Source organism: Pseudomonas sp. JL2 (genome assembly GCF_031570495.1).
GTDB classification, from domain to species: Bacteria; Pseudomonadota; Gammaproteobacteria; order Pseudomonadales; family Pseudomonadaceae; genus Aquipseudomonas; species Aquipseudomonas rhizophila.
The window spans coordinates 1-57,671 of the sequence record NZ_JAKUDH010000030.1 but is presented as its reverse complement, the minus strand read 5'-3'; the positions used below and the strand labels follow the sequence as shown (position 1 = coordinate 57,671).

Genomic DNA, 57,671 nt, shown 5'->3' with positions numbered 1-57,671 from the left:
TCGACTGGCCTTGGGTTATGCCCTGACCCGTGCCAACAGTCCACACGAGGCGCTGTTCGAATACGACCAGGCCTTTACTCGCGCCGGTAACAATCTCGAGGTCGCCCGCGAATACATCATTGCGCTGCAACGTGCCCGCTTGCCTGAGCCGGCCTTGCGCCTGGCTCGTCTGCAACCCGGGTTGATCGATCAGGGCGTGCAGCGGCGACTGGAGGGCGATGTTGCGGCTGAACGGGTGCGCCTGGCGGACATGGCGAGCCGCAGCGAGAAGGATCGCTTCGTTATCGCAGACCGCGCCCTGGCCGATTACGACAAACTGCTCGCCACCTGGACTCCGGTGGCCGAGGCTCATGACGATGTACTGCGCTGGCGCATCGACCGCATCGGCGCCCTGAACGCCCGTGCTCGACGAGCTGAAGTGATTGCTGAATACCAAAGGCTGCTCGCCGAAGGGGTTGCCATTCCCACTTATGCCTTGCGCTGGGTGGCGTCCTCCTATCTGGAGCAGCGTGAACCGGAGATTGCCGTCGATCTGTACCGCCGGGTACTGACGGCACCTGATGCCGATCCGGCGGACCGCTTCGAAGACAGCACCGCGCTCTACTACGCACTGCTGGAAAGTGAAAAATCCGAAGAGGCCCGTGCCCTGGCTGAAGACTTGGCCAAATCCCAGCAACCACGCGTCGAGCTCAAGGGGCTGCCCATCGGCAACCCCAATGACGAGTGGATGGACGCACAACAACTCGCCGCTCAGGCCGGCACATATGGCGCCGACCTGCCCACCGCCGAGACGCGTCTGGCGACCCTGGTCAATCAAGGCCCCGGCAACATCGGGTTGCGACTGGCCCAGGCTGATCTGTACCAGGCCCGGCAATGGCCGCGACGTTCTGAAAGCCTGCTCAAGGAAGTCGAGACCACGACCCCGCGTAACCGTGAGCTGGAAGTCGCCCAGGCCCGCGCCGCCATGGATCTGCAGGAGTGGCGGCAGATGGACGCGCTGACCGATGACGTGGTCGCCCGGTACCCGGAGAACGCCCACGTCAAACGCCTGCAACGCCAGCGCGAAGTGCACGACATGGCCGAACTGCGTATCGAAGCCTACACCGGCAAGAGTTATGGCGGCGGCAGCGGCGATGCCGGTGCAGTCACCGGTAGTCGCGACTTCGGCATTGAAACGCTGCTCTACAGCCCACCCATCAATGAAGACTGGCGGCTATTCGGTGGCGTCGGTTACGCCACCGGCGATTTCGAAGAAGGCACCGGCCACCATCGCTGGCAGCGTCTGGGTGTGGAGCGCCGCACCCGTGACATGACGCTGGAAGCGGAAGTCTCCAACCACTCTTACGGCTCCGGTGACAAGCAGGGGGCACGTCTGGCCGTGGCCCGGGACATCAACGATCACTGGCAGTACGGTGGCAGCCTGGATTACCTCTCGGCCGCCACCCCGCTGCGGGCGCTCAACAGCGGTATCCGCGCCAACGGCGGCAGTGGTTTCGTTCGCTGGCGTGCCCACGAAAGCCGGGAGTGGCAACTGGCGGTCAGCCCATCGCATTTCAGTGACGGTAACAACCGTCTCGAAACCCTGCTCACCGGTCGCGAAGGCATTTACAGCGCTCCGCGGCTGCAAGTGGAGCTGGGCCTGGAAGTGGGTGCCAGTCGCAACAGCGGCTCTGACGAAGTCCCCTACTTCAACCCCAAGTCAGATCTGAGCGTCATGCCGACCGTCAGCGCCAATCATGTGTTGTACCGCCGCTACGAAACGACGTGGAGTCAGCAGTTCCAGGCCGGCGCCGGTACCTACAGCCAGCGCGACCACAGCACCGGTGCCATGGGCCTGCTCAGCTACGGCCAGCGTTTTATCTGGAACGACGTGCTTGAGGCAGGTGCCGCACTGAGTTGGCTCAACCGCCCCTATGACGGCGACCGCGAAAGCGATCTGCGCCTGCTTGTCGACCTCACCTACCGCTTCTAGAAGAGTTTGAAGATGCCTGTCATTTCGCGATTCATCCTTCTGCTGGGGGTCTTGCTGATCAGCGCTTGTGCCCAGCAAGCCCCGGCGTTCACACCGCCCTCACAGCGCCCGCTGGCGGCCAACGACGCCCCGTGGCCGAAAAACCATGTGCTCGGCATCGCCTATCACGACGTGGAAGACCGCGACCCCGACCAGGCGCTCGTGGCCGTGCGTACCGAACGCCTGATCGAGCAATTGGCTTGGCTGCGGGAAAACAACTACCAGCCGGTCACCGTGGACCAGATCATCACCGCTCGCAACGGTGGCCCGGAACTGCCGCCGCGGGCGGTGTTGTTGAGTTTTGACGACGGTTACTCAAGCTTTTACACCCGCGTCATGCCGATCCTGCGCGCCTATAACTGGCCGGCGCTATTGGCCCCGGTCGGTAGTTGGATCGACACGCCGTCGAACCAGCCGGTGGACTTCGCTGGAGTGCCGCGCAAGCGCTCCGAGTTTTTGACCTGGGAGCAAATTCGCGAGGTCTCGAAATCGGGCCTGGTGGAAATCGCCGCCCACACCGACGCCAATCACAAAGGGGTACTGGCCAACCCGCAAGGCAACCTGCAACCGGCGGCGACGACCCGGCGCTACGATCCCGCCACCGGTCGTTATGAAAGCGAAGCTGATTTCCAGGCTCGCCAGCGCAAGGACGTGGTGGCCATTTCCGAGAAGATCCGCAAGGTCACCGGCTACAGTCCGCGCGTGTGGGTCTGGCCCTACGGTGCCGCCGATGGCACCGCCTTGCAGGTGATTGGCAGCGAAGGCTACCAAATGGCCCTGACTCTGGAAGATGGTCTGGACAGCCTCAATAACCTGATGAGTGGCCCGCGTTTTCTGGTGGCCTCCGATCCGGATGGTGCGCACTTCGCCGAGAGCGTCGTCGGCGTGCAGACCATGGACCCGTTGCGGGTGGTCCATGTCGACCTGGATTACGTCTATGACCCGGATCCTGTGCAGCAGGAAGCCAATGTCGGCAAGCTGATCCAGCGCATTTACGACCTGGGCGCCAACACCGTTTTCCTGCAAGCCTTTGCCGATCCGAAAGGTGATGGTCTGGTGCATTCGCTGTACTTTCCCAACCGTCATCTGCCGGTACGGGCCGATCTGTTCGATCGGGTTGCGTGGCAACTGAAAACCCGGGCCAACGCCAAGGTCTTCGCCTGGATGCCAGTGCTCAGTTTTGGCCTGGATTCGAAACTGCCCCGCGTACAACGTTGGGACCCGGAAACCGGCCGCACGGGTGTGGACCCGGATCAGTACGTACGTTTGTCGCCCTTCGATCCGAGCGTGCGGCGGGTCATCGGCGAAATCTACGAAGACCTGGCGCGGATGAGTTCGGTGGACGGCGTTCTGTACCACGACGACGCCGTGTTTTCTGACTTCGAGGACGCCGGCCCCGCTGCCCTGAAAGTCTATGCCGCCAACGGCCTGCCGACGTCCATCGCCGCTCTGCGGGACGACCCAGCGGCGATGCAGCGCTGGACCCGTTTCAAGAGCCGCTACCTGATCGACTTCACCCACGAGCTCACTGCCAAGGTCCGCGCGATTCGTGGCCCGCAGGTGCTGACAGCGCGCAATATTTTCGCCGAACCGATGCTCAATCCCGAAAGCGAAGCCTGGTTCGCCCAGAACCTGGACGACTTCCTCGGTGCCTACAACTGGACGGCCCCGATGGCCATGCCGTTGATGGAAAAGCAGACCCGCGAGCAATCCGGTCCCTGGCTTGAGCGCCTGGTGGAGACCGTCAAGGCCCGCCCCGGTGCGCTCAAGCGCACGGTGTTCGAATTGCAGGCCCGTGACTGGCACAGCAAACCGGTCAGCGACATCGACGGCGAACAATTGGCCGAATGGATGGGACGCCTCAAGCGTTCAGGCGTGACCAGTTTCGGCTACTACCCGGACAACTTCATCGAAGACCAGCCCGCTGTGAAAACCGTGCGGCCGGCGCTCTCCAACAAGTGGAATCCTTGACATGCTCGACAGACTGCTCGCCCTGCTGGTGCTGGCGATCGTCCTTGGGGTGCCCCTGGGCCTGATCTTCCTGGTCACCGGGCAATTCCTGATGGACTTCGTGTTCTTTTACCCGCTGTTCATGTCCGGGCTGTGGATCGCCGGCGGCCTGTATTTCTGGCTGCACTGGGAGCGTCACTGGCCGTGGAAGGACGACACCCTGCCGCCGCCGCTGGCCGGGGAACCGCTGATCAGCATTCTGATTCCGTGCTTCAACGAGGGCGACAACGTCGCCGATACCATACACGCCGCGCTGGGCCAGCATTACCCGAACATCGAGGTCATCGCCATCAACGACGGCTCGAAAGACAACACCGCGCAAGTGCTCGACCAACTGGCGGCTGATGACCCGCGCCTGCGCGTGCTGCATCTGGCGGAAAACCAGGGCAAGGCCGTGGCCCTGCGCATGGGCGCCATCGCGGCGCGCAGTGAATACCTGGTGTGCATCGACGGTGATGCGCTGTTGGCACCCAACACTTGCGCCTACCTGGTGGCACCGATGCTGGACAATGCCCGCCTCGGTGCAGTGACCGGTAATCCGCGTATCCGTACTCGTTCGACTTTGATCGGCCGGGTGCAGGTTGGCGAGTTCTCCTCGATCATTGGCTTGATCAAGCGTACCCAGCGCGTCTTCGGGCGGATCTTCACCGTCTCCGGTGTGATCGTCGCCTTCCGTCGTACGGCCCTGCACCGGGTCGGCTACTGGAGCCCGGACATGATCACCGAAGACATCGACATCAGCTGGAAGCTGCAACTGGACCACTGGAGCATCTTCTACGAACCCCGTGCCCTGTGCTGGATCCTCATGCCCGAAACCCTGCGCGGCCTGTGGCGGCAGCGCCTGCGCTGGGCCCAGGGCGGGGCCGAAGTGCTGTTCAAGAACATCCGCGGCATCTGGCAATACCGCCACCGCTACCTGTGGCCGCTGCTGTTCGAATATTGCCTGTCCACCGGTTGGGCGTTCACGTTCCTGCTGTCGGTGATCTTCTGGGGCGCCGGTAAATTCGTCGAAATGCCAGCGGCCATCGCGGTCGATCACCTCATGCCGCCGGCCTTCACCGGGTTGCTGTTGGCGGTGGTGTGCCTGATGCAGTTCGCGGTGAGCATCCTGATCGATCGCCGTTACGAAAAGGGTTTGTGGCACATCATGTTCTGGGTGGTGTGGTACCCATTGGTGTTCTGGCTGATCAGTCTGTTCACCACCTTGGTGAGTTTCCCGAAAGTGCTGTTCGGGCAGCATCAGAAACGCGCGCGCTGGGTCAGCCCGGATCGCGGCATCAAACCGTTCGATGACGAAGAAGAGGAAGTGATCCGATGAAAATTATCAGGACCCGACAAAGACCTTTTCTGGTGGTCATCGATGCGCTCTTTACCGTGCTGGCGTGGCTGGGGCTGTTGTATCTGTTGGTCAACGGGCTCTGGCCCCTGTTTGACAGCCAGGCAGGCCCGCGCCTAGGTGGCTCGCTCATGGACACGCTCGGGACGTTGCAGATATATGGCTGGATCGCCTTGGTCAACGCGGTGATCCTGATTACCTGGGCGCGCTATCAGCAGCGCAAAAGCCGCAGCTTCGCCCAGCGTCGGCTGCCAGCGCCGGTGGTGGACGATCAAGGCTTGAGCGAAAGCTTCAAATTGACCGACGCGCGTCTGGACACGTTGCGCCGGCCCGGCTCCAAGATCATCCATAACAACCAGGACGGTGATATCAGCCACGTCGTGGCGCATTTCCATCTGCTGAGCCCGGAACTGCAACCGCCGCCACTGGCACCACTGGAAAGGCCCCGGGTGATTCACCTGCCGGTCGATCACTCGGTGTAAGCGCTGCCGCAGGCTGTGATTGTTGATCTTGTTGCTTTCCAGTTCCTCGGAGATTTCCTTCAAAACTCCGCGCTCGCTCCCACAGAGTACGGTCAGCACAAATCAAAATGTGGGAGCGAGCCTGCTCGCGATAGCGGTATTTCAGTCAACATGGATGCCAACTGAACCATCGCCATCGCGAGCAGGCTCGCTCCCACAGGGGGATGGGTGATGTCGCGAATCACGGTCAACGCAGATCAATGTGGCGGATTCGAAGTTCATCGTAATTGTCACTGAAACCTGGCAGGCGCTGCGGCTATAGTTCGCAGGCCGTCCATGGCCTGATCTGCATAAGGTGCCCGGTATGACTCGATCGACTTCCCTTACTCCCTGGCTGGCGGCCATCGCCCTCGTGCTGTGCGCACAAGGGGCGGCCCAGGCTCAGGAACGTTTCACCCTCAGCATGCCAGGTGTGTCGGATAACCGGCTGTTCACCGCGGCGGCCGCCAGTGACGCCAACAACTGCGGCGGTAAGAACATTTCCCCGGCCTTGAGCTGGACAGCGGGCCCGCCTGGCACCCTCAGCTACGCCATTGTCATGCACGACCCGGACGGCCAGAAAGGCCAGGGCGTCGACCACTGGGTTCATTACGGCATCAAGGCCAGCACGCGGCAAATCCCGACGGGCATGGGCACCCAGTCCGCCCTTGAAGGCATAAGTGGCACCAACAGTAAAAACACCCGCGGCTACATTGGCCCTTGTCCGCCCATTGGCGACAGCGCTCATCATTACCTGATTCAGATATACGCGCTCGACCTGCCCCCGCACGCCCTGCCAGCCGGCCTCACACGCCCTCAACTGATGGAAAGAATCAACGGTCACGTCTTGCGCAACAGCAGCGTAGTGCGTCGCTACCACCGCTAATCCAAGCAACAGCTCCCTGTGGCCAGGGAGCTTGCTCCCGCTGGGTCGGGCAGCAACCCTCAACCACAAAATTGGCATCACGCGCCAAAAGCGAGCACTATCGAGCCCCTGTTCATTCATACCGGAGGATGGCGATGACGCAGAAACCCGACGGCATCGCCCGCCTCAAGAACTGCCCCACCAAAGGCGACGAAATACGCCGGGCCATCGCCCAGAGCCGCAAGGATTTCCTGCCTGCTGAAGAGGCCGAAGACGCTGAGCCAGACCAACCACCGGCACAGCCCATGGACGACGGCCAAGACGCCTGAACCGTCCTTCTCAAAAACTTTTCTTGTTTAAATCTGCCCATGACTGCCACAACTCATCTGCCAGACGCCCGATTCAGCCGATCCGACTACAAAACCCTGGGCCTCGCCGCCCTGGGTGGCGCGCTGGAAATCTACGACTTCATCATCTTCGTCTTCTTCGCCCTGGTGCTCAGCCAACTGTTCTTCCCGCCGCAAATGCCCGAATGGCTACGCCTGTTGCAAAGTTTCGGGATTTTCGCCACCGGCTACCTGGCACGCCCCCTGGGCGGCATCCTCATGGCGCACTTCGCCGATCGCCTGGGGCGCAAGCGGGTGTTCAGCCTGAGCATCCTGATGATGGCCTTGCCCTGCCTGCTTATCGGCGTGATGCCGACTTACGCGCAAATCGGCTATTTCGCCCCGTTGTTGCTGCTGGCGCTGCGCATCCTGCAAGGCGCGGCGGTGGGCGGCGAAGTACCGAGCGCCTGGGTGTTCGTGGCCGAACATGCACCGCTGCGGCATCGCGGCTACGCACTGGGTTTCCTCCAGGCTGGTCTGACCTTCGGCTATTTGCTGGGCGCCCTGACCGCCACGGCGCTGGCGCAGATATTCACGGCAGCAGAAATTCTCGATTACGCCTGGCGCTTGCCGTTCCTGCTGGGTGGGGTCTTCGGTGTAATCGGCGTCTGGCTGCGTCGCTGGCTGAGCGAAACGCCGATCTTTATGGCCCTGCAAGCCAAGCGCGAAGGTGCGACGGAACTGCCGCTACGCACCGTGCTGCGGGACCATCGCCACGCCTTGTTGCCCGCCGCCATCCTCACCTGCGTGCTGACGTCCGCCGTGGTGGTGTTCGTGGTCATCACCCCGACCGTTATGCAAAAAAGTTTCGGCATGACCCCCAGTCACACGTTCGCTTTGAGCAGTCTGGGCATCGTCTTCCTGAACATCGGCTGCGTTCTGGCCGGCCTCATCGTCGACCGCATCGGCGCCTGGCGCACTGTCATGCTCTACAGCCTGCTGTTGCCGATGGGCATCGCCGTGCTCTACGCCAGCCTGATCAGCGGCGGCGCCTGGCTGGGCCTGGCCTACGCTGTGGCGGGCCTGGGTTGCGGCGTGGTTGGCGCGGTGCCATCGGTGATGGTCAGCCTGTTTCCGCCGAAAATCCGCGTGTCCGGCATCTCGTTCACCTACAACATTGCCTATGCCTTGTGGGCCAGCGTGACGCCTTTGGTGCTGATCGCACTGGTGCCGTGGAGCCCATGGGTGTGCGTGGGGTATTGCGTGGTGATGGGCGCGGTGGGTGTGGCTGCGGCGGCGTATTTTCCCGCCCGGCATTCGAAGACCGCGCAGGCCTCGTTGGCCTGTGAATCGTAAGGACTCTGCCCCAGGTGCACGACTACACTCATGAATGACCCCGTTTCCAACTCGAGGAGGACGGCCATCATGAAGGCGCACAAGCACGACCTGCTGGAACAAGTCCTGATTGCCCACGGCGGTCTCGAGCGCTGGAACACTTTCAACACTGTCCAGGTCACCCTTGTGACCGGCGGTTCGTTGTGGGCCATGAAGGGGTTAACGCAAGACAATGCACCCCGGCAGATGACTGTCTGGCTGCATGAACAGCGCGCCTCGGTCATGCCGTTCGGTGCGCTGAACCAGCGCACCGCCTTCACGCCTGATCGCATCGCCATCGAAACCACCGAGGGCAAAGTGATCGCTGAGCGTTCGGACCCTAGGGCTTCGTTCTTCAAGCACGAGCAAACCACTCCGTGGGATCCGCTTCACCGTGCCTACTTCAATGGATATGCGCTCTGGTCCTACCTGACCATGCCGTTCCTGTTTACTTTTCCGGGTGTCACCAGCCAGGAGCTGGAACCCTGGAAGGAAGGTGGCCAGGTCTGGCGCCGCTTGCGGGTGAACTTCCCGGACACCCTCGCCACTCACTGCCCGGTCCAGGACTTCTACTTTGGCGATGACTATCTGCTGCGCCGGCATGATTACACCGTGGACGTGAGCGGTGGCCTGCCGGCGGCCCAGTATGTGGAGGACTACATCAAGGCCGATGGGCTGTGCATGCCCAGCAAGCGCCGGGCGTATCGGCGGGATGCGGACGATCAGGCGGTGGAGGGGGAATTGCTGGTGGCGATTGATATCAGTCAGGTTCGTTACGCATAACCGGCTGCTCAAAGACGCTCGCGCAGAAAATCCACAAAGGCGCGAGTTCTTGCCGAGCGGCGCCGGTCTTGGCTGAACACGGCGCTGATGGGCAGCGCTACGGGTTGATAAGCCTCCAGCAGGCTGGACACGGTTCCCTGGCGAACATCCGCGGCGAATAACCACTGCGGTGAAAGCGAAATGCCCAGCCCGCTAAGAACCATCTCGCGAATTGCCTCGCTGCTGTTGCTGGTGACATTGCCCTTGATCGTCACTCGGTGCTGTTTGTCCTGCTGGTCGAAACGCCAAACGTCGTAATGCTCCAGCAGCGTGAAGCCCAAGCAATTGTGGCGGGCAAGATCCGCCGGCTCCAGCGGGGTGCCGTGTTGTTGCAGGTAGGCGGGAGCGGCATACACCCGGCGCGGACTATCGCCGAGGGAAACCGCGACCAGCCCTTCGTTTTTCACCACGCCGATACGAATGGCGACGTCGATGTTTTCTTTCAGCACATCTTCATTTTGGTCGTTCAGTTTCAGGTCGATTTGAACCTGTGGATGGCGCGCCAAAAACTCCCTCATCAAGGGCGCAATGCACAGCCGCCCGAAACTCACCGGGGCGGCCACACGCAAAGGGCCGGCGATCTGCTCCTGGCCACGGGTGAAACTGAGCCGGGCCGTGTCGAGGCTGCTGAGTATTTCCTTGCTGTGGATATAGAAGCGCTGGCCTTGGTCGGTCAGCGCGAGATGGCGAGTACTGCGGGCAAACAACGCACCGCCAAGGTGTTGTTCCAGCGCGCGGATCTGCTTGCTAACCGCTGGTTGACCCAGGTTCAGCTCCCGGGCGACCGCCGAGAACGAACCGCGCTCTACCACTCGCACGAACATCTGCATCGCGTCGAATAGATCCATCTGGATTTGGCCTCTGGTTGGAATAAATCCTATCCATAGTTGCTTACTTATCGGAATGCATCGACGGCCGCAACATGTACTCACCCACTCATTGGAGGTTTACCGTCATGAACAACACCATGTTCGCCGCCATTGCCCAAACCGCTCAGGCTCCGCTGGTCGTTCGCCACATCCCCCGGCCTGTTCCCGGCAAAGGACAGGTATTGATCAGGGTTCACGCCGCAGGGATCAATCCTCTGGATACCAAGATCGCGGCAGGTGGCGGCGCTCATGCCCGCCAGCCGCTGCCCGCCGTACTGGGCATCGATCTGGCCGGAACAGTCGTTGAGCTGGGAGAGGGCGTGCACGATTTCGCCCCCGGCGATGACGTGTTCGGCATGGCCGGCGGCATCGGCGGCGCCCAGGGTGCGCTGGCCGAATACATTGCCGTCGATGCTCACCTGATTGCGCTCAAGCCCGGTTCGTTGAGCATGCGCGAAGCGGCAGCCTTGCCATTGGTCTTCATCACCGCCTGGGAAGGGTTGGTAGACCGGGCAAATGTTCGGGCCGGCCAACAAGTGCTGATCCACGGCGGCGCGGGCGGCGTCGGTCAAATGGCCGTGCAAATTGCCAAGGCCCGCGGCGCCGAGGTCTATGCCACCGGCTCGGCCACCAGCCTGGATTTCATCCGTGAACTGGGCGCGACCCCTATCGACTACCGGGCGCAGGACACCGACAGTTATGTGGGCCTGCACACCGATGGCGAAGGTTTCGACATCGTCTACGACACCGTCGGCGGCTCGACACTGGATGCGTCCTTCAACGCAGTGAAAACCTATACCGGCCACGTACTCAGCTGTCTGGGCTGGGGACAACACAGCCTGGCACCGTTGTCGTTCAAGGGGGCGAGTTATTCCGGGGTGTTTACCTTGATGCCGTTGCTGACCGGCAAGGGGCGCGAGCACCATGGTCGGATAATGCGCAAAGCGGCGGCTTTGGTTGAGGCCGGGGTGCTGCGCATCAAGGTAGACCCACATCGGTTTGGCCTGGGAGACGTGAATGAGGCGTTTGCGCAAGTAGCTCAGGTGCGTGGGCAAGGGAAGACGGTGGTAGAGATGGCGGGGGAGTGACGCGGTCTGCAACTGTTATCCGGAAGCCGCACCCATAAAATCGCCCCGGTCTGCAGCGGCCGGGGTTTTGCCGCCATCCGCTGCCGCCAAAACTTGAGAACCCGTCCAAACTCCGTAGAATGCCGCTGTCACTATGCCACTACCTTTCAGGGACGAATTCAGACATGCGCGTTTTTGCCATATTCCTGGCCCTCTGCCTTATGGCGGGCTGTGCCTCCAAACCCGATTACTACGTTTCCGCCACTCCGGTAACGATCCCCAAGACCGCCACCTTCTGGATCGACACCTTCGACGTTGAAGTCGTAGGCAAGAACGATCGCTTTTTGCCTGACGAAAAGGTCCGTGAGCAATTGCACACCGACCTGATCGGCCGCCTGCTCGAGGACAATCGCTATGCCTCCAGCAAGGAAACCGCCGACTATCTGCTGGACGTCAATGGCGTCTACGCGCGACGTATTCAAGATACCCAAGGTGGCTTCATGAGCAAAATCGTCGCCGATGGCACATTCCTCGCCAGTGTCGATTTCAGCTATCAGGTCAAGGTGAAGAAGGCCGGCGCAGAGGTTTTGCACTTTGCCCAGGCCCGGCAGGGCCTGATGCCGGGCGGCGCGATCGGGCAATTCCAGAACATGAGAAGCATGGTGGGCGCTCTGACCAACAGAGGTAACTCGGATGTCGAAGGCTTTTACACCGGCCAACTGAGCCGCTTTATCGCCGACGACCTGCGGGCCATTCCGTCCCGTTAGGCATGCTCGCATATTAAAAATCTCGTGGTCGTTAACCCGAACCACGAGTGCCTCGCGTCTGACCTTGTGAACGGATCATTCATTCACGAGGTTCAACCCATGTCCCGTCCTCCTTCATTCCTACGTCCTGCAGCCCAGGGCTTCGCCGTGACCTTGCTGGTGGCATTGGCCGGTTGTGGGTTGTCTTCGTCCCGGGAGGCTGCCACGCCGGCCGAACCACCGTCTGCGTCCCCCGCCCCGGTGCGGCAAAGCGAAGTTGCTAACGTGCGCGAGCCTCTGGTCAAGCGTATGGCCGCTCCGGTTTCGATGCCCTCGCCAAGGGTGAGGACCGATGCTGTCGCGGGGGATTACCGCGCCGAGCCCCGCGAGCAGTATGAAAAACTGCAGGACAATCCTATTCATAGTGTTGCCCAAACGCCGGTCTCGACCTTCAGCGTCGATGTCGACACCGGCAGCTATGCCAATGTGCGACGTTTCCTCAATCAAGGTAGCCTGCCGCCCGAAGGCGCCGTGCGACTGGAGGAAATGGTCAACTATTTCCCTTACGACTATGCCGTGCCCACCGACGGTTCTCCCTTCGGCGTGACCACTGAAGTGGCCCCGTCGCCATGGAACCCTCACACGCGCCTGTTGCGTATTGGCATCAAGGCGAGCGATCGCGCCGTGGTGGACCTAGCACCGGCCAACCTGGTGTTTTTGGTGGATGTTTCCGGCTCCATGGACCGACGCGAGGGCCTGCCGCTAGTCAAGAGCACCCTGAAGTTATTGGTGGAGCAATTGCGCGAGCAGGACCGGGTGTCTCTGGTGGTGTACGCCGGCGAATCCCGGGTGGTGCTTAAGCCGACCTCGGGCCGCGACAAGGTCAAGATCCGCAACGCAATCGATCAGTTGGACGCCGGCGGTTCCACCGCAGGTGCGTCGGGTATCGAGCTGGCCTATCAGATGGCTCAGGATAGCTTTATCGACAAAGGCATCAATCGCATTCTGCTGGCCACCGATGGCGACTTCAATGTCGGCGTCAGTGACTTCGACAGCCTCAAGCAAATGGCGGTGGACCGGCGTAAAAGCGGTGTATCCCTGACCACGCTGGGCTTCGGTGTGGATAACTACAATGAGCATCTGATGGAGCAATTGGCCGATGCCGGTGATGGCAATTACGCCTACATCGACAACTTGCTTGAAGCGCGCAAGGTATTGGTCGACCAGCTCAGCTCAACCCTGGCGGTGGTGGCGCGGGATGTGAAGTTGCAGGTGGAGTTCAACCCCGCTCAGGTCAGTGAGTATCGGCTGTTGGGGTATGAGAACCGTGCGCTCAAGCGTGAGGATTTCAACAACGACAAGGTTGATGCGGGCGAAATCGGTGCTGGGCACACAGTGACCGCGTTGTATGAAATTGTTCCGAAAGGCGAGCAGGGCTGGTTGGAACCGTTGCGTTATGCGAGCACACCTAAGCTGGGCGACGAGACAGGGGAGTTGGCGATGCTGCGCGTGCGCTACAAGCCCGTTGAGGGCGGGAGCAGCCGATTGATCGAGCATCCTGTCGCCAGTACGCAAAAAAATGACAAGGCCAGCGATGACTTGCGCTTCTCGGCCGCTGTGGCCGCCTTCGCCCAACAGCTCAAGGGGGATGGCCGCTACACTGGGACGATGAGCTTGAAGGACACCGCGCAATTGGCCCGTTCCGCCCGGGGCGATGATCCGTTTGGGCTGCGTGCCGAATTTGTCCAGTTAGTGGAACTCGCGCAGAGCCTTGAGCGCTGATCCTGACCACGACGAGGATCAAATGTGGGAGCGAGGCTGTTCGCGATAGCGGTGGATCGATCACGATCATTATTGACTGATCCGACGCAATCGCGAGCAGGCTCGCTCCCACGGTATTCTCTTGTCGCCTGCCAGAACTGTGTTAACCGCAAAGGAGTTCGTCACCGACATGCCCGCTCCGCATGATTGTCCCAGCGACGAATCGCTGCTGGCCCGCTACCGCGATGGCGACGGGGCGTGTTTTGAAGTCCTGTACGCCCGCCATCGACAGGGGCTATATCGTTTTCTGGTGTCCTTGAGCAACAAAGCCGAACTGGCCGAGGAAGTCTTCCAGGACACTTGGCTCAGCCTGATCCGCAGCACTACCCAGCCACAAGGACGGGCGAGTTTTCGTACATGGTTGTTCCAGATTGCCCGCAACCGCTTGATTGATCACTGGCGCAAACACGGTGTCCGCAACCCGCTGCACGACAGTTACGACGAACAGGTTCATGTCCAGCCCGACGACACCAGCAACCCCGAACAGCAGTTGAGCCTGAGTCGCGATCAGGCCCGCCTGGACGCCGCGTTGCAAGCCTTGCCCGAAGACCAGCGGGAAGTCTTCCTGCTGCGACTGCACGGCGACCTGGAGCTGCCGCAGATCGCCGCCCTGACCGGCGCCCCGCTGGAAACGGTAAAAAGCCGCTTGCGTTACGCCCAGCAAAAATTGCATCGACTGCTGGCCGAGGAGGTACCCGCATGATTGATTCCAAACACACCCCGAAGCCCGATGACGAAATGCTGATCGAGCATTTCCGTCAACACGCCAGCGGCGAACCGCCCGTGTCCCTGGACGCTTTCATCCTGGCTGCCGCCCGTCGCGAAGCCCCGACGCCTACGCCCAGTCTGTGGAAACGCTGGCTACAGGCCTGCCAACGGCCGCGCTGGCAGATGGCATTCGCCACGGTCGCCGGTGTCGCGTTGATGATCGGTCTGGTGGTTCGCTTGCCAGTACCTCAGAGCGACCTGTCTGCGCCAGCTCCGATGGAGTTTTCCGCCAATCGACAGGAGTCCGCCGTCGCCGCCGCACCGCCGCCCGCCATGTCCGCTCCCGCGCCGATAGCCCGCATGGCAGCACCCCAGGGCGAAATCGCTCAAGCCCCGGCAAGCGCTGACCACGCCTTGGCGGAAAAGCCTGCGGCGAAAATGAGCAAATCGGCGCCCGCTGCACGGCCGTCGCTGGAGCAGGAACTGCTGGAAATCCTGCGCTTGCGCGAGGCGGGTGAGGACAAGGCTGCTGATGAAAAGCTGCTGGCGTTGCATCAGCGCTTTCCCGAGGAGGACTTGCCGGCGCGGTTGGAGGCGTTGCGCAAGCGTTGAGTGAAATCAGCGTCCACAAAAAAGCCCCAGGTCGCAAGACCTGGGGCTTTTGATTCTGCAGATGGTGCACCAGGCGGGATTCGAACCCACGACCCCTGCCTTCGGAGGGCAGTACTCTATCCAGCTGAGCTACTGGTGCGACGCGGGCGCCATGATACTCATATGCAATGCGGGCGTCCATGCTGCTGATTTGCCGGTGTTTTCATAAGCATAGGCGGGCATGGGCTACGCTGATCAGAAAAAGCAGGCAAATTCAGGTTTTTCGTTCTTTTTTTCGAACAGCCTATTGTCCTTCCCCCCCATCGGCCCTAGGATTCGTTTGAGATTTCAAACGCTCTTGTCTGGGTGCTGAACCGCACGTCTGTGCTTATGTGCGTTATTTCTGTGCTTCAGCCCGGTGGATGATTTCCCTGACGGCAGCCCTTGGGGCGCCTTTCTACAAATCTAATTCGCTCCGCGTGCGCGCGGTGCTGTTAAGGAAAGCCGACATGCAGCTTAAAGACACCCAGTTGTTCCGCCAGCAAGCCTTTATCGATGGCGCTTGGGTCGACGCGGACAATGGTCAGACGATCAAGGTTACCAACCCGGCAACGGGTGAAGTGCTGGGCACGGTGCCGAAGATGGGCGCTGCCGAAACCCGGCGGGCGATTGAAGCCGCCGACAAGGCGTTGCCGGCCTGGCGCGCCCTCACCGCCAAAGAGCGCGCCAACAAGCTGCGCCGCTGGTACGAATTGCTGATCGAAAACCAGGACGACCTCGGCCGCCTGATGACGATGGAACAAGGCAAGCCGCTTGCCGAAGCCAAGGGCGAAATTGTTTACGCCGCCTCGTTTATCGAATGGTTCGCCGAAGAAGCCAAGCGCATCTACGGTGATGTGATTCCTGGCCACCAGCCCGACAAGCGCCTGATCGTGATCAAGCAGCCAATCGGTGTGACTGCTGCCATTACCCCATGGAATTTCCCGGCTGCGATGATCACCCGCAAGGCCGGCCCGGCTCTGGCCGCGGGCTGCACCATGGTCATCAAGCCGGCTTCGCAAACCCCGTTCTCGGCGCTGGCGCTGGTTGAGCTGGCCCACCGTGCCGGCATCCCGCAGGGCGTGCTGAGCGTGGTTACCGGCAGTGCCGGCGACATCGGCGGCGAGCTGACCAGCAATCCGATCGTGCGCAAGCTGTCGTTCACCGGCTCGACCGAAATCGGTCGTCAGTTGATGGCCGAATGTGCCAAGGACATCAAGAAAGTCTCCCTGGAACTGGGCGGCAACGCGCCGTTCATCGTGTTCGACGACGCGGACCTGGATAAGGCCGTCGAAGGCGCAATCATTTCCAAATACCGCAACAACGGTCAGACCTGCGTCTGCGCCAACCGTCTGTACATCCAGGATTCGGTGTACGACGCCTTCGCTGAAAAACTCAAAGTGGCAGTCGCCAAGCTCAAGATCGGCAATGGTCTGGAAGATGGCACCACCACCGGTCCCTTGATCGACGGCAAGGCAGTTGCCAAGGTGCAAGAGCACATCGCTGATGCGGTCAGCAAAGGCGCGACCGTGCTGGCTGGCGGCAAGGCCATGGAAGGCAACTTCTTCGAGCCGACTATCCTGACCAACGTACCCTCGAGTGCCGCCGTGGCGAAGGAAGAGACCTTCGGCCCGTTGGCGCCGCTGTTCCGCTTCAAAGACGAAGCCGAAGTGATCGCGATGTCCAACGACACCGAGTTCGGCCTGGCCTCGTACTTCTATGCCCGCGACCTGGGCCGTGTGTTCCGCGTGGCCGAAGCCCTGGAATACGGCATGGTTGGCGTCAACACCGGGTTGATCTCCAACGAGGTCGCGCCGTTCGGCGGCATCAAGGCCTCCGGCCTGGGCCGTGAAGGCTCCAAGTACGGCATCGAGGATTACCTGGAAATCAAATACCTCTGCCTCGGTATCTGATCCTGCTGCAAGCGCAAAGGGCACGAGAGCGCTGTCCCTGTGCGCGTTTTACCCGTTCTGTTTCTTGTGGCCGGAACGCTGTGACAGTCGATCATCGCATGCTGTCGCAGTTGCCTCCGTCCATGTACGCCTTGACCCACGCCGACCGATGAGCGGCGAATGAGGACATATTCAATGAGCAACAAGACCAACGCTTCCCTGATGAAACGCCGCGAAGCCGCTGTACCACGCGGTGTTGGCCAGATTCACCCGATCTTCGCCGAATCGGCGAAGAATGCCACGGTAACCGACGTTGAAGGCCGTGAATTCATCGACTTCGCGGGCGGTATCGCGGTGCTGAACACCGGCCACGTACATCCGAAAATCATCGCCGCCGTGACCGAACAGCTGAACAAGCTGACCCACACTTGCTTCCAGGTGCTGGCTTACGAGCCGTATGTGGAGCTGTGCGAAAAAATCAACGCGAAGGTGCCGGGTGATTTCGCCAAGAAAACCCTGCTGGTGACCACCGGTTCCGAAGCGGTGGAGAACGCGGTAAAAATCGCTCGCGCCGCCACGGGTCGCGCGGGTGTCATCGCTTTTACCGGCGCCTACCACGGCCGCACCATGATGACCCTGGGCCTGACCGGTAAAGTCGTGCCGTATTCGGCCGGCATGGGCCTGATGCCCGGCGGCATCTTCCGCGCGCTGTACCCGAACGAACTGCATGGCGTGAGCATCGACGACTCCATCGCCAGCATCGAGCGCATCTTCAAGAACGACGCCGAACCCCGTGACATCGCGGCAATCATCATCGAGCCGGTACAGGGCGAGGGTGGTTTCTACGTGGCGCCCAAGGAATTCATGAAGCGCCTGCGCGCCCTCTGCGATCAGCACGGCATTCTGCTGATCGCTGACGAAGTACAGACCGGCGCCGGTCGGACTGGCACCTTCTTCGCCATGGAGCAGATGGGTGTTGCCGCCGACCTGACGACTTTCGCCAAATCCATCGCCGGCGGTTTCCCGTTGGCCGGTGTCTGCGGTAAGGCCGAGTACATGGACGCTATTGCCCCTGGTGGCCTGGGTGGCACCTACGCCGGCAGCCCGATTGCCTGCGCTGCTGCGCTGGCGGTGATGGAGGTGTTTGAAGAAGAGCACTTGCTGGATCGCTGCAAGGCGGTGGGCGAGCGTCTGGTGACTGGCCTCAAGGCCATCCAGAAGAAATACCCGGTCATCGGCGAAGTCCGTGCCCTGGGTGCGATGATCGCCGTGGAGTTGTTCGAAAATGGCGATACCCACAAGCCGAACGCGGCGGCTGTGGCTCAGGTTGTCGCCAAGGCTCGCGACAAGGGCTTGATCCTGCTGTCCTGCGGCACCTACGGCAACGTCCTGCGGGTGCTGGTACCGCTGACCTCGCCAGACGAGCAATTGGACAAAGGCTTGGCAATCATCGAAGAGTGCTTCTCCGAGCTCTGATTTTACGAGCCCTGAGCTGTGCGCTAACCCACAAAAAACCCGCTTAGCAGCGGGTTTTTTCATATTCGGGAACATATTCCCAAGGGTAGAGCTGTCTGCAACGGCCACCATTGGCTAAGGTGCAAGTATTGCGAGGGAGCGATGCTGCATGACCGCCGTGGACTTACCCGCTGTACCCCGTGTGTTGATCGCCGAGGCCGATCCGGTGTCTCGGGAGCTGCTTGAGCAGGTGTTATCGGGCATACGCTGCGATGCCCAGGTGGATACGTGCGGCGAGGGCCAGCAGGCCCTGAATCTGCTTGCGCACAACGCCTATGACCTGGTGATCGCCGATTGGGAATTGCCGGGCGTCGATGGCCTGAGCATCCTGCGGGGCCTTCGCCAGCAGCATCGAAAACCGGTGTTGCCGTTCATTCTCATGAGCCGGCGCAACGATAGCGCCAGCGTACGTGAGGTCTTGCCGCTGGCGCCAGCGGCCTATCTGACCAAACCCTTGAACCGGGAAGACCTGACCCAGCGTTTGCAGGGGCTGCTGTTGAGCAGCACCGAGGATTACTCCACCGACGTGTCAGCCCCGGAGCAGACCCTGACAACCTTTCTGGAGCGTCGACGTGATTCGTCCGAAGGCGCGCCGTTGATGACCGATGTGCAAGTGGCAGTCAAGCGCAGCCTCAACCCCGGCGGTCTGGATCTGAAACTGCTGGAAGAAGAAATCCGCACCGACCCGCAAATTACCGCCGTGCTGATTGCTGCGGCCAACAGCGCTGCGCAGCATCAGGGCGGCGGCCTGGTGCAGACGGTCGCGCAGTCGCTGCATCAGCTTGGTACCGGGCAGAGCATGAACCTGATTCTGGGGCTGACCCTCAAGCGCTGTGCGCGACTCAGTGTCCCGTGCCTGGCAGACTATGCCGAGCGTTACTGGGAGTTGTCGCTGCACACCGGTGAGTACGCCCGGATGCTGGCGCGGCTGCTGGATCTGGAGCAGGAGCGCTGCTATTGCGCCGGGTTGTTGCATCGCTTGGGGGACTTGGCGTTGTTGCGATGCCTGGAAGAATGGACGCAGGCCGGCGGCGAGCTCGACGAATCGGAGGAGGTGGGCAATTTGCTCGATCAGTTCGGTGCCAGCTTCGGTTCCGCGCTGCGCACCCGCTGGCGTCTGCCGCTGGAGCTGCGGGAGTTGATTGCGGCGGCCTATGGCCTGGGCGGCGGGGTTTACTCCCGCGAGGCACTGGTGATGAATATGGCGGCGCAAATGGCCCATCTGACCGAGCATGAAGGGCTGGAAGAGCTGGCCCGTGGGCGCACGGCGCGTTTGCTGAAGATCGGATTGCCGGAGTTGATGCGATTGCGCCGCAAGTAAGGCCGCTGACCAACCCTGTGGGAGCGAGCCTGCTCGCGATGAGGGGTGTGCCATTCACCGATGCGCTGGCTGTCAGTCTGCCATCGCGAGCAGGCTCGCTCCCACAGGGGGTATGACTGGAGTTTTGCTGACGCCTTGGCCACGAGATTGCTCAAGCCGCAATGATGCGATTTTTCCCCTGGCGCTTGGCTTCGTACATGGCCGCATCGGCGCGGGAGAACAGGGTGTCGAGGCTCTGATCTTCGGCGGTAAGGCTGGTCAAGCCTTGGCTGACGGTGATGCCGAAGCCTTTCTCCCCGCTGCGGAAAGCCAGGCGCTGAATCTCGCGCTGCAGACGCTCGGCGACTTGCAGTGCCATGTCCGGGGCACAGCCAGGGAACACCGCGGCGAATTCTTCACCACCGATTCGTCCAAACAGATCACCGCGTCTGAGAACGGAACGTCCGCTTTCGGCGATTTTCTGCAGCACGTTATCGCCTTCCTGATGACCGTAGGTGTCGTTGATCACTTTGAAATCATCGATGTCCAGCAACAGGAACGCCATGGGTGTGCCCTGCAGTCGTGCCTGCTCGAATTCACGGTGAGCGCATTCGAAGAAGTGGCGGCGATTGCTGCTCTGGGTCAGCACGTCGGTGGTTGCCAGTCGTTGCAGTTCGCTTTCCAGCAGCTTCTTTTCAGTGATGTCTTCGGCAATGCCCACCACGATCACCGGTTGCCCCGACTCAGCCTTACGGTTGATGAAGCATTTGTCGCTCAGCCAGCGGATCTGGCCATTGGCAGCGATGATGCGGTACTCACGATCCTCCACGGCACCTTTGACCAGCACTTCGGCCAGGCTGCGCTCAGCGTATTCGAGGTCGTCGGGGTAGATTGCGTCGCGCCATTCATTGAAATCAGCCAGCACCAGACCTGCCGGCCGACCGAAGATTCGTTCATAGGCGGGGCTGACATACAGGACCTGTCGGGTTTCCCAGTTGAACGCCCAGAGCACCGCGTTGACGCTGACCAGCAATGAGCTGAATAGCTGCTCACGCTCGCTCAGGCGCGCGACTTCGCCCTGGGCGTGCATCAGCGCCATGAGCGTCTGGGCCGCTTCGGGCCAGTGAGGTTGGGACGAATCCTGTAGGTTCTTGTCGACCATCGGCACAAATCTCAAAGAACGTGCACTGCTGTGGATTGGCACGCGCTTGCTCCAAAGCCCGCCAGTATGGCGAAGTGCTCTTTGAGATAAGGGATTCGGGGCGAAGTTCCTTTTCAGGCGACGAAGGGCGGGGTGCAGTGTCGGAGTTGCCGAAGGCTGCGATCTTTTGATCCTGATCTTTCGTTCACCTGGATGCGCCACCAGCGATCAAGACCACGGCGCAGGTTTGTTGCTGCCGGGTTGCCGTGAAGGCAACGAACTCTTGTTTCAGACTCATGGCGTCTCTCGTAGGCCAAAGCATGAGGGCTTTCCGGCGAAATTCTTAGGGGGGTAGAGGCCATCGCGGGGTGACGTTCTCCAACACGCTACTGGCGTATCAGGGCATGCTCATCAAGGCCATTCTCAGACGCTTGATCAGTTTCGGGGTCTTGAGACAATCGGCCGGGCGTTTGTTACCCAGGGCGGGCACGGTCTGTTCCAGCCACCAGAACCCTTCCTTGAGCCCCCTTTTTCCGTAGAGCACCACTGCCATGTCGAGGTTGTCATCCATGGCCTTGGCCAGCATGCGGGCGTTGTCGTCGAGGTAGTCCTCTTCGTACAACCGCACGAAACTTTGCCAATCGGCATCGCCGACGTATTCGTCTTCCAGTCCCATTTTAAAAACCTGCAAAGGAAATCAAGTTGCTGCCGGTCGGGTTTCGCGCCGACGGTGCCAGGATCCCATCATAACCATTGGCCTTGGCCCAGGCGCCTATTTGATGAGTCTGGGTGTATTTGTTGCCGGTAATGCTCTTTAGCGAAACCCCCAGTTGTTTACGCACATCAGCCCGGGTCAGATCCAGAACGTTGTTGAGTTGCACTTTCTTGCTTACCAACACCCGGGTGGAAAGGTCCACACCCCAGTGGTTGACCTCGCCCATGGCGGTCTTGCGTGAGTTGGCGCCATAGACACCACCCAGTCCGGGGGCGGTGTAACGGTGTCTGGAGGCAACGTTCCACTTGTGCGCCGTCCAGGTTGTGCTGATCCGTCCTGGCTCTTCAAAGCGATAAACCGTCCGGTTGACCTTGCGGCCCTTAGGTGGCGTCGAGCACTTCATCAGACCCGAGGGGTCGATCCAGCTCACCGGGTTTGGCGCGTACTGGTAGAGGTTCAGCCCACCGGCCAAACCGATGGGGTCCGGTGTGGTAAAGCGACCGATGTCCGGGTCGTAGAAGCGCAAGGTGTTGTAGTGCAGCCCGGTTTCCCGGTCCAGGTATTGGCCCTGGAAACGCAGGTTCTGCTCTTCGATGTAATACGGTTCGCGTAGCTCTTCTACGGTGTTGCCCCACACCTGGTAACGGGCCCGCCAAAGCGTGTGCCCGTCGGCTTCCGAGAGTTGTTCGGGCAGGCCGTTGGAGTCGTTGTGGTAGTAACGGATTTTCTGGTGTTCACCCAGGCCGTCGACCCTTGCCAACGGTTCGTGGCTGTCGTCGGCGTAGATGTACAGGCTGGTCTGGTTGTCGCGGTGTTCCTGCAACAGTTGCAGTGCATCCCAGGTGAAGCGGGTGCGGCTAAGCAGGGTGGCATGGCGGTCGTATTCGGCTTTTTCGATGCGCCGGCCCAGCGGGTCGTAGGTCATTTTCACGACCGAGCCGTTATCGTTTCTAACCTCCACCAAACGCTGTTCGGCGTCGTAGCGCATGCGCTGGACACCCCGCCGGGCGCTGCGCTTTTCCACCATGCGGCCGAAGCCGTCATAGCGGTAGCGCTTGTCCTGATAGGTCAGCAAACGGTTATGAGCGACCCGTTCGGTGCCCAGGCTATCGAGCAAGTTGGCGGCCGGATCATAGGCGAAGCCTTCACGCTGGCCCTGGAGATTGTCCTGGCTGGCGAGAATGCGTCCGGTGGCGTCGTAGTGCAGCAGATGGCGATGAGGGGCGTCAGGCTGGCTGTCGAAGCGTTCTACCAGTTGATCACTGCTGTCATAGCCGAACAGTGATTGCGCCGCCGGTGGTAACAGCGCGGACTGGCCCTGTTGCCGACGTTGGCGTGCGCGCAGGCGACCGCTGCGGTCGTATTCGCTGCGGGTGCTGAGGCGCCCTTGGGTGCGCAGCACTTCACGGTGCAGGCGGTCGCGTTCAAAGTCGCTGATGACCTGGCCGTCAAGGTTGATCTGGTGCAGGTGGCCGCTGCCGTAATGCAGTCGGTTTAGCCAGCGACCATCGGGGAGCAGCGTCTGGGTCAGATTGCCCAGCTCATCGTAGCGATGCTCCAGGCGTCCGGCCCAGCCTTGCTCGGCGATCAGTTGCCCAAGAGCGTCGTAGTTCAAGCCGATGCTTTGCTGCTCACCGGTAAGCGCGGTGAAGGTGATGGTGTTGACCTGATCGAGCGCGTCATAGCAGTACTCGGTGCGCCCGTCTGTGGTGACTTTGGCCACCAGCCGACCCATTGCGTCGCGCTCCAGCTCATGGGTGATCGATGCTTGCGGCGCGAGGTCCAGGTCGGTGCTGCCCGCAACCGCGAGCGCTTCCATGCGGGTGACGTTGTCCAGCGGGTCGTAGGCGTAGCGTTTGAGGCTGCCGTCCAGGCTGTGCTGGGCGGTCAAACGGTCGCCAGCGTCCCAGGCAAACCGGTAGCATTCACCGTTTTCGTTGGTCAGCGCCAGCAGGCGGCCGTAGTTGTCGTAGCTCAGCTCTACCCGTCGACCATGCGCGTCGGTACGCACGCGCAGTTGCCCATTGAGGGTGTGCTGGAAATGCGTAGTGTGCCCGGCGGGGTCGCTGTAGCCGATCAACTGGCCGCTCGCATCGCGCTGATATTGCTCGGTACGTCCGTCCGGTAATTGCTTGGTCAGCAGCCTGCCTTGGTCGTCATAGCTGAAAAGCGTCCGTTCCCCCAGTGCGTCGGTGCTGCTGAGCAACGTCCCGCGCTCGCAATAACTGAACCGTGTGGTGTAGCCGGAACAATCAGTGTGCTCGCTGAGCTGGCCAAGGGGCGTCCAACGCATGGTTTTGCGTTTGCCGATGGCGTCGACAACTTCCACCACCTGACCGTGGGCGTCATGACGATAGCGGGTGACGTTGCCCAACGGATCGGTTTCGCGAATGCGGTTGCCACGCGAGTCATAGCGGTACTGCCAGGTATTGCCCGCGGCATCGGTTTCGGTCAGGGGCAGCGCCCAGTGTTCGAGCCACAGTGTTGACTCACTGCGTCCGAGTGGGTCAGACGTCTGGCAAAGGTTACCCGCCTCGTCATAACTGAATTGATGTTGTCCGCCGTTGGGGGCCGTTGCCGCCACCAACTGGCTTTCGTCGTTCCACTGGAAGACCCAGGTACGGTCCAGGGCATCGGTGGCTTCGGTGATCTGATACCGCCTATCCCAGCGACGGGTGCTGATGCGATTCAAACCGTCGGTGATGCGCGTAGTCCCGGCAGCCAGGTCGTAGTCAAAGGCGTAAGTGTCGCCCGCGTCGGTCCAGTGGCGAACAACCCGCCATTCTCGCTTTTCGATTAAGGCCCATTCGTAAAAGCAGCGCAGCCCGGTGGGCAGTTGGTGCTCAACCATGCGCCGTCCGGCATCGTAGGCGTAGCGGCGTTTCACGTGACCGTTGGATTGACGGACCTCGGTCAGATCACCCTGGGCGTCGTAATCGTAGTGCATCAGCACTTCACGGCGTTGATCAGCGTAAAGCCGGTCTATCCGGCTGACCCGTTGCGGCCAGCGTTTGTGGTACGCCAGCGCGATGCTGGTCAGGTCAAAGGTGTCTCGCAGCTGTACCAACCGACCTGTGTCGTCGTAGTCGAGGTAGATGCGGTTGTCATTGCGGTCGCCCAACTGACTCAGGCGCAGCAGCGATGCACGGCCCGGGGTGGGTTCGAACAGCCGGTACAGGCCGTCTGAGCTGTCGATCAGCAATTGGCCATTGGCATGCCGTCGTACGCTGAGCCCTTCACCGGGACTGAACACGGCGCCGCCCAGAGGGATGGAACCCATGTCGATGCGCCGGCCCTGTTCATCGGTGTAGACCAGCGTTTCACCGCCCTCGGGGTGAGGCAGGATCTCGACGCGCACCTCGTAGGCCACGCTCCAGCCCGCACCGAACATACCTTCGCGGCGCTCGTCGCGGCTGTTGTAGAAGCGTTGCCAGTCGATTGACAAGATGCCGGGCAGGACGAAGTCCATCTCCTCTACATCGCCCAGAACTTTGGCCCCGGTAGCGGCATGCACCGGGTTCGACGAACCCATAGTAGCGTTGGCCGCGGCGCCCATCGCGCTGCTGACCGCCATCGACGCCGCACCGCCCACCAGCATGCACGGCAGGTTACTCAGGAACTTGCCTTTGCCGCCCTTGAGCATCAGCAGCGCGGTGACTGCCAGACCGACGCCCGGAGTCTTGCCGCTGCGAATCTCGCGCACCACCACCGAGCCGCCGCCAATGGTGACATCGGGTGAAATCAGCCCGGATGACACGACCTTGGCATCGCAGGTGCTGCGGTCGCCGCTGCGCACTGCTGGCTGGCCGTTGATGGTGACTTTGTCCGACCCTTCGGCCAAAAACTGCGGCGGCATCGGCGGATGTTTCATGCACGCGATCATGTCCAGCGGCTTGGGTACGGCGCCGGGCGCGGGTGTTGCAACAGTGGGGCGCCACATCTGCGAGAAAAAGTTCTCGGCCATGTCCAGATAGCTGGGCTCGGCTTGCGGCTCAGGTGCCTCAAGCTCGGTGCCTGCTGGTGCGACATGGGATTGAATCGCCCCAGCGGCGCGAGCGGCTGGGATGTTGTTGGTCAGGGTGTTGGTTGAGCCGGTGAGGATGTTCGCTTGCACCGTGGGCGGGAACAGCGCGTTGCCAATGCCTTCGCAGATATTGCTCAGCCCTTCGTCGGCCCCAGTCTTGCTCATGGCAAGGCCAACGACGGCGCCCACCACGGCGCCGAGCAGGAAGCAACCTAACCCGCCTGTGGCGACTGTGATGCCCGTAGCCGCCACTACCGCAGCCGTCGCTAGGGCGGTAATCGCAATGTTGGCTGCTACCTCCAGCACGCCTCCAAGAATGTCAGCCATCATTGAGGTGTGGTCCAGCGCATCGCCCAGCCGGGCGGCCCAGAGAGCGTCAGACATGCAGTTCGCTCATCAAGCCGGAACGTCAAACAACAACGAACCCTTGATCGTCGCCCAATGCGCTGCTTCAGCATCACCGAGCTTCTCGGCTTTCACATAGCTCAAGGCAAGCATCTTGCGCGTGCCGGGCAGTACCAGGGCGAGCTGAAACTGGAAGACCTTTTCGTTGCCCTTGTTGAACTGGCTGCGCAGCTCGATGCCTTCGACTTCCTGATTGGCGCCCAGGCGCACGGCGACGCCCGGTTGAGCGCGCAGGTCCTGGACCTGTTTTTCCAGGCGTTTGAGCTGCTCGTCGAGGTTGCTCTGCAGGGTTTCGCCGTCGGCCAGCAAGCTGCGGCTGACGATCAAGGAGGTGCCCAGTTCAGGGAACTTGAGGATGTTGATCGTTGCATCCAGCAACTCGCTGGGCGGCAGCTGGAACTGAAATTCATTGATGCGGTAAGTCATGGCGCATAAATCTCGAGGTTAACCCTTGGGGAACGCGGCAGCGATATTGGCGTCGATGCTGGCCTTGACGCCCTGGCCGTCGGGCGTGGCACCGGGACCGCCGCCGTTGTTCAGGTGCAGCACGCCGCCGGTGTTGAATTCGGCATCGCCGCTGGCATAGAAGCTGATTTGCACGCCGGTCAAATTGATCTGACCGCTGGCGTTGAGCTCCAGAATGCTTTCGCCGCAGACCAGGCGCAGGTTCTCGCCCACTTCAATGACGTAGCTCTGGCTGATGCTGTCGGTCTTGCGCAGGCCCACCGACAGGATGTCTTCCTGCTTGACGATGCGCAGGCGGTTATTGCCGATGGTCACCGTCTCGTTGTGGCCGATGCTCTTGTTGCGGTCGTGGCCCACGCAATGGCTTTCATCCACCTCCACCACAATGTCCTGGTTGCGCTCGGCATGGATGTACAACTGCTCGGCGCCTTTTTTGTCTTCCATGCGGATTTCGTTGAAATTCGCTGGCGTGCCGCCCTTGCTCGAACGGCTTTTCATGCCGCTCTGGGTGGCGTTTGCGGGCAGGTCATAANTTTTTTGTCTTCCATGCGGATTTCGTTGAAATTCGCTGGCGTGCCGCCCTTGCTCGAACGGCTTTTCATGCCGCTCTGGGTGGCGTTTGCGGGCAGGTCATAAGGCACGGTCTGTTCGGCGTTGTAGACGCGACCGGTGATGATCGGCCGGTCGGGGTCGCCTTCGAGGAAGCTGACAATCACTTCCTGGCCAATGCGCGGGATCTGCATCGAGCCCCAGTTTTTCCCGGCCCAGGACTGTGACACGCGAATCCAGCACGAGCTGTTTTCGTTGGACTGGTCGTGACGGTCCCAGTAGAAATGCACCTTCACCCGGCCGAACTGATCGGTCCAGATTTCCTCGCCCTTGGGGCCGACCACCAACGCGGTCTGCGGGCCTTTGACGATGGGGCGATGGGTTGTGGGCAGCGGCCGGTAGCTTTGTTGGGCGACGATGCAGGTCAGGTTGCTTTCGAACTGGGCCGAAGGTGCGCCGCCGCCGGTTTCACCGCTTTCCTGGGACACGTAATAGCGGGCGCCGACGATCAGGTATTCGCGGTTCTGGTCCTGGCGGGTGAAGCCGGTGAGGCTGAACAGGTGGCCCGAGCCCAGGCCGCGAGCGTTGCCGGCCAGCTCCACTTGCTCGTGCAGGGTCTGCAAGGCTTCGATGCGGGTGCGGGCGTAGTGTTCGCCGTCTTGGCTCTGCACGTAGGTGCCGGGGTAGTCGTACAGCGGATAGTCGCCGGCGGTGTGCGGGCGCGGCATGGCCGAACGCACATCAATGCGCGCGCTGGGGCGCTGGAAGTCGTAGTCGTTGAGTTCCAGCGAGCCGGGCTGCACTTCCTGGGCCAGGTGCCAGTCGTGGATATGGTCGCGCTCGCGCTGCTGTTCGTTCTTGGGGTAGTAGGGCACCGAGCCGTAGCCGGGCACCGTGGTATGGGCGCCATAGGCGTCGGCCAGCACCAATACATGACGGCCCTGTTCGTGGCGGAAGAAGTAGTAGATCCCTTCCTGTTCCATCAGGCGGCTGACGAAATCGAAGCTGGTTTCGCGATACTGCACGCAGTATTCCCACTCGCGATAGGGGCGGCTGAGGGCGTCTTCGAAGTCGGAGAAACCCAGGTCGCGAAACACCTGCTTGATGATCTGCGGGATGGTCAGGTTCTGGAAAATCCGGCAATCGGAGGTACGGGTCAGCAGCCATAGCCAGGGCCGCAAGGTCGCCTGGTAACTGGCGAACTGTCCCTGGTCAACGTTCTGGCTGAAGCGCGAAACGATGCCGTGGAAATGCCGCTCGCCGCCGCCGTCCAGTTGCAGGCTCACGCACATGGGTTTGCCGAGCACCTGGTTGAGGTCGATGGCGTTGTCCAGCGAGTGCAACTGCAACTCGTAGTTGAACAGCCGCCCCAGCTCTTCGCCGCCGCCCATGTCCTTGAGCAACAGCACCTCAGGTCCCAGGGGGCTGGTGATTTTGGCCAGGCGTGAGGCTTGGTTGAATAACATCGAGTGTCCCGTGCAAGTTGTAATAGCTGAAGGAACGCAACCCCCACTGTGGAAGATGCCACTGTGGGAGCGAGCTTGCTCGCGATGGCGGCGTATCAGTCAACATTGATGTTGAATGTACTTGCGCTATCGCGAGCAAGCTCGCTCCCACAGGGTTTTACGGTGTTCCTTACCGTCAGGCCGCGTCGCTGAAATCGTACTGCAATTCGTTATCCCGGGCGCTGATCCGCACGCCGGCCAGCGCCTTGCCTTCGAGCATGCGGGTCAGGAACTCGCGGCTCATGTCCGGCAGCAGGCTGTTGTTCAGGAGGGCGTCGATCATGCGTCCGCCGCTTTCGGTTTCGGTGCAGCGCGAGACGATCAGGTCGATCACCGCGTCGTCGTAGTCGAAGGCGACTTTGTGGGTGTTCTCTACGCGCTTCTTGATGCGGTTGAGTTGCAGGCGGGTGATGGCCTTGAGCATCTCGTCGCTGAGCGGGTAGTACGGAATTGTCACCAGGCGACCTAGCAGGGCCGGAGGGAAAATCTCCAGCAGCGGCTGGCGCAGGGCCTTGGCGATGTCCTCGGGCTCGGGCACGTTCTGCGGGTCTTTGCAGACCTGGGCAATCAGTTCGGTACCGGCGTTGGTAGTCAACAGAATCAAGGTGTTCTTGAAGTCGATCACCCGGCCTTCACCGTCCTCCATCACACCTTTGTCGAACACCTGGAAGAAAATCTCATGCACGTCCGGGTGGGCTTTTTCCACCTCGTCCAGCAGCACCACGCTGTACGGTTTGCGCCGCACGGCTTCGGTCAGTACGCCGCCTTCGCCATAGCCGATGTAGCCCGGTGGCGCGCCCTTGAGGGTGGACACGGTGTGGGCTTCCTGGAACTCGCTCATGTTGATGGTGATGACGTTCTGCTCGCCGCCATACATGGCTTCGGCCAGGGCCAGGGCGGTTTCGGTCTTGCCCACGCCGGAGGTGCCGGCGAGCATGAACACGCCAATGGGTTTGCTCGGGTTGTCCAGGCCGGCGCGGGAGGTCTGGATGCGCTTGGCGATCATCTGCAAGGCGTGGTCCTGGCCGATGATGCGTTTTTTCAGGTGCTGGTCGAGGTTGAGCACCGTTTCCAGTTCGTTGCGAGCCATGCGGCCCACCGGGATACCGGTCCAGTCGGCGACCACTGAGGCCACGGCCTGGTAGTCCACGGTCGGCAGGATCAGTGGGGTTTCGCCTTGCAGGGCGGTCAGGCGCTGTTGCAGGTCCACCAGTTTCTCGCGCAGTTCGTGGCTAGTCTCGCTGCCATCCTCGCTGTCTACCACGCCGACGCGCTCGCGCAGGGTGGCACGGGTGGCGAGCAACTCGTCCACCAGGGCTTTCTCTTCGGCCCAGCGGCCTTCCAGCTCGGCCAGGCGTTCGCGTTCGGCGCTCAGCAGGTTTTCGCTCTGGGTCTGACGGCTGCCAATGGCAATGCCGATGGCGTGCTCGCGAGCGATGATTTGCAGCTCGGTTTCCAGCGCTTCAATGCGCCGACGGCTGTCGTCCACTTCGGCCGGCACCGCGTGCAGGCTGATGGCGACACGGGCGCAGGCGGTATCCAGCAGGCTCACGGATTTGTCCGGTAACTGGCGCGCCGGGATGTAGCGGTGAGACAGTTTGACCGAGGCTTCCAGAGCCTCGTCGAGGATCTGCACCTGATGGTGTTTTTCCATGGTCGAGGCCACGCCGCGCATCATCAGCAGCGCCTTGTCTTCGGACGGCTCGGCCACTTGCACCACTTGGAAACGCCGGGTCAGGGCCGGGTCTTTTTCGATGTGTTTCTTGTACTCGGCCCAGGTCGTGGCCGCTACCGTGCGCAGGGTGCCGCGGGCCAGGGCCGGCTTGAGCAGGTTGGCCGCGTCACCCGTGCCGGCAGCGCCACCGGCGCCCACCAGGGTGTGGGCTTCGTCGATGAACAAAATGATCGGTTTGGGCGACGCCTGGACATCTTCGATGACCTGACGCAGACGCTGTTCGAACTCGCCTTTCATGCTCGCGCCGGCCTGCAACAGGCCGACATCGAGGCTGCGCAGTTCCACGTCCTTGAGCGATGGCGGCACGTCGCCGGCGACGATGCGCAGGGCAAAGCCTTCGACCACGGCGGTCTTGCCCACGCCGGCTTCACCGGTGAGGATCGGGTTGTTCTGCCGGCGGCGCATGAGGATGTCCACCAGTTGGCGGATTTCTTCGTCGCGACCGACGATGGGGTCGAGCTTACCGCTACGCGCCTGTTCGGTGAGGTCGACGGTGAAGCGCTTGAGGGCTTCCAGTTTGCCCATGGCGCTGGGGGCCATGGCGCCGCTGGCTTCGCCCGGCACGGCGCCGGCGTTGAAACCGTCGCTGGCGGTCAGGGCGTTTTCCGGGGAGTCGCCGACGTATTCGTCAAAGCGCTCGCTCAAGGCCTCGACCTTGACCTTGTCGAACTCCGACGACAGCCCCAGCAACGCATGGCGCAGGCTTGGCGTCTTGAGAATGCCCAGCACCAGGTAACCGGTGCGCACCTGGCTTTCGCCAAACATCAGGCTGCCGTAGACCCAACCGCGTTCCACGGCTTCTTCAACGTGGGAAGACAGGTCGGTGATGGAGGTCGAGCCCCGTGGCAGGCGGTCCAGGGCTTCGGTCAGGTCGCGGGCCAGGCGTGCCGGCTCGATATTGAACTGGCGGATGATGCGGTGCAGGTCCGAGTCCTGCAGTTGCAGCAACTGATGAAACCAGTGGGCCAGTTCCACGTAGGGGTTACCGCGCAACTTGCAGAACACGGTGGCGGCTTCGATGGCTTTGTAGGCCACGCTGTTGAGTTTGCCGAACAACGCGGCGCGACTGATTTCACCCATGCTCATGGCTCCTTGAGGTCTGTGAGGTGTTGGCCTGTTCGGCGTAATGCCGGGCCAGTATTAAATCCTTGGCATCTGTTTCGGGGCGTCCCAACCAGGTGTTGAACCCCAGGCGCAAACTGCCGTTGAGTTGCAGCGCCGGTACTTCGGGTTGTTCCAGGATCAGGTTCAGGTCCCAGTCCAGTTCATGGCCCAGGTATTCGGCGACCCAGGCCACCAGCTCGTTGAAGGGTTGGCTGCCGGGCAACATGCCCATGTAGTCATCGAGCTTGAGTGGCCCCAGGCGAATGCGGAATTTGTGCTGGCGATCCCACACGTAGCGGCCCAGGCAAAAGTCCACGCCCAACTGATGGGCGCTGACGCCCACGCGGCTGCGTTCTGGCAGTTCCAGCCATTGGCCGACGTATTCTTCGATCTCCACCGGCAGGCCGAAGTACTCGCTGATGATGGCCTTCAAGCCGTCCGGGTAGCGGGTTTGCGCCGACAAGTGGCCGCTGTAATGCAGCTTCGCCGTGTCGGGGATCAGCCCCTGCTTGAGCAGGCTCGGCATGCCCCGACCACTGAGGGCGGCCAGGCGCGCCGACCAGTAGTCATCGTCCGGGCGATCATGGCTGACCGTTGGCCGCGCTTCGGCCCAGGCCCGGTAGAACAGGCTGAGCAGGCGATGGTGGAACACATCGAGGAAACGTTTGCTGGTGCTGTCGGCGTTGTTGCGCTGACGTTCGCGCACGTATTCGGTGATGTGCAGCGGCAGCGGGCCGTTGGGGCCGCCGAGGCCGAAGAAGAACTGCTCCAGGCGTGCCGGCGCACCGTCGAGGCCCGGTTGCACCGAGGCCAGGGTCGCCGGGGCGAAGGTGCATTCGGCCTGTTGCCCCAGGCGCAGCGGGTCGTCGGCCAGGCGCAATGAATGGCCCAGGCGCGGCAGCTCGGGGGATTCGCACTCGATACGGCGCAAGGCCTGGAAGAAGTCGTATTCCCAGGGCTCCTGGTGCATCGCGTCCAGGGTACTCAAAGGGTCGGACGACGTCCGGGCTTGGCTTTCCATCGCATGATCTCGCCGCGTTCGGTGGTACGGATCACCGTCTCGGTAAAACTGTTGATCGACACGTAGCGTGCCAGGAAGCGCTCGAACACCGCGCCGAGCAAAAACACCCCGGTGCCGCGAAACGCGTTTTCATCGAATTCCAGGGTGATTTCCAGGCCCCGACCAAACACGATTGGGCCGGGCATCGGCAGGCGTCGGGTGCAGGCCTTGCTGCTGACTTCGCGCAGGCCTTCGATCTGCAACTGCACCGCCGCATCGTTGCTGTCGCCGTACAGGCGCAGCAGTTCGCGCAGGGCGGCGGCGCCCTGGCCTTGCTCGCTCAGGGACAGGTAATTGAGCGAGAGCTGGCTGATCAAACGCCAGGCCTTGGCGTCGTGGGCATGGCTGGCCCGTGGTCGACTGGGGCCGGCGACGCAACGAATCGCGCCGACGGGCGCGCTGTCGGCCAACGTGAAATCAGTCTTGCCGTTGCCCACACTCATGAACAGCGGTAGGTCGCGGTTGGTGCACAGCGCCGTCACGCCCAGTTGGCGCAGGTCGTGGCGATAGGGCGCCTGCTGGCTGTCCACCAGGCTGACGAAGGTTTCGCTGCCCACGTAGGTCGAGCGCGGGCCGTTGCGTCGTTGGTCGCTGGACAATACTCGTGGCTCACGCCGTATTGTGTAATAGGCCTGGTCGCGGCCATAACGGGACGGATCGCGCACGGCATAGAACGGCAGGAACGGCTGCTCCGGCCCGGTGCCGTGGCCGGTGAGGCCGGTCAGCGAATGCACTTCGAAATCCATCGGTCGGGTGCGGTCGGCGATGACGTGATGTTCGTTGACCCGCTCCGAGAGGTGGATGCGATCCAGGCGCTTGGGGAACAGGTTGATCGCCGGGGTGCAGAACGGCAGGAACTGCGCGGCGCCGACGCTGCCCTCCAGGCTCGGGTCGTGCCGGTCGAACAGCACGATCAGCTCCAGCTCCTGACCGTCGCAGCGCTTGACCGCGCGGCTCAATTGGGTGAAGTCGACGAACAGGAACCGATGGGGCAGGGCGAAGTATTCCTGCAACAGGCGATAACCCTGGAAGGCGCGCGAGACCACGGGCAGCGCGGCATCGGCATCGTCGAAACCCCGCGAGCACAGCGCGTCCTGAGGCAAGCGTTCAACCCAATCGCCGCCGGGCTTGCGGGCGAACACCGCGCAAGCATTGCTCAGCAGTTGTTCGTAGAGACGGAAGGGCTGTTCGTCGGCACCGCTGAGGTACAGCGGCAGGTTGTCCAGGGGCAGGCTATTGAACGGCAGTTCGGCGCCTGTACGCAGGGTCAGGCGCAGGCCGGCCTTGGCCTTCGGTTCGCTGGCGGCCAGGCGTCCGAGCACGGCGGACGGATTGCCGAAGTACTCGGCCTGGCTGACCTGCAACGGCCACAACGTCACCGCGTGGGCGGTGCGGTACTCGCAGCAGGTCTGGGTTTCACGCCCCAGGGCGGCGCGCAGGACGGTGTCCCGGGGCAGCGCAAAGCCGCCGCTCAGCGAGCCCTCATCGGGGTCGGTCTGCAGTTGCACCACGGTCATCGACGGCGTGGGCGCCAGATAGTGGGGGTAGGCGATTTCCAGCAGGTTATGGGTGAAGGTCGGGTACTCGGCATCGAGCTTGAGCTGCACCCGCGCCGTCAGGTAGGCGAAGCCTTCCAGCAAACGTTCGACGTACGGGTCGGCGCAGTCCATCCCGGACAACGTCAGCCGACTGGCGATCTTGGGGTATTCCTTGGCGAACTCCGCCGCGCTTTCGCGCACGTGGTGCAGTTCCTGGTTGTACAGCTCCAGCAGGCGCGGATTCATGGGCGTCTCCGCTGGTCGGCATGGACCACGCGCACGTGGCCGGTTTCCAGGTCCAGGTCGGTTTGCAGCATCAGGCGCAGCGGCACGGGCTGCGCCCAGAGGTCACCCTCGATCTCGAAACTCAAGGCGTTGTGGTTCATCTCGGCGGTTGCTCGGGCTCGCACCCTCAGGGTGTGGCGCAAGATGCGCGGTTCGAACGTGGCGATGGCTTGGTGGATCAACGCTTCCAAGGCCGGCAGATCGACGTTCGATGCGCTGTTGCCGGCCAGCGCCGGCAACCCGAAATTGACCACAGATGTGCCTGCCGGGGTGTGCAGCGTGGCGTCGGTATCGAGCAGCGATGTGGTGTTGAGCAACCACGCCAAGTCACGCAGCACCGAGGCTTTCAACTGGGTGAGCGACAACACGCGCTTGTCGGCGCTTTCCTTGGGGTTGCTCGGATCGTCGTCGGTCAACCGGTCCAACAGGGACGGTTGCAGGCGATCGCGGGTGGCGATTTCGGTTACCACGTAAAAAGGGCCACAAAGTTTTTCTGGTCAAGGGCGCCGGCCATGCAACGGCCACCACTGGCCACAATCGATGCCTCCAGAAGGCCTTCGATTTGTCTGATGGCTTGGTATTGAGAGCGACACTCAGTGCTTGGCGCAGGTTCTGGTTCGAAATGCTGCACGATGATGATCAAGGCGTTGTTAAAACTTTCGACGCGTGGCAAGCCTTTGCGGTCAACGCTTAAGTGGCAGGGCCACGGCATGTCCAGGGTGAATAGGCTTTGGTCCGGTTTGCGCAAGGCACAGCGTTGATTATGGTTTTCCAGGGTCAGGATCTGACCGGCGAGATCGACCTGAACGTTTTGTGCCGCCGGAGGGTCGGTTTGTTCGGCGCAGGCGTTCAGGCTTAGGAAAAGACAGCTCGACAACGCCAATAGCAGCGCTCGCTTGATCATGTCAGCTCCCAAAACCAGACTTGCTTTGAACGATGAGCCTGATCGGCGAAGTCGCCAGTGGCCCTGCCGCGATTCCATAGATCGATATGGTCACCGGTGCGCGCCTCCTCGGATTGCCCGAGCCGTGCAAAACAGTCCTTGAAGAAAATGATTCCTGTCTTCTGATTGAGTGTGCGGCGGTCCTCGGCGCTTCCCGTGAGAATCGTTGGACGACCTAGATGATGACGCCAAAGCCAGTTGGCCAACGACTCGGCACCCCGAGCATGTTCGTGCGCACACTTGGGTTCGCTATAAGTCGACTTGTTGACCTTGATCGTTTGTTCCGCATTGAGCGTGATGCTCATCCTGATCGCGCATTGATTATCCCAAGGCCCATCGCAGGGCGTTGACGTTGCGGGATAACTGTTCCACAAATTGATAAACGAAGGCTTGGCCATGACTCAGATACCGGGTGGGAAAGGATTGGATTCGAGCAAGCACCAAACACCCCCGGCGCCTGGCACCGGGGGCGTGTTCGATTACACCTTGACGTTCTGACGGATGTTCCAGCCGAACTTGACCGGGCCGCCTTCCTTGGTGCCGTCGGCTTTTTGCGGCTGATAGTCGACCATCACCTTGGCGAAGTTCAGGGTGACGTTTTCGGTCAGGCGATCATCGTTGCCCGAGCCGCCGGTGCTCAGGGACGTGATCAGCACTTCTTCCAGGTTGATGATCATGTACTCGACCTGGCTTTCACCGCCGGCCTTGCGCACGGTCAGCTTGACCTTGTCGATATGCTTGCCGCTGGCGCAATGCATCATCAGGTTGGGCGATGCCTTGTCGACGAACTTGGTCAGCGACAGGTCCTGCACGTTGACCTTGCCCGCGCCACCGCCACTGCCCACGTGCATGTTGCCGGACTGGGACATGCCCCAGCTCCAGTTCAGGACATCGATCTCGTCCTTGTGGGCCTTGTCCATGGACTCGCCCTTGATGTCGCCGATCTTGATGAAAATATCAACAGCCATGTTTTCTCCCTGTGTGGTCTCTACCACATTGTTTGATTGACGCCGACCTTGCGAAATCTGTTCTGCTGAACGCTACGAAGGCGATCTCCAATTCACTGAAGACCCCCTGTGGGAGCGAGCTTGCTCGCGATGACGGCGTGTCAGGCAACGCAGGTGGCGACGGATCCACCGCTATCGCGAGCAGGCTCGCTCCCACATGTTTACCGCGTACCGTTCAACAGGTTTTTACGCACCCTTGGCCGAAGGCAGTTTCGATACCAGGCGCAGCGACACAGTCAGCCCTTCGAGCTGATAGTGCGGACGCAGGTAGAACTTGGAGTTGTAGTACCCCGGGTTGCCTTCGACTTCCTCGACGATGACCTCGGCGGCGGCCAGTGGGTGCTGGGCCTTGGTGGTCTCGGTGGAGTGCGCCGGGTCACCGTCGACGTAGTTGAGGATCCAGTCCTGCAACCAGCGCTGCATCTCGTCCTTCTCTTTGAAGGAACCGATCTTGTCGCGCACGATGCACTTGAGGTAATGGGCGAAACGGCAGGTGGCGAACAGGTACGGCAGGCGCGCGGCCAGGTTGGCGTTGGCGGTGGCGTCCGGGTCGTCGTATTCGGCCGGTTTCTGCAACGACTGGGCGCCGATGAACGCGGCGAAGTCGGTGTTTTTCTTGTGCAGCAGCGGCATGAAACCGTTCTTCGCCAGCTCCGCTTCACGGCGGTCCGAAATGGCGATTTCGGTCGGGCACTTCATGTCCACGCCACCGTCATCGGTAGGGAAGGTGTGGGCTGGCAGGTTTTCCACTTCACCGCCGGATTCCACGCCACGGATGCGCGAGCACCAGCCGAAGTGTTTGAACGAACGGTTGATGTTCACCGCCATCGCATAAGCGGCGTTGGCCCAGGTGTACTTGGAGCTGTCGGCGCCGTCGGTGTTTTCTTCGAAGGCGAAGGCTTCCACCGGGTCGGTCTTGGCGCCGTACGGCAGGCGCGCCAGGAAACGCGGCATGGTCAGGCCGATGTAACGCGAGTCTTCCGATTCACGCAGCGAACGCCAGCCGGCATATTCCGGCGTGGTGAAGATCTTGGTCAGGTCGCGCGGGTTCGACAGTTCCTGCCACGAGCCCATGCCCATCACGGTCGGCGATGCGGCGGCAATGAACGGCGAGTGCATGGCGGCGCAGACCTTCGACAGCTCGCCCAGCAGCTCCACGTCCGGTGGCGACTGGTCGAAGTAGTAGTCGCCCACCAGGCAACCGTACGGTTCACCGCCGAACTGGCCGTATTCTTCTTCGTACATCTTCTTGAAGATCGGGCTCTGGTCCCACGCGGTGCCCTTGAATTTCTTCAGGGTCTTGTGCAGGTCGGTCTTGGAGATGTTGAGCACGCGGATCTTGAGCTGCTCGTCACTCTCGGTGTTGTTGACCAGGTAGTGCAGGCCACGCCAGGCGCTTTCCAACTGCTGGAAGTCGGGGTGGTGGATGACCTGGTTGACCTGGGCGGTGAGCTTGGCGTCGATGGCGGCGATGATCGATTCGATCGACTTGATGGCGTCGTTGGACACCAGGTCAGTCTGCGCCAGGGCCTGCTCGGCCAGCGTGCGCACGGCGGTTTCGACGGCTTCGCGAGCGCGCTCGGTCTTGGGCTTGAATTCTTGCATCAGCAGCGAGGCGAACTCGCTGGGTACTTCGGTGGTGCCCAGGGCCTGGGACTGATTTTCACGTGCTGATTCGTTCATGATCATTCGTCCTGATTAAGCCTTGGGCTCGTTGTCGGCGGGCTTGGGCGCGCTGGCCAGGGCCTGCAACAGGGCAGGGTCCTTGATCGCTTTCATGATGATTTCTTCGGCACCGGTCTTGCCGTCCATGTAGGTCAGCAGGTTGGCCAGTTGGGTGCGCGCTTCGAGCAGCTTGTTCAGCGAGTCGACCTTGCGGGCCACGGCCGCCGGGCTGAAGTCGTCCATGCTTTCGAAAGTCAGGTCCAGGCTCAGGTTGCCTTCGCCGGTCAGTTCGTTGGGAACATGGAACGCCACGCGAGGCTGCATGGCCTTGAGGCGCGAGTCGAAATTGTCGACATCGATTTCAAGGAATTTGCGATCGGCCACAGGTGCCAGAGGCTCGGCGGGCTTGCCGGCCAGGTCCGCCATCACCCCCATGACAAAGGGCAACTGGACCTTTTTCTCGGCGCCGTAGAGCTCGACGTCGTACTCGATCTGCACTCGAGGCGCACGGTTGCGCGCGATGAATTTCTGAGAACTTTGCTTCGCCACGTTGCTGCTCCTGGTCGCTTGAGCGACGGTGTTGGCGTCATCGGGGGTGCCGGTGACGTGACTGCGTGATCCGTTCGCTTTTATTCGCTGTCTGGGCCGCGCAGGTTTTCAAATTGACTCATGCCGTCGGGAATCAGGTTGCGCACGATGGTCGCAAAGTCGGCGTTCACCAGAATCTTGGCCCGATTCAACAGCACCGGCAGGGGGCTGGAGGGCTCTTGACGGGCGTAGTACGCGAGAATCCGGTCCAGGCTGCGCAGCACGTCGTCGCGGCTGTTGATTTCGCCAGGGGCGGTGCTGCGTGGCGCGCCCGCGCTCGGCGCGGTGGCGTGTTCAACCGGCGCGGTGTTGTCGTCGCCGCTAATGACCTCGGGCAGGGCGCTGTCGCCGCTCTGTGGGGCGAACTGGCCGAGAATCTGCAGGGCCATCTTGAGCGGTTGCTTCAGCGGGCCAAGGTCCACGCCTTGGGCGGAACCGACTTGATCGCTGACGTGTTGCTCGATGGCTTCGGCGGCGCTGCGGGCTTCCAACAGGGCGGCGCGGGTGATTTCCAGCTGCTCGGGATCACTGTCGAGCAGGGCTCCGGCGAGCTGTTCGGCGCCGAGGCTTTCATTCGGGAAACTTTGCAGGCCGCTGGCATTGGCGGCGGCGCGCAGGCTCACGGCACCGAAGGCGCGCGAGCGGGCCAGAATGCTTTCGCGCAGCAGGCCAATGGTGATATCGGATGTCAGGCCGGCGAGGGCGTTGATGCGCACGGTGGGATCGTTGTCGTCCTCGGCGTCCAGGCGCGGATGCAGCTCGGCCCAGTACTGCTTGAGCAATTCGCTGGTCAGCGTCAACACACGGGCCAGGCCCGGTATGCCTTCCAGGGCCAGGGAACTTTGCAGCAGGAAATGGGTGATGCGCAGGTCTTTGCTGCGTTGCAGCAGGTCCAGGCTTTGCTGCTGGATGCTGCGCCACTCAGGGGGTTCGGCAGGCAATATCGAATCGCCCATGCTGCGCTCGGGCTGACCTTGGGAATCGCGTTCCAGGCGCAAGAAATCCGCGTCATATTCCAAATCTTCACCGCACGGCGAAGTCGCGGATACGGCGGCGAGCAGCAGAGGCACATCCACTTCGTTCGATCTCCCTATCGCCCGCTGAATAACTCGGGCAGTGCACACGCAAGTTCCGAATGGAACTCCACATGTTCCTTGAGGCTAATGGCTCTTTAGATGCTTAATGATCTTAAAGTGCCATCACGTATATTCAAGAAGTTGTGCATTTTTGGTGTAGTACTTATGGCTTGTCAAGGTAAGCTATTTCCCCTGTGTGACAGTTGTGAGGCGCTTAACAACCTGCGCGACCAGTAGGTCAAGGCGGGCACTGATGCAGGTTTTTTGTCACGCAGGCGGGTTAATATCAGCAATCATGCTGGCAAAAAGCCGTTTCGCAGTCGGTTGCAAAGGTTTGTCGGCGAGTCGTTCGGGCGTAGATCCCGGCACTCGATCGCATGCGCAAGTGTTCAGCAAGGAGGCAAGATGGCGCTGTGTTTGACTATCACTAGTTATCACAAGATTACCCCGGGCCAGTGTTCTGAAAAGTCCATGGACCAGGGAGTGATGGCAATTGGCCGTAATTCCGATAATGACTGGGTATTACCGGACCCTGAGCGCCTGGTTTCCGGCAAACATTGCGTTATTCAATACAAAGATGGACGTTATTACTTAACCGATAACAGCACTAATGGTGTGGAATTGGTCAAGGCCGGTGTCCGTTTGCGCAAGGGCAACAGTGAGCCGCTGCAAGACGGCGAAGTTATCCGCATTGGCGATTATGAAATCCAGGCGCGGGTGGATTTCAACCTGCCAGTCTCCGACAGCAATCCGTTCGCTGAGGCGCCCAGCAGCTTCGAAGCCTTGATGGGACATCAGGGTGCCGGCTTGAATACACCTACGCCGATGCCCGTGGCTCCCCCGGCCCATTTCCAGGGCGCCTCGGCCATGGACACCTTGCCCGACCTGTTCGACTTCCTGAGCCCGGGCAGCGTCCCGCCGGCCACCCAGCCTGACCATGTGCCGGCCCAACAGCATGATTTCCGTCCACCGACGCCCATTGCTCCTCCCAGCCCGCCGCCGGTGATCGAGCCTGTGGCGCAGGCCTCGGCCTCGGTGATACCGGAGGACTGGGACCCGTTCAGCGACAAGCCCGCGCCCGTGGCAGTTGCTCCGACTCCTGTCGCTGCGCCACCGGTTGCGCCACCGCCCGTTGTCGAGCGGCCTGTCGTAGAGCCGGTGCCGACACCCCCGCCTCAGGTCCACGCCACCGCCGAACCTGCGCCGCTGCGCGAGGCGCCGGTGACCAGCGTTCAAACCCCGGCCACGCCGCCCAAGCCGCTCGACGCCGCCCAACCCGACCTGTTGCAAGCCTTCCTGCGCGGCGCCGGGCTGGATCAGTTGCGCCTGGACCAGGCCCAGGCCGAGGCGCAAATGGAAAGCATCGGGCGCAGCTATCGGCTGATGGTCGAAGGCTTGATCGATGTCCTGCGTGCCCGCAGCAGCCTCAAGGGCGAGTTCCGCATTCAGCAAACGATGATCCAGCCGGTGGAAAACAACCCGCTGAAGTTCGCCCCCAATGTCGAGGAGGCCATGTTGTTGCTGCTGCGCCATGGCAACCAGGCGTTCATGGCGCCGGATGTGGCGGTGCGTGACAGCTTCGACGACCTGCGCGCTCACCAACTGGCAGTAATGGCCGGCGTGGAAGCGGCCATCAAGCATTTGCTGGCGCGCTTTGAGCCGGCGCAACTGGAAGAGCGCATGGGCAAACCCGCTGGCCTGTCGAGCATTTTCAACGGCTCGCGACAGGCTCAGTACTGGCAGCAATTCACCGAGCTCTACAGCAACATTTCCCGGGAAGCCCAGGAGGATTTCCAGGACCTGTTCGGACGCGAATTCAGTCGCGCCTACGAAGAGCACAGCGCGCGACAGCGCCGCCTATAACACTTTTAAAAGCAATCAACGGATAGCTCAAACGTCATTGAGGACGCAGGATGATTTTCAGGTTTTTACTCGCAGTCGCCACCGTGCTTCTGCTGACGGCATGCGCCAAGGATGCGGCCGATCCACAGTCCGAAGAGGCTGACACCGCCGCCGTCGAACTGCACTTTCACGCCATTGCCGGTCTCAACCCCGGCGCCACCGGCCATCCGGCGCCGGTCCGGGTGCGTATTTTCGAACTGAAAAATGCCGCCACCTTCGCCCGCTCCGATTATTTCGCCCTGGCCGAACGGGCCCAGGCGACCCTCGGTGCCGACCTGATCGATCAGGACGAAGTGCTGGTCCAGCCCGGTCAGCAGTTGAGCCTGCAACGCGATCTCGATCCGGCTACCCGCCATATCGGCGTGCTGGTGGGCTATCGCGAACTGGACCGGTCACTGTGGCGCACGGTGATGAATGTCCCACCGCGCCAATACACCGAATACCAGATCAGCCTCGACGTGCGCGCCGTGCGCAGCGCCGTCGTCGTTCCCCCATCCAGCCCTGCCCAATAAGCAATCGGAGCCCCCATGTCCTGGAACAATCGCGTGGTCTGGTCGGAAGGCATGTTCATTGGAACGCAGCACTTCCAGCAGCATGACCGTTACCTGGAAAACCTCATCGACGCCCGCAGCCGCCCGCTGTCGGCCGGCGCCTGGGGTTTTTCCCAATTGCTGATCGACCAGGGCCTGCTGGCCCAGGGCAAGCTGGCGATCGTTTCGGCGCGGGGCCTGCTGCCGGACGGCACACCGTTCAACATCCCCGAGGATGACTTGGCGCCGCCTGCGCTGAACGTCGATGACAACCTGCGCGATGGTCTGGTGTACCTGGCTTTGCCGCTCAAGCGTGCCGGTGCGCGTGACACCGTTGACGAAGGTGAAGCCCTCGGCGCTGCGCGCTACGTGAGCCAAGTGTGCGAAGTGCGCGACGATAACGCACCGTTCGAGAACCGTGCGCCGGTTGCCTTGGGTTCGCGGGCCTTGCGCCTGTTGACCGCGCAGGACGGCATCAGTGACTACGCCGCCATCGGCCTGGTACGCATCAAGGAGAAACGCGCCGACCGCGCCCTGGTGCTGGACGACAGCTACATCCCGCCGCTGCTGGATGTGGCCGCCTCCAAACCGTTGGCCGCGTTTCGCAGCGAACTGTTGGGGCTGCTCCATCAACGCGGCGAAGCCCTCGCCGGGCGGGTGGTGGCGTCCGGTGCCGGGGGCGCCTCAGAGATCGCCGATTTCATGCTGCTGCAATTGGTCAATCGCGCACAGCCGCTGATCCAGCACCTGAGCCAGTTGAGCCCATTGCACCCCGAACGGTTCTACAGCGAGCTGCTCAGCCTGGCCGGTGAGTTCTCGACCTTCACCGCTTCGGGGCGTCGGCCGCAGGAATATCCGCAATACCAGCATGATGACCTGGCGCTCAGCTACGCGCCGGTCATGCAAGCCCTGCGTGAGGCCCTGTCGATGCTGATCGACAGCAAGGCCACGCCGATTCCGATTGTCGAGAAAGCCTACGGCATCCACGTGGCGATGCTGGCCGACAAAACCCTGCTCGAGAGCGCCAGTTTCATCCTGGTGGTGCGTGCCGATGTCCCGGCCGAAACCCTGCGCGGTCGCTTCGGCCAGCAGAGCAAGGTCGGTTCGGTGGAGCACATTCGCGATCTGGTCAACCTGCAGCTGCCGGGCATCGGCCTGCTGCCGTTGCCGGTGGCGCCACGCCAGCTTCCGTATCACGCCGGCTCCACTTACTACGAACTCGACCGCGGTAGCGATCACTGGCAGCAATTGAGCAACTCCGGCGGGTTCGCGTTCCACATCGCCGGCCAGTTCCCGGGGCTGAATCTGGCTTTCTGGGCGATCCGAGGATAAACCGCGATGAGCAACGACGATCGTACTCAGTTCATGCCGACGCCCGGTGGCCGTGGCGCCGACCCATTCCGCCCGGACTCTGGCCGTCCGGACCCTGGTCGTCCACAGCCGGCGCCCGCACCGCTGTCGATGCCGGCCGCCCCGGTCCTGACCGGCAAGGCCCAAGGCCTCAACCCGCTGGAAAGCGCGGCCGGTCCGCTGCTGGCGCTGTTGACGCGCCTGCGCAACACCATTGCCCATCCGGCTCCGGCCAGCCTGCGGGCGCAACTGTTGGCGTACCTGCGTCAATTCGAGGAGCGCGCCGAAGCCGCCGGCGTGGTGCGCAATGACGTGCTGCTGGCTCGTTACGCCCTGTGCACCGCCCTGGATGAAGCCGTGTTGAGTACCCCCTGGGGCGGCACCAGCGACTGGGGCAAACAGAGCCTGCTGATCACCGTGCACAACGAAGCCTGGGGCGGCGAGAAGGTGTTCCAGCTTCTGGAGCATTGCCTGCAAAGCCCACGGGAGCGCTTGTACCTGCTGGAGCTTCTGTACCTGTGCATGTGCCTGGGTTTCGAAGGGCGCTACCGGGTGATGAACGACGGGCGCAGCCAACTGGAAGCCTTGCGCGAGCGCACCAGCGCGGTGATCCGCAGCGCCCGTGGCGACTACGAGCGTGAGCTGTCGCCGCACTGGCGCGGCGTCACCGTGGCCCGGGATCGGCTGGCGCAATTCATGCCGCCGTGGATCGCCGTGGCCATCGGCGCGGCCTTGTTGCTGGCGCTGCTGTTCGGTCTGCGCATGAAACTGGCTTCCGATGCCGAGCCGGTGTTCAAGAACATCCATGCCCTGGGAGAAATCCCGGTGCAGGCCATCGACCGCCCCGTGGTGCAGCCCAAAGTGATCGAACGACCACGCCTGGCCGGTTTCCTGGCCGATGAAATCCGGGCCGGTCGGGTCGCGGTGGAAGATGCCGTGGATCGCTCGGTGGTGACCATCCGTGGCGATGAACTGTTCGCCTCGGGCAGCGCCAGCATCTCCGATGATCTGGAGCCGCTGATGCTGCGCATCGCCGATGCCATTCGCAAGGTCAAGGGCCAGGTCCTGGTGACCGGCCACAGCGACAATCGCCCGATTGCCACCCTCAGGTTCCCATCCAACTGGGCGTTGTCCGAAGCGCGGGCCAAGTCGGTGCTGCAAATCCTTTCGGCCAAGACCGGCCAGGCCGAGCGCTTCAGCGCCGAAGGCCGCAGCGACACCGAGCCGTTGGCTTCCAACGCCACCGCAGAGGGGCGTGCGCGCAATCGTCGGGTTGAAATCACAGTATTGGCGGAGGGGGTCGAGTGAAGGCGTTTTTCAGTTTTATGATCCGCTGGGTCATCCCGCTGCTGGGGCTGATCGCCCTGAGCCTGATCATCTGGTTCGTCGGCCCGTTGCTGGACTGGCTGGTGCCCGAAGGTCGCCGTTGGGCGTTGATCATTCTGGTGTTCGCGGTGTGGGTCGCCTATCGGGTGTTTCGCATCATCCAGGCGCGCCGGCAGGCCGCCGAAGTCATGCGCAGCCTGGCCGCGCAAACCCCGCCCGACCCTACCAGCATCGCGACGGCCGAAGAACTCGAAACCCTGCGCCAGCGCATGGACGAAGCCTTGGCGCTGTTGAAGAAAGCCAAGCTGGGTGGGGACGAGCGCCGCAACCTCTACGAACTGCCGTGGTACGTGATCATCGGCCCGCCGGGTTCGGGTAAGACCACTGCGCTGGTCAACTCCGGGCTGCATTTCCCGTTGGCCGCGCAACTGGGCGCCGGCGCGGTACGCGGCGTGGGCGGTACGCGCAACTGCGATTGGTGGTTTACTGACCAGGCGGTGCTGCTCGACACCGCTGGCCGCTACACCACTCAGGACAGCGACGCGACCGTCGACAAGGCCGCGTGGCTGGGCTTTCTCGGGCTGCTGAAAAAACAACGCGCCCGTCGCCCGATTGACGGTGCGTTCATTGCCATCAGTCTGTCGGACCTGCTGCTGGGCAGCGACGCCGAGCGCGCGGCTCATGCTGCGGCGATTCGCTTGCGCATCCAGGAGCTGTACACCCAACTGGGCGTACGCTTCCCGATCTACCTGATGCTGACCAAGCTCGACCTGGTGCCCGGGTTCATGGAGTTCTTCGACAGCCTGAGCAAGGAAGAGCGCGCCCAGGTCTGGGGCATGACCTTCGCCCTGGACGATGGCAAGAGCAACGACAGCCCGTTGGCGCATCTGCAAAGCGAATTCGCCGGCCTTGAGCAGCGCCTCAACGACCGCCTGGTGGAACGCTTGCAGCAAGAGCGCGACCCGGCGCGGCGCGACTTGATCTACGGTTTCCCGCAACAGTTCGGCGCGCTGAAAGATTGTCTGCAAAGTTTCCTCGAAGGCGTGTTCAAACCCAATGCCTTCGAAGAGCGTGTGCTGCTGCGCGGGGTGTATTTCACCAGCGGCACCCAGGAAGGCAGCCCGATCGATCGCTTGATCGGCTCCATGGCCCAGAGCATGAATCTGGACCGTCAGCACCTGGCACGCCAGACCGGCACCGGGCGCAGTTACTTCATCGAAAAACTCTTCACCGCCGTGGCGTTCGCCGAGCGTGGGTTGGTGGGCGTCGATCCCAAGGTCGAGCGTCGACGCAAGTGGATCGCCCGGGGCGTATTGGCCTCCACTGTGGCTTTGGTGCTGGTGGTTTCGACGTTGTGGTGGATCAGCTATCGGGCCAACCAGGCGTACATCACCCAGGTCGATCAGAAAGTCGCGCCGCTGGGTCAGGCCGTGCAGAGCCTCAGTCCGGCACAACGCGATGTCCTCGCCGTATTGCCATTGCTCAACGCCGTGAAGCACCTGGCCGACGACGCGCCCGATTGGGCCGAGGGCCTGGGTCTGTATCAGGGCGACATGCTCGAAGCCGAGTCCGGCAGTGTCTATCGCAAGTTGCTGATCGCCGTGTTCGCGCCACGCTTGCTGACACGTATCGAAGAGCAACTGCACAGCGGCGGCAGTTCGGATTTCCTCTATGAAGGATTGAAGGCCTACCTGATGCTCGCTGACAACGAGCACTACGATGCCGACTTCATCAAGGCCTGGGTTGCCCTGGATTGGGACCGCAGCCTGCCGCGTGACCTGCCGGCCGATCAACGTCTGGCCCTGGGCGAGCATTTACAGGCGCTGTTCGAGCGTCGTCCGCCCACCGCCCGCCTGGACCCGCGCTTGATCGAAGACCTGCGCCGGCAATTGCAGCAACTGCCCGTGGCCCAGCGCGTCTATGACCGGGTCAAGCGCCAGAAACTGCCCGAGGGCATCGCCGATTTTCGCCTCAACGAAGCCGCCGGGCGCGACGCTGCGCTGGTGTTCAGCCGCAAGAGCGGCAAACCCTTGGGCGAGCCACTAAGCGGGTTCTTCACGGTCAAGGGCTACCGTCAGGGCTTTTTGCTCACCAGCTTGAACCAGGCTGGAACGCTGGCTGAAGAGCAATGGGTGTTGGGTCGCGACGAGGCCGGGCAGCAGGACGTCGCCAGCCTGGCCGCCGAAGTGCGCCGCCTGTATTTCCAGGACTATCAGCGCCAATGGGACGCCTTGCTGGCCGACATCGACTTTGTGCCGATCACCAGCGTGGCCCAGGCCGCCGATGTCTTGCGGGTCCTGTCCGGGCCAAGTTCGCCGTTGAAAAAACTGCTGGTGGCGGTGGCGAAAGAGACCGACCTGCAACAGGAGGAACGCTTGCTGGCGGCCCAAGGCGAGCAGGTCGAAGGCGGTGTGGACAAGCTCAAGGAGCGCCTGGGCAGCTTGCTCGGCCAGGAGCAAGCGGCGCAAAACGCACCCCAGGCCAGCGTTGATCCGGTCACTGCGCATTTCGCCGAGCTCAACAGCATCGTCAGCAAAAACGAAGGCGAACCGGCGGCTATCGATGGCCTGCTCGCCGACATGAATGCCTTGTACGTGCAGGTCAGCGCCATGGTCGGCGCCAGCGGCGACGCCCTGCTCGGCGAAGCCAAGAACCAGGCCCAGGCTGCTGCCACACGGGTCAGCCTCAACGCCGAACGCCAGCCGCCGCTGGTGCAAGGCCTGGTCAAATCGGTGGTCAACTCCACCACCAATAGCATGATGGGCGGGGTGCGCAATCAACTGAACGCCGCCTGGACCAGCGAAGTGGTGAACATCTACCGCCAGTCCCTGGCCGGTCGTTATCCCATGTCGCCGGGCAGTGCGCGGGACGCAACCCTGGACGACTTCGGTCAGTTCTTCGGCGTCGGCGGGGTGATGGACAACTACTTCCGCAAATACCTGCAGCCCTACGTCGACACCTCGACCCCGGCCTGGCGCTGGCAGCCGGGTGCGGCACAGAAGCTCGGTATCGCCCCTGGCGTGCTGCAAACCTTCCAGCGTGCGGCCACCATCCGCGATGCGTTTTTCCGTTCCGGCGGCACCCAGCCGATGGTGCGCTTCGAGCTCAAGCCGGTGGCGATGGACTCGACCATCACCCAGTTTTTGCTCGACCTCGACGGCCAGCAACTGAGCTACGACCACGGCCCGAGTCGTCCGACCGCCATGCAGTGGCCCAACCCCGGCAGCATCGGCGTGGTACGGATCTCGATCCTGCCGCCCTCGGCCAATGGGCGCTCCGGTATCACTCTGGACGGCCCGTGGGCTTGGTTCCGCCTGTTGGAACAATCGGACCTGACCGCCGGCAACTCGCCGGACCGCTTCAACCTGCGGCTGCGGGTCGACGGCGCCAGCGCCTCTTACGAGCTGCGGGCCAACAGCGCCTTCAACCCGTTCAAGAGCCGCGTGCTCAGCGGCTTCAGCCTGCCGGAGCGTCTATGAGTACACCGGGCTTCTATGGAAAGTTGGCCAGCCGCGGGGACTTCGTCAGCCGGGGCTTGCCCCAGAGTTTTATCGGCCCGTGGGATTCGTGGCTGGCGGCGGGGTTGCTCGCCAGCCAGACCGGCTTGGGCGAGCGTTGGCTGGATGCCTATCTGGTCAGCCCGCTGTGGCGCTTCATGGTCGCGCCCGGGGTCTGTGGGCCCGACGCCGCCGTGGGCGTGGTGATGCCGAGTATCGATCGGGTCGGCCGCTATTTTCCGCTGACCGTCGCGGTGCTGCTGGAGCCCGACGCGGACCCGGCGTCCGTGGTGGGCGGTGCGGACGAGTGGTTTGAGCGGGTGGAGAACCTGTTGCTGAGCACGTTGAGTGTGGAGGCCAGTTTCGAAGCGTTCAACGAACAGTTGGAGACCCTCGGCAGCCCGATGTATCTGCCGCGCACGCCGAGCAGCCGCTTTGCCAGCCTGCATCGCTTCGACGCCACCGACCCGCAGCGGCGCATGAGCGCCCTGGCCGAAGCGGCCTGCGAAGGCGTGAGCGTGTGGTGGGGCCAGGGTTCGGAACGTATCGCGCCCGGTCTGATGCGCTGCCAGGGTTTGCCGGCCGCCGCTGATTTTGCGCAATTTTTGCTCGGCCAAGAAGGTGTTGTGTAGATGCGTCCAAGTGCTGGGAAAGCCTTCAAGTCTGCAAGCAAGAGCCATGTCGGCATGGTTCGCCAGGTCAACGAAGACGCGTGCCTGGAACTGCCGGAAAACGGCCTGTGGGTGGTCGCCGATGGCATGGGTGGGCACGCGGCGGGCGACTACGTCAGCAGCCTGATCGTCGACAGCCTGCGCGGCATTGCCGCGGGCCGCTCGCTGGACGAATACGTCGCCGCGCTGCACAGCGACTTGCTGCGGGTCAACGCCGCCGTGCGTGAAGAAACCGCCAACCGTGGCGTGACCATGATGGGCAGCACTGTGGTGGTGCTGGTTACGCGGGACCTGCGCGGCATGTGCCTGTGGGCCGGTGACAGTCGTTTGTATCGCCTGCGCGACGGCAAGCTCGACAGCATCTCCCGCGATCACAGCTACGTCCAGGACCTGCAGGACAGTGGCCTGCTCAGCGAAGCCGAAGCCCGGGTGCATCCACGGGCCAACATCGTCACCCGTGCCATCGGGGTCGAGGCGCAACTGAATCTGGCGATGGTCGAGTTGCTGCTGGTGCCCGGCGACAGCTACCTGCTGTGCAGCGACGGCCTGACCAAGACCGTCGAGGACGATGAAATCCGTGAAGTCCTGAACCACGATGATCCCGGCGAGATCGCCAGTAGCCTGGTGTCCCTGGGCCTGATGCGTGGCGCGCCGGACAACATCACCGTGGTTGTCGTGAAGGTGCCGTCATGAGCTTGACCTTGAACATTGTCATCCCTGGCTACGACATCGAAGGGCCGATCGGTGAAGGCGCGATGGCCAGCGTCTACCTGGCGACCCAGCGCTCGCTGGAGCGCAAGGTGGCGTTGAAAGTCATGGCGGCCGCGTTGGCTGCCGACCCGACGTTCTGCGAGCGCTTCCTGCGCGAAGGCAAGACCCTGGCGCGTCTGTCCCACCCGCACACGGTCACCATCCATGACATCGGCAACGTCGGTGAGCTGTATTACATGGCCATGGAATACCTGCCCAACGGCACGCTCAAGGAGCGCATCGCCGCCGGCCTGTCGCCGGAGCAGGGCCTGATCTACATCCGCCAGATTGCCTCGGCCCTGGGCTACGCCCATGGCTTGGGCCTGGTGCACCGTGACGTCAAGCCGGCCAACATCCTGTTCCGCGCCGACGGCACGGCGGTGCTCTCGGACTTCGGCATCGCCAAGTCCCTGGACGACCGCACCCAATTCACCCAGGCCGGTTTCGCCGTCGGCACGCCCAGCTACATGAGCCCGGAACAGGCCCGTGGGCAAGACATCGACGGTCGGGCCGACCTGTATGCCCTGGGCGTGGTGCTCTACGAAATCCTTGTCGGCAAACTGCCGTATACCGGCAACGACGCGCTGTCCACGGCCCTGGCGCACCTGACCGAACCGCTGCCGGAGTTGCCGGTGCATCACGGTCATTACCAGGACGTACTGCGCAAACTGCTGGCCAAAGACCCGGCGGAGCGTTTCCCGGATGCAGCGGCTCTCTTGCGGGCGCTGGACAATCTGCCTGAGGAGTCGGCGCAAGCGACGCTGATCCGGCCGTTGCCGCTGCCCGTGTCGACGCCTCCGAGCGGCGCTGACCTGGCTGGATTGACCCCGGTGTCCATCGATATTCCGACAGGGCCGGCACAGCCGCAATCCCAGCCCAAGCCAACCCCGCCGCCGGTGAGCCCAACTCAACGCTCTAGTGTTTCGTCGCAGCCCAAGACCCCGCTATTTGCCCTGGCCGCCGTCGCGGTGGCCGTTGCGCTGGCGTTGGGGGGTGGGGCTTATTGGTGGTTGTCGGGCGATGGCGGAGAAGCCACGAAGCCGCCGATTGTCTCGACGCCGCCGGTAAATCCACCACCGGTGAAAACTCCAGATGTGCCCCCGGCAAAACCGCCTGTGGCAACGCAGGCCGATGGCGGCCAGCGTCCATTGTTGATGGCTGGCAAGAAAACCCTGTTCCAGCGAGTGCTGAGCAAACCGGGCGCCAAGCTCACTGAAGAAGCGGGCGCTGCGCCGGGCAAGGCGTTGCCGGCGTTTTCCGTGCTGTACGTGTATGAGCGTAAAGACCTCGATGGCAGCCCCTGGTTGCGGGTCGGCGCGGCCACGGATGGGCGCAGCGACGGCTGGTTGCCGGCCACGCAGGTCAGTGACTGGAAGCAAAGCCTGGTGCTCAAGTTCACCGAGCGTTCCGGCCGTGCGCCGGTAATGTTCCTGCGCCAGCCCGGCGAAGTGGAAAAGCTGCTGGCCGACCCTTCAGCGGCCAGGAATGTCTTGCTCAAGGCCCAGCAGAACCGTGAAGACAATCAGCAAGTGCTGGCCCTGGAACCGGCCGCCAGCGCCGTGCCGCAGAATCAGTTCTACCTGTTGCCGATCTTCGATTCCCGCGAAAGCTTCGATGAGACCGGCCAACCGGTGCAGCTGCTGAACGTGGCGTCCATCGACCCCGGCAACACGCCGAAGGCTACCCCAAACACGCCCATCAGCACCGCCAACGCCGACGCGTTCCGTACCGCCGTGGTGCTGGTGGTGGACACCACCGTGTCGATGCAGCCGTACATCGATCAGGTTCGCGACGTGGTCCACGAACTGCAAAGCCGCATCGCCGAGCGTGGCGAGCTGGACAGTGTCAGCTTCGGCATGGTGGGTTTTCGCAGCAGCACCCAGAAAACCCCCGGCCTGGAATACGTCGCCAAGACCCTGATCACCTTGGAGCAGGGCCGCGACCCGCAACGCTTCATGGAGATGGCACGACAGGTCAAGGCGTCCACGGTGTCGAGCCATTCGTTCAATGAGGATGCGTTTGCCGGTGTCATGGAAGCGGTGGAGGGCATGGACTGGTCCGGTTATGGCGGGCGCCTGATCCTGTTGGTCACCGATGCCGGCGCCCTGCGCAAGAACGATCCGTTTGCCGCCACGCAAATGAACGAAGCCGAAGTGAGACAAGCGGCGCTGGGCAAACAGATCAAGATCTACGCCCTGCACTTGCTCAGCGACGCCGGCAAGAAAACCCACGGCGGTGCGCAGAGCCAATATCGCACCCTGACCGCTGACGCCAACCCGCAGATCGGTGACCTGTACATTCCGGTGCCGGGCGCCGATGTGCGTAAGTTGGGTGAGCGCGTCGACGAGATCGGCTCGGTGTTCGCCGACTTGGTGCATCAGGTGCGCAGCAACAAGCCGCAAAGCGTACCGCAGTTGGGCGCGGCGCCGAGCCTGAGCGATAAATCGGCGGCGGTGGGCTACGCGATGCACATGGACTTTTTGGGGCGCAAATCTGCCAGCCAGGCCCCGCAACTGGTCAGCGCCTGGACCGCCGACCGTGACCTGACCAACCCGGCGCTGCCGGCGTTCCAGGTGTGTGTGATGCTGACCAAACTGCAACTCAACGACTTGCAGCAGTCGCTGAAGCTGATCGTCGATGCGGCGCGCAAGACCCAGACTTCGCCCAAGGATTTCTTCCAGGAAATCGCCAGCGCCAGTGCCTACATGAGCCGCGATCCTTCGGCGTTGCGCAAGGGCGGCAACCTGGCTGACGGTGGGATTCTCGGCGAGTACCTCGAAGGGCTGCCTTACCGCAGCAAGTCGCTGAACATGACCCAGGATTTGTGGCTGTCCCTGAGCGTGGCCGAGCAGGAAGATTTCATCGACGAGCTGGATTCGAAAATCCGCCTCTACGAGACCTTCCACAACGATCTGGCCAACTGGGTGCGGTTCGGCGATGCCGAGCCGGGCGATGCCCTGTACCGCGTTCCGTTGTCGACGCTGCCGTGATGCTGAATATGAGCGCCGTACACAAAAGCCGGGGCGCCGGCAGCCAGCGCTACAGCCTGGTAATTCCACGGCTGCAATTGCGTGCCGGCGAACAACTGGCGGTGGTCGGCCCCAGCGGTTGCGGCAAGAGCACCTTGCTGGATCTGCTGGCCTTGGTGCTGGCGCCGGATCAGGCCGGGCAGTTTGACTTCACACCGGCCAACACGCCGTTGGACATCGCCGCGCTGTGGCGTGCGGGGCAGCAGGGCGCCTTGGCGGACCTGCGCAGCCGGCATTTGGGTTATGTGCTGCAAACCGGTGGTTTGCTGGGTTTTCTGGACGTGCGCGGCAACATCGAGTTGTCGCGCAAACTGCTTGGCATGGCGGATGACGGCAGCGTCACGCGCCTGGTCGGTCAACTGGACATCGCCGACCAACTGGGCAAGAAGCCGGCGGATTTGTCCGTCGGCCAGCGCCAGCGGGTCAGTTGCGCCCGCGCCTTGGCGCATGGGCCGCGCCTGTTGCTGGCGGATGAACCCACCGCAGCCCTCGATCCACTGAACGCTGAGCGGGTCATGCAGTTGCTGGTGGCCCAGGCCCGCGATCACGGTGTGTGTTGTGTGGTCGCCACCCACGATGAGTCACTGGCCCGCGCCAGCGGTTTGCAGGTGCGGCGCATCAGTTGTCGTCGCGACGCCGATGGTGGCGTCACCGCAACCCTCGGGGAGGCTTGCTGATGCGCGGCGCGCTGGTGGCTTCCCTGGCCTGGCAGGATTACCGCAACGATGCCTGGCTGTCGGCCTGTTCGGTGCTGGCGCTGGTGGCGGTGGTCGCGCCGTTGCTGGTGTTGTTCGGCCTGAAATTCGGTCTGGTCAGCAGCCTCACCGAGCGCCTCGAGAATGACCCGGCTACCCGGGAAATCATCCCGCTGGGCGGCGGCCGGTTCAGCGCTGAGTTCGTCGAGCAATTGGGCCGGCGCAACGACGTGGCGTTTGCCCTGGCCCGCACGCGGCAGATTGCGGCCACTGCGGATTTGAGCCGCGAGGCTGAGCCCGTCACCGTCGAGATGATCCCCACGGCGGCCAATGATCCTTTGTTTGAGCGCCTGCCGGTGCCGCAAGGCCTGGATCAAGTGGTGCTCAGCCACACCGCCGCCGAAAAACTCGGCGCCAGGGCCGGTGATTGGCTGCAGGCCAGTTTCGGTCGGCAGGTGGCCGGTCGTAGCGAGGCGCAGCGCACGCGCGTGCAGGTGTTGCACGTACTGCCGCTGCAAGCCTTTGCCCGGGATGGTTTGTTCGCGCCGCTGGCGCTGCTGGAAGCGGCCGAGGATTACCGCGACGGTCGCGCCGTGCCCGCGTTCGGCTGGCCGGGCGACGCGGTGGGGCAGAGCGCGCAGCGGGTCTACCCGGCGTTTCGCCTGTACGCCCGCAGCCTGGGTGATGTGGAGCCGCTGCGCGAGTATTTCGCGGCACAGAACCTGTTGGTGTCTACCCAGGCCCAGACCATCGCACAGGTGCAATCGCTGAGCCGCAATCTGTCGATCGTGTTCTGGATCATCGCCGGGTTGGCGTTGGCGGGAGCGTTCGCGGCGATTTTTGCCGGTGCCCTGGCGGCGGTCGAGCGTAAGCGCCGGGAACTGTCGGTGTTGCGCCTGCTGGGGGTTTCTACGGCGGCGCTGTTGTTGTTCGTGGTGTTGCAGGCGCTCTACAGCGCCGCACTGGCGGCCTTGTTGAGTGCCGGGCTGTATGGCCTGGCGCAGTCGGGCCTCAATTATTTATTTGCGCAGTTGCCGGGCGAGTACGCCAGCCATCTGTTGCCGCGTCACTACACCTTGGCCCTGGTGGCCGTGCTCGGCGTCAGCGCCGTGGCGGCGGCCTGTGGTGGCTGGCGGGTGGCGCGCATCCAGGCGTGTGAAGGAATTCGCGATGTATAAGTTATTGGGCGCCGCCGTGGCGCTGAGCCTGGCCGGTTTAACCTGGGCCGATGAAAGCACCGACAAACTGGACAACCCCAAACCGCTGCCCGGTGACGTCAGCCTGCCGCTGCCGTGCGAAGGGCAAATGGTGTTCCGTTACGTCTACATCCTCGCCCAAGGCACCCTGGATGATCGGGAGATCAGCCTTGGCTACCCGTTCAGCGAGGGCGAGGCCGGCTATAAGCAGTCGTTCATTTCCGGTTATCGTCGGGACTTCATCAACGGCCAGTTCACCCTCAAGGACCTGCCCAAGGACTGGAACAAAACCATCGCGCCGTTGATGCCCAAGGCTGACGCCAAGACCCCGCTCAAACCGATGCTGTACTTCATCGGTAAATACGAGGTCACCGCTCGCCAATACGCCCAGGTCATGGCCCAGGCGCAGTCGTTGGCCAGCGACGAACCCGCGCCGGCCTGCGAGACCCTCAAAACCGAGCTGCCCCAAGGCATGGCCGGGCGTTTGCCCAAGGTAAAACTGTCCAAGTTCGAGGCCGAACGTTTTGCGGCGGTGTACAGCGCCTGGCTGATGAAATACCACAAGGATCTGCTGCCGGTGAGCGGTCGCGGCACCTCCGCCGAAGACGGCGGCCTGGGCTTCGTGCGTTTGCCCACCGAAGTCGAGTGGGAATTCGCCGCCCGTGGCGGGCAAGCTGTCAGCCGCCAGGACCTGGAGGGGCGCTTGTTTCCCCGGCGCCTGGAAGGCAGTGAAAGCGACGGGCCACTGGCCGACTGGGCGGTGTTCAATCAGGTCGCTGGCGGCACCGGCCAGGCGGCGCGGCTGATGCCCGTCGGCATCAAACTGCCGAACCCCATCGGCTTGTTCGACGTGATCGGCAACGCCGCCGAGATGGTTCAGGAGTCCTTCCAACTGGTGCATGCCGGTCGCCGCCAGGGCGCCTACGGTGGCTTCGTGGTCAAGGGCGGCAACTACCTGGAAGGCGAAGGCACGCTGTTCACCGGGATGCGCCGCGAGTATCCGTTGTTCGCCGCCGACGGCACCGAGCAAAGCAACGAAACCACCGGGTTCCGCGTGGCGGTCGGAGCGCTGTCGGCTCCGCGCTCACGTTACAAAGAGCTGTTCGCTCAATGGGAGAAAGAAGGCCGCCTCGCATCCCTGACCGATGCCATCGATGAAGCCGAAGACCCGACCAAGCGCCTGGACAGCATCATCGCCGCCAGTGTCGACCCACGCCTGCAGGCCGAGCTGGGGCTGGTCAACGAAGAGCTCAAGCGCAACGTCTCGCTCATCGCCCAGCAGCGCGAGGAAGCGGCAGGCAACCTGATCCAGTCGGCGGCCCTGGTGGTCGAGACCATCAATAACTACAACATTCGCCTGACCAATTTGCAGAACAGTCGCCAGCAGGCCTTGGACGCCAAGGACGAGGCCAGCGCCAAGCTGTTCGCCACGGCCATCAACAACGGCCGCAGCGCGCTCGATGGCGCCGTGGCGATTTACATCGACAACCTGGCCACCGGCACGCGTTACACCGATGCCGTGATCCAGGCGCAGTTTCAACGCATCAAGGAGGAATTGGAGCGCAAGCCGGTGCTGGGCAAGAGCCTGGTGGCGCGCGCAACGTTATTCGTTCGCCATGTCGGTCAGTATCGTCAGCAAAAACGAGCCGACCCGGCGGCGATATTGAAGGAACTGCTCGCATCGAGCAGTCAGCGGTCTTGATCGTTGATTGTCAGCGAGCTTGGAAGGGACTCAGACGGCGGTGGGCCGTGCTGAGCTGGTCAACACTTAAAAAGAGAACACAATCATGCTTTTCTCCCGTAAACCTTTTGCTTCGGTTTCCAAGCGTCACCTGCTGATGGTCGCTGTCGGCTTCAGCACCGTACTGACCGGCTGCGCTACGTCGCCGACTTCCAAGGTCGCGTCGAGCACCAAGGTCGAGTACTACCCTAACTGCTACGAGCCGGTGCAGCACTTGCGCTCCACCGAGGGGAACATGACCAAATCGGTACTCACCGGCGCAGCCGTCGGTGCGGTCGGTGGTGCCCTGTTGGGTGCGCTGACCGATTCGGAAAACCGTGGCCGCAACGCCGCCATCGGTGCCGCCGGTGGTGCCTTGGCCGGTGGCGCAACCGGTTACTACACCGAGCGTCAGAAGCAGATCGCCGATGACAACCAGCGCATCGCCTCCTACGCCGCTGACGTCAACAAAAGCGCCGCCGATATCGATCGCAGCACCGCGTACGCCAAGGCTTCGCAGCAGTGCTACCAGAGCGCGTTCACCAAGCTGGTGGCCGACCGCAAGGCCAAGACCGTCAACGAAACTGAAGGCCGCAAGCGCCTGGCAGAAATCGTCTCCGGCCTGAAAGAGTCCAACGACCTGATCGTCGCGGTCAACGGCAAAGCCGCCGAAGACCTGAACAACTACACCCAGGCCTATGAAAAAGACCTGCAGCAAGTGGGTGTGCAGCGTACTGACGTGGTGACCGTGGCGACCGCCGAAACCAAGCCGGTTGTGGCTTCGACCAAGACCAAAAAAGCTGTGAAACCGGCGAAAAAACCGGTGTTGCCAACCGTGCCGAAAGAAGCGGTAACCACCGAGAAAACCCTGCAGACCGCCAAGGCCAAGCAGGATGAAAGCAAGCAGGTTGCCAGCGCCGGCACCAGCCAGGTCAACAGCATGTGCAAAAACCCGGACCTGGGTGACTGGGCACCGGTGCCTTGCCCGAATGTTTGATTGACTGTTGCTGATCATTCCCTCGAGGGAGTGATCAGCGCACAAAAACCTGTGGGAGCGAGGCTGCTCGCGATAGCGGTGGTTCAGTTGACATCAATGTTGACTGATACGCCGCCATCGCGAGCAGGCTCGCTCCCACATTTGTTTTGTGTTGGTTTGAATATCCGCGACTGCTCTCAATCCCCTGTGGGAGCAAAGCTTGCTCGCGAGGCGGCCTTACAGCCGACCCGGCTCTCCCGGTTGTACGTCGATCAAACTGTGGGAGCGAGCCTGCTCGCGATGGCGGCCTGATAGCCGGCCAGGATTTGGTTGACTGGGTACATATCCGTTGCTGCGGTAACGGCGGCTTATGGTTCCGCCCTTACGGCGGGTCACTTTTGGCAAACGCCCCAAAAGTAACCAAAAGGTCTT

The 57,671-nt window shown here is 62.3% G+C and carries 43 protein-coding genes, 1 tRNA gene and 2 pseudogenes (1 of these 46 running past the window's edge); 28 read left to right on the top strand and 18 right to left on the bottom strand.

What is annotated here, in order from left to right; translation table 11 throughout:
• The 8 genes from pgaA to MKS85_RS26370 form a co-directional block, all read left to right on the top strand.
• Window positions 1-1,972, top strand: partial view of a poly-beta-1,6 N-acetyl-D-glucosamine export porin PgaA gene (pgaA, locus tag MKS85_RS26405; protein WP_139048757.1) — the 3' portion only. The gene continues 509 nt to the left of window position 1, outside the view; the window shows 1,972 of its 2,481 coding nt (coding positions 510-2,481); its start codon lies beyond the left edge, outside the window; the stop codon is at window positions 1,970-1,972.
• Between the two features lie 12 nt (window positions 1,973-1,984).
• Window positions 1,985-3,982 carry a poly-beta-1,6-N-acetyl-D-glucosamine N-deacetylase PgaB gene (gene pgaB, locus MKS85_RS26400; RefSeq protein ID WP_160891509.1) on the top strand — a complete coding sequence of 666 codons (1,998 nt, stop codon included), beginning with the start codon at window positions 1,985-1,987 and terminating at the stop codon, window positions 3,980-3,982.
• Between the two features lies 1 nt (window position 3,983).
• Window positions 3,984-5,339, top strand: coding sequence for a poly-beta-1,6-N-acetyl-D-glucosamine synthase (gene pgaC / locus MKS85_RS26395; protein ID WP_076383117.1), 1,356 nt, complete (start codon window positions 3,984-3,986; stop codon window positions 5,337-5,339).
• Window positions 5,336-5,839, top strand: a complete 504-nt coding sequence (pgaD, locus tag MKS85_RS26390) for a poly-beta-1,6-N-acetyl-D-glucosamine biosynthesis protein PgaD (RefSeq protein ID WP_139048758.1) — start codon at window positions 5,336-5,338, stop codon at window positions 5,837-5,839. The genes pgaC and pgaD overlap by 4 nt, the downstream gene beginning before the upstream one ends.
• Before the next feature lie 343 nt (window positions 5,840-6,182).
• On the top strand, window positions 6,183-6,743 hold the full coding sequence (locus MKS85_RS26385) for a YbhB/YbcL family Raf kinase inhibitor-like protein (protein WP_139048759.1): 561 nt from the start codon (window positions 6,183-6,185) through the stop codon (window positions 6,741-6,743).
• Between the two features lie 134 nt (window positions 6,744-6,877).
• Window positions 6,878-7,051, top strand: coding sequence for a hypothetical protein (locus MKS85_RS26380; RefSeq protein WP_171061296.1), 174 nt, complete (start codon window positions 6,878-6,880; stop codon window positions 7,049-7,051).
• A 39-nt stretch (window positions 7,052-7,090) separates the two neighbouring features.
• Window positions 7,091-8,404 carry an MFS transporter gene (locus MKS85_RS26375; RefSeq protein ID WP_139048760.1) on the top strand — a complete coding sequence of 438 codons (1,314 nt, stop codon included), beginning with the start codon at window positions 7,091-7,093 and terminating at the stop codon, window positions 8,402-8,404.
• 69 nt (window positions 8,405-8,473) lie between these two features.
• Entirely contained in the window at window positions 8,474-9,205 is a 732-nt protein-coding gene (locus tag MKS85_RS26370; RefSeq protein WP_047230319.1) for a hypothetical protein, read from the top strand.
• A gap of 8 nt (window positions 9,206-9,213) precedes the next feature.
• Here MKS85_RS26370 and MKS85_RS26365 read toward each other — a convergent pair whose 3' ends face one another.
• Window positions 9,214-10,092, bottom strand: a complete 879-nt coding sequence (locus MKS85_RS26365) for a LysR family transcriptional regulator (protein WP_107321442.1) — start codon at window positions 10,090-10,092, stop codon at window positions 9,214-9,216.
• A 107-nt stretch (window positions 10,093-10,199) separates the two neighbouring features.
• On the opposite strand from MKS85_RS26365, the gene MKS85_RS26360 reads away from it, so the two are divergent.
• The 5 genes from MKS85_RS26360 (at window position 10,200) to MKS85_RS26340 (ending at window position 15,067) form a co-directional block, all read left to right on the top strand.
• A complete protein-coding gene (locus MKS85_RS26360; protein ID WP_139048761.1) occupies window positions 10,200-11,201 on the top strand; it encodes a zinc-dependent alcohol dehydrogenase family protein in 1,002 nt (333 codons plus the stop codon).
• A gap of 164 nt (window positions 11,202-11,365) precedes the next feature.
• Window positions 11,366-11,947 carry a hypothetical protein gene (locus MKS85_RS26355; RefSeq protein WP_139048762.1) on the top strand — a complete coding sequence of 194 codons (582 nt, stop codon included), beginning with the start codon at window positions 11,366-11,368 and terminating at the stop codon, window positions 11,945-11,947.
• 99 nt (window positions 11,948-12,046) lie between these two features.
• Entirely contained in the window at window positions 12,047-13,708 is a 1,662-nt protein-coding gene (locus MKS85_RS26350) for a VWA domain-containing protein (RefSeq protein ID WP_139048763.1), read from the top strand.
• Between the two features lie 169 nt (window positions 13,709-13,877).
• Complete coding sequence (locus tag MKS85_RS26345) at window positions 13,878-14,450, top strand: RNA polymerase sigma factor (RefSeq protein ID WP_047226755.1); 573 nt, start codon at window positions 13,878-13,880, stop codon at window positions 14,448-14,450.
• Window positions 14,447-15,067, top strand: coding sequence for a hypothetical protein (locus MKS85_RS26340; RefSeq protein ID WP_139048764.1), 621 nt, complete (start codon window positions 14,447-14,449; stop codon window positions 15,065-15,067). The genes MKS85_RS26345 and MKS85_RS26340 overlap by 4 nt, the downstream gene beginning before the upstream one ends.
• Window positions 15,068-15,129: 62 nt before the next feature.
• Here the strand turns inward: MKS85_RS26340 and MKS85_RS26335 are convergent.
• Window positions 15,130-15,206, bottom strand: a tRNA-Arg gene (locus MKS85_RS26335).
• Window positions 15,207-15,555: 349 nt separating this feature from the next.
• Here MKS85_RS26335 and gabD point away from each other — a divergent pair.
• The 3 genes from gabD to MKS85_RS26320 all read left to right on the top strand — a co-directional run bounded on the left by gabD (window position 15,556) and on the right by MKS85_RS26320 (window position 19,813).
• Window positions 15,556-16,998: an NADP-dependent succinate-semialdehyde dehydrogenase gene (gene gabD / locus MKS85_RS26330; RefSeq protein ID WP_047226757.1), complete on the top strand. Its 1,443-nt coding sequence runs from the start codon at window positions 15,556-15,558 to the stop codon at window positions 16,996-16,998.
• 174 nt (window positions 16,999-17,172) lie between these two features.
• A complete protein-coding gene (gabT, locus tag MKS85_RS26325; protein ID WP_047226758.1) occupies window positions 17,173-18,453 on the top strand; it encodes a 4-aminobutyrate--2-oxoglutarate transaminase in 1,281 nt (426 codons plus the stop codon).
• A 148-nt stretch (window positions 18,454-18,601) separates the two neighbouring features.
• Window positions 18,602-19,813 carry an HDOD domain-containing protein gene (locus MKS85_RS26320; RefSeq protein WP_188252439.1) on the top strand — a complete coding sequence of 404 codons (1,212 nt, stop codon included), beginning with the start codon at window positions 18,602-18,604 and terminating at the stop codon, window positions 19,811-19,813.
• A 151-nt stretch (window positions 19,814-19,964) separates the two neighbouring features.
• On the opposite strand, the gene MKS85_RS26315 is transcribed toward MKS85_RS26320, so the two are convergent.
• The 16 genes and pseudogenes from MKS85_RS26315 to tssA all read right to left on the bottom strand — a co-directional run bounded on the left by MKS85_RS26315 (window position 19,965) and on the right by tssA (window position 39,597).
• The gene (locus MKS85_RS26315) at window positions 19,965-20,954 is read right to left on the bottom strand and encodes a sensor domain-containing diguanylate cyclase (RefSeq protein WP_047226760.1); all 990 of its coding nucleotides are present in this window, start codon (window positions 20,952-20,954) and stop codon (window positions 19,965-19,967) included.
• A 376-nt stretch (window positions 20,955-21,330) separates the two neighbouring features.
• Window positions 21,331-21,609, bottom strand: coding sequence for a hypothetical protein (locus MKS85_RS26310; protein WP_188252440.1), 279 nt, complete (start codon window positions 21,607-21,609; stop codon window positions 21,331-21,333).
• Window position 21,610: 1 nt separating this feature from the next.
• Window positions 21,611-26,056 (bottom strand): RHS repeat-associated core domain-containing protein, encoded by a 4,446-nt coding sequence (locus tag MKS85_RS26305; protein WP_188252441.1) that lies wholly within the window; start codon window positions 26,054-26,056, stop codon window positions 21,611-21,613.
• A 12-nt stretch (window positions 26,057-26,068) separates the two neighbouring features.
• Window positions 26,069-26,503, bottom strand: a complete 435-nt coding sequence (locus tag MKS85_RS26300; RefSeq protein WP_047226763.1) for a DcrB-related protein — start codon at window positions 26,501-26,503, stop codon at window positions 26,069-26,071.
• A gap of 18 nt (window positions 26,504-26,521) precedes the next feature.
• Window positions 26,522-27,058: pseudogene (locus MKS85_RS26295) on the bottom strand (bacteriophage T4 gp5 trimerisation domain-containing protein); the annotation flags it as partial.
• Window positions 27,059-27,087: 29 nt separating this feature from the next.
• Window positions 27,088-28,557 (bottom strand): annotated as a pseudogene (locus MKS85_RS26290) (type VI secretion system tip protein VgrG); the annotation flags it as partial.
• Between the two features lie 175 nt (window positions 28,558-28,732).
• A complete protein-coding gene (tssH, locus tag MKS85_RS26280) occupies window positions 28,733-31,411 on the bottom strand; it encodes a type VI secretion system ATPase TssH (RefSeq protein ID WP_188252442.1) in 2,679 nt (892 codons plus the stop codon).
• A complete protein-coding gene (gene tssG / locus MKS85_RS26275) occupies window positions 31,404-32,456 on the bottom strand; it encodes a type VI secretion system baseplate subunit TssG (protein WP_047226766.1) in 1,053 nt (350 codons plus the stop codon). Before tssG ends, tssH begins: the two co-directional genes overlap by 8 nt.
• Entirely contained in the window at window positions 32,420-34,279 is a 1,860-nt protein-coding gene (tssF, locus tag MKS85_RS26270) for a type VI secretion system baseplate subunit TssF (protein WP_047226767.1), read from the bottom strand. The genes tssG and tssF overlap by 37 nt, the downstream gene beginning before the upstream one ends.
• Window positions 34,276-34,788: a type VI secretion system baseplate subunit TssE gene (tssE, locus tag MKS85_RS26265; RefSeq protein ID WP_076383105.1), complete on the bottom strand. Its 513-nt coding sequence runs from the start codon at window positions 34,786-34,788 to the stop codon at window positions 34,276-34,278. Before tssE ends, tssF begins: the two co-directional genes overlap by 4 nt.
• Window positions 34,782-35,222: a hypothetical protein gene (locus MKS85_RS26260; protein WP_139048769.1), complete on the bottom strand. Its 441-nt coding sequence runs from the start codon at window positions 35,220-35,222 to the stop codon at window positions 34,782-34,784. The genes tssE and MKS85_RS26260 overlap by 7 nt, the downstream gene beginning before the upstream one ends.
• Window positions 35,219-35,659 (bottom strand): type VI secretion system amidase effector protein Tae4, encoded by a 441-nt coding sequence (locus MKS85_RS26255; RefSeq protein WP_139048770.1) that lies wholly within the window; start codon window positions 35,657-35,659, stop codon window positions 35,219-35,221. The genes MKS85_RS26260 and MKS85_RS26255 overlap by 4 nt, the downstream gene beginning before the upstream one ends.
• Before the next feature lie 81 nt (window positions 35,660-35,740).
• Entirely contained in the window at window positions 35,741-36,229 is a 489-nt protein-coding gene (locus MKS85_RS26250) for a type VI secretion system tube protein Hcp (RefSeq protein ID WP_047226771.1), read from the bottom strand.
• Window positions 36,230-36,454: 225 nt separating this feature from the next.
• Window positions 36,455-37,951: a type VI secretion system contractile sheath large subunit gene (gene tssC, locus MKS85_RS26245; protein WP_047226772.1), complete on the bottom strand. Its 1,497-nt coding sequence runs from the start codon at window positions 37,949-37,951 to the stop codon at window positions 36,455-36,457.
• Between the two features lie 15 nt (window positions 37,952-37,966).
• A complete protein-coding gene (tssB, locus tag MKS85_RS26240; RefSeq protein ID WP_047226773.1) occupies window positions 37,967-38,482 on the bottom strand; it encodes a type VI secretion system contractile sheath small subunit in 516 nt (171 codons plus the stop codon).
• Window positions 38,483-38,562: 80 nt separating this feature from the next.
• Entirely contained in the window at window positions 38,563-39,597 is a 1,035-nt protein-coding gene (gene tssA, locus MKS85_RS26235; RefSeq protein ID WP_188252443.1) for a type VI secretion system protein TssA, read from the bottom strand.
• A gap of 405 nt (window positions 39,598-40,002) precedes the next feature.
• On the opposite strand from tssA, the gene tagH reads away from it, so the two are divergent.
• From tagH to tagQ, 12 genes are all read left to right on the top strand, one after another.
• A complete protein-coding gene (tagH, locus tag MKS85_RS26230) occupies window positions 40,003-41,460 on the top strand; it encodes a type VI secretion system-associated FHA domain protein TagH (protein WP_188252444.1) in 1,458 nt (485 codons plus the stop codon).
• A gap of 50 nt (window positions 41,461-41,510) precedes the next feature.
• Window positions 41,511-42,011, top strand: coding sequence for a type VI secretion system lipoprotein TssJ (gene tssJ, locus MKS85_RS26225; protein WP_047226776.1), 501 nt, complete (start codon window positions 41,511-41,513; stop codon window positions 42,009-42,011).
• Between the two features lie 15 nt (window positions 42,012-42,026).
• On the top strand, window positions 42,027-43,361 hold the full coding sequence (gene tssK, locus MKS85_RS26220; RefSeq protein WP_188252445.1) for a type VI secretion system baseplate subunit TssK: 1,335 nt from the start codon (window positions 42,027-42,029) through the stop codon (window positions 43,359-43,361).
• Between the two features lie 6 nt (window positions 43,362-43,367).
• Complete coding sequence (locus MKS85_RS26215) at window positions 43,368-44,687, top strand: DotU family type VI secretion system protein (RefSeq protein WP_047226778.1); 1,320 nt, start codon at window positions 43,368-43,370, stop codon at window positions 44,685-44,687.
• The gene (gene tssM, locus MKS85_RS26210) at window positions 44,684-48,184 is read left to right on the top strand and encodes a type VI secretion system membrane subunit TssM (RefSeq protein WP_160891380.1); all 3,501 of its coding nucleotides are present in this window, start codon (window positions 44,684-44,686) and stop codon (window positions 48,182-48,184) included. Before MKS85_RS26215 ends, tssM begins: the two co-directional genes overlap by 4 nt.
• The gene (gene tagF, locus MKS85_RS26205) at window positions 48,181-48,834 is read left to right on the top strand and encodes a type VI secretion system-associated protein TagF (protein ID WP_107323114.1); all 654 of its coding nucleotides are present in this window, start codon (window positions 48,181-48,183) and stop codon (window positions 48,832-48,834) included. Before tssM ends, tagF begins: the two co-directional genes overlap by 4 nt.
• Window positions 48,835-49,566, top strand: a complete 732-nt coding sequence (locus tag MKS85_RS26200) for a PP2C family serine/threonine-protein phosphatase (RefSeq protein WP_139048773.1) — start codon at window positions 48,835-48,837, stop codon at window positions 49,564-49,566.
• The gene (locus tag MKS85_RS26195) at window positions 49,563-52,613 is read left to right on the top strand and encodes a serine/threonine-protein kinase (protein ID WP_107323113.1); all 3,051 of its coding nucleotides are present in this window, start codon (window positions 49,563-49,565) and stop codon (window positions 52,611-52,613) included. Before MKS85_RS26200 ends, MKS85_RS26195 begins: the two co-directional genes overlap by 4 nt.
• Entirely contained in the window at window positions 52,613-53,329 is a 717-nt protein-coding gene (locus MKS85_RS26190) for an ABC transporter ATP-binding protein (protein ID WP_107323112.1), read from the top strand. The genes MKS85_RS26195 and MKS85_RS26190 overlap by 1 nt, the downstream gene beginning before the upstream one ends.
• A complete protein-coding gene (locus MKS85_RS26185; RefSeq protein WP_188252447.1) occupies window positions 53,329-54,525 on the top strand; it encodes an FtsX-like permease family protein in 1,197 nt (398 codons plus the stop codon). The genes MKS85_RS26190 and MKS85_RS26185 overlap by 1 nt, the downstream gene beginning before the upstream one ends.
• On the top strand, window positions 54,518-56,245 hold the full coding sequence (locus tag MKS85_RS26180; protein WP_188252448.1) for an SUMF1/EgtB/PvdO family nonheme iron enzyme: 1,728 nt from the start codon (window positions 54,518-54,520) through the stop codon (window positions 56,243-56,245). The genes MKS85_RS26185 and MKS85_RS26180 overlap by 8 nt, the downstream gene beginning before the upstream one ends.
• 85 nt (window positions 56,246-56,330) lie before the next feature.
• Window positions 56,331-57,260 carry a type VI secretion system-associated lipoprotein TagQ gene (tagQ, locus tag MKS85_RS26175; RefSeq protein ID WP_047226786.1) on the top strand — a complete coding sequence of 310 codons (930 nt, stop codon included), beginning with the start codon at window positions 56,331-56,333 and terminating at the stop codon, window positions 57,258-57,260.
• Window positions 57,261-57,671: the final 411 nt, after the last annotated feature.

Coding starts and splice junctions, on each gene's coding strand:
- pgaB (WP_160891509.1), top strand. CDS start 1,985: ATGCCTGTCATTTCGCGATTCATCCTTCTGCTGGGGGTCTTGCTGATC.
- pgaC (WP_076383117.1), top strand. CDS start 3,984: ATGCTCGACAGACTGCTCGCCCTGCTGGTGCTGGCGATCGTCCTTGGG.
- pgaD (WP_139048758.1), top strand. CDS start 5,336: ATGAAAATTATCAGGACCCGACAAAGACCTTTTCTGGTGGTCATCGAT.
- MKS85_RS26385 (WP_139048759.1), top strand. CDS start 6,183: ATGACTCGATCGACTTCCCTTACTCCCTGGCTGGCGGCCATCGCCCTC.
- MKS85_RS26380 (WP_171061296.1), top strand. CDS start 6,878: ATGACGCAGAAACCCGACGGCATCGCCCGCCTCAAGAACTGCCCCACC.
- MKS85_RS26375 (WP_139048760.1), top strand. CDS start 7,091: ATGACTGCCACAACTCATCTGCCAGACGCCCGATTCAGCCGATCCGAC.
- MKS85_RS26370 (WP_047230319.1), top strand. CDS start 8,474: ATGAAGGCGCACAAGCACGACCTGCTGGAACAAGTCCTGATTGCCCAC.
- MKS85_RS26365 (WP_107321442.1), bottom strand. CDS start 10,092: ATGGATCTATTCGACGCGATGCAGATGTTCGTGCGAGTGGTAGAGCGC.
- MKS85_RS26360 (WP_139048761.1), top strand. CDS start 10,200: ATGAACAACACCATGTTCGCCGCCATTGCCCAAACCGCTCAGGCTCCG.
- MKS85_RS26355 (WP_139048762.1), top strand. CDS start 11,366: ATGCGCGTTTTTGCCATATTCCTGGCCCTCTGCCTTATGGCGGGCTGT.
- MKS85_RS26350 (WP_139048763.1), top strand. CDS start 12,047: ATGTCCCGTCCTCCTTCATTCCTACGTCCTGCAGCCCAGGGCTTCGCC.
- MKS85_RS26345 (WP_047226755.1), top strand. CDS start 13,878: ATGCCCGCTCCGCATGATTGTCCCAGCGACGAATCGCTGCTGGCCCGC.
- MKS85_RS26340 (WP_139048764.1), top strand. CDS start 14,447: ATGATTGATTCCAAACACACCCCGAAGCCCGATGACGAAATGCTGATC.
- gabD (WP_047226757.1), top strand. CDS start 15,556: ATGCAGCTTAAAGACACCCAGTTGTTCCGCCAGCAAGCCTTTATCGAT.
- gabT (WP_047226758.1), top strand. CDS start 17,173: ATGAGCAACAAGACCAACGCTTCCCTGATGAAACGCCGCGAAGCCGCT.
- MKS85_RS26320 (WP_188252439.1), top strand. CDS start 18,602: ATGACCGCCGTGGACTTACCCGCTGTACCCCGTGTGTTGATCGCCGAG.
- MKS85_RS26315 (WP_047226760.1), bottom strand. CDS start 20,954: ATGGTCGACAAGAACCTACAGGATTCGTCCCAACCTCACTGGCCCGAA.
- MKS85_RS26310 (WP_188252440.1), bottom strand. CDS start 21,609: ATGGGACTGGAAGACGAATACGTCGGCGATGCCGATTGGCAAAGTTTC.
- MKS85_RS26305 (WP_188252441.1), bottom strand. CDS start 26,056: ATGTCTGACGCTCTCTGGGCCGCCCGGCTGGGCGATGCGCTGGACCAC.
- MKS85_RS26300 (WP_047226763.1), bottom strand. CDS start 26,503: ATGACTTACCGCATCAATGAATTTCAGTTCCAGCTGCCGCCCAGCGAG.
- tssH (WP_188252442.1), bottom strand. CDS start 31,411: ATGGGTGAAATCAGTCGCGCCGCGTTGTTCGGCAAACTCAACAGCGTG.
- tssG (WP_047226766.1), bottom strand. CDS start 32,456: ATGGAAAGCCAAGCCCGGACGTCGTCCGACCCTTTGAGTACCCTGGAC.
- tssF (WP_047226767.1), bottom strand. CDS start 34,279: ATGAATCCGCGCCTGCTGGAGCTGTACAACCAGGAACTGCACCACGTG.
- MKS85_RS26260 (WP_139048769.1), bottom strand. CDS start 35,222: ATGATCAAGCGAGCGCTGCTATTGGCGTTGTCGAGCTGTCTTTTCCTA.
- MKS85_RS26255 (WP_139048770.1), bottom strand. CDS start 35,659: ATGGCCAAGCCTTCGTTTATCAATTTGTGGAACAGTTATCCCGCAACG.
- MKS85_RS26250 (WP_047226771.1), bottom strand. CDS start 36,229: ATGGCTGTTGATATTTTCATCAAGATCGGCGACATCAAGGGCGAGTCC.
- tssC (WP_047226772.1), bottom strand. CDS start 37,951: ATGAACGAATCAGCACGTGAAAATCAGTCCCAGGCCCTGGGCACCACC.
- tagH (WP_188252444.1), top strand. CDS start 40,003: ATGGCGCTGTGTTTGACTATCACTAGTTATCACAAGATTACCCCGGGC.
- tssJ (WP_047226776.1), top strand. CDS start 41,511: ATGATTTTCAGGTTTTTACTCGCAGTCGCCACCGTGCTTCTGCTGACG.
- tssK (WP_188252445.1), top strand. CDS start 42,027: ATGTCCTGGAACAATCGCGTGGTCTGGTCGGAAGGCATGTTCATTGGA.
- MKS85_RS26215 (WP_047226778.1), top strand. CDS start 43,368: ATGAGCAACGACGATCGTACTCAGTTCATGCCGACGCCCGGTGGCCGT.
- tagF (WP_107323114.1), top strand. CDS start 48,181: ATGAGTACACCGGGCTTCTATGGAAAGTTGGCCAGCCGCGGGGACTTC.
- MKS85_RS26200 (WP_139048773.1), top strand. CDS start 48,835: ATGCGTCCAAGTGCTGGGAAAGCCTTCAAGTCTGCAAGCAAGAGCCAT.
- MKS85_RS26195 (WP_107323113.1), top strand. CDS start 49,563: ATGAGCTTGACCTTGAACATTGTCATCCCTGGCTACGACATCGAAGGG.
- MKS85_RS26190 (WP_107323112.1), top strand. CDS start 52,613: ATGCTGAATATGAGCGCCGTACACAAAAGCCGGGGCGCCGGCAGCCAG.
- MKS85_RS26185 (WP_188252447.1), top strand. CDS start 53,329: ATGCGCGGCGCGCTGGTGGCTTCCCTGGCCTGGCAGGATTACCGCAAC.
- MKS85_RS26180 (WP_188252448.1), top strand. CDS start 54,518: ATGTATAAGTTATTGGGCGCCGCCGTGGCGCTGAGCCTGGCCGGTTTA.
- tagQ (WP_047226786.1), top strand. CDS start 56,331: ATGCTTTTCTCCCGTAAACCTTTTGCTTCGGTTTCCAAGCGTCACCTG.